This is a genomic window from Chryseobacterium sp. MYb7 (assembly GCF_002979455.1).
GTDB lineage: Bacteria > Bacteroidota > Bacteroidia > Flavobacteriales > Weeksellaceae > Chryseobacterium.
The window spans coordinates 1-57,671 of sequence record NZ_PCOU01000005.1 but is presented as its reverse complement, the minus strand read 5'-3'; the positions used below and the strand labels follow the sequence as shown (position 1 = coordinate 57,671).

General features: G+C 35.4%; 54 protein-coding genes and 1 pseudogene (1 of these 55 running past the window's edge). 30 read left to right on the top strand and 25 right to left on the bottom strand.

Annotation, left to right across the window (positions count from 1 at the left end):
* From CQ046_RS05930 to ampC, 10 genes are all read left to right on the top strand, one after another.
* Window positions 1-1,065: the 3' portion of an alpha/beta hydrolase-fold protein gene (locus CQ046_RS05930; protein WP_105701368.1), read on the top strand. The gene continues 57 nt to the left of window position 1, outside the view; only the last 1,065 of its 1,122 coding nucleotides appear in the window; its start codon lies beyond the left edge, outside the window; its stop codon occupies window positions 1,063-1,065.
* Between the two features lie 72 nt (window positions 1,066-1,137).
* Window positions 1,138-2,553 (top strand): leucyl aminopeptidase family protein, encoded by a 1,416-nt coding sequence (locus CQ046_RS05925; protein WP_105701367.1) that lies wholly within the window; start codon window positions 1,138-1,140, stop codon window positions 2,551-2,553.
* A gap of 141 nt (window positions 2,554-2,694) precedes the next feature.
* Window positions 2,695-3,909 (top strand): acetyl-CoA carboxylase biotin carboxylase subunit family protein, encoded by a 1,215-nt coding sequence (locus CQ046_RS05920; protein WP_105701366.1) that lies wholly within the window; start codon window positions 2,695-2,697, stop codon window positions 3,907-3,909.
* Between the two features lie 195 nt (window positions 3,910-4,104).
* Window positions 4,105-4,818 carry an alpha/beta hydrolase-fold protein gene (locus CQ046_RS05915; RefSeq protein ID WP_105701365.1) on the top strand — a complete coding sequence of 238 codons (714 nt, stop codon included), beginning with the start codon at window positions 4,105-4,107 and terminating at the stop codon, window positions 4,816-4,818.
* Between the two features lie 56 nt (window positions 4,819-4,874).
* On the top strand, window positions 4,875-5,828 hold the full coding sequence (locus CQ046_RS05910; RefSeq protein ID WP_105701364.1) for a RimK family alpha-L-glutamate ligase: 954 nt from the start codon (window positions 4,875-4,877) through the stop codon (window positions 5,826-5,828).
* Between the two features lie 32 nt (window positions 5,829-5,860).
* Complete coding sequence (locus CQ046_RS05905) at window positions 5,861-6,982, top strand: carboxylate-amine ligase (RefSeq protein ID WP_105701363.1); 1,122 nt, start codon at window positions 5,861-5,863, stop codon at window positions 6,980-6,982.
* Between the two features lie 33 nt (window positions 6,983-7,015).
* Complete coding sequence (locus tag CQ046_RS05900) at window positions 7,016-7,849, top strand: type 1 glutamine amidotransferase (protein WP_105701362.1); 834 nt, start codon at window positions 7,016-7,018, stop codon at window positions 7,847-7,849.
* A gap of 249 nt (window positions 7,850-8,098) precedes the next feature.
* Window positions 8,099-9,277 (top strand): hypothetical protein, encoded by a 1,179-nt coding sequence (locus tag CQ046_RS05895; RefSeq protein WP_105701361.1) that lies wholly within the window; start codon window positions 8,099-8,101, stop codon window positions 9,275-9,277.
* The gene (locus CQ046_RS05890; protein ID WP_228406886.1) at window positions 9,270-9,758 is read left to right on the top strand and encodes a hypothetical protein; all 489 of its coding nucleotides are present in this window, start codon (window positions 9,270-9,272) and stop codon (window positions 9,756-9,758) included. Before CQ046_RS05895 ends, CQ046_RS05890 begins: the two co-directional genes overlap by 8 nt.
* A 350-nt stretch (window positions 9,759-10,108) precedes the next feature.
* Window positions 10,109-11,278 carry a class C beta-lactamase gene (gene ampC, locus CQ046_RS05885; protein WP_105701360.1) on the top strand — a complete coding sequence of 390 codons (1,170 nt, stop codon included), beginning with the start codon at window positions 10,109-10,111 and terminating at the stop codon, window positions 11,276-11,278.
* A gap of 49 nt (window positions 11,279-11,327) precedes the next feature.
* Here ampC and CQ046_RS05880 read toward each other — a convergent pair whose 3' ends face one another.
* Both CQ046_RS05880 and cphA read right to left on the bottom strand, forming a co-directional pair.
* Window positions 11,328-12,746, bottom strand: coding sequence for a tetratricopeptide repeat protein (locus CQ046_RS05880; protein ID WP_105701359.1), 1,419 nt, complete (start codon window positions 12,744-12,746; stop codon window positions 11,328-11,330).
* 173 nt (window positions 12,747-12,919) lie between these two features.
* Entirely contained in the window at window positions 12,920-15,550 is a 2,631-nt protein-coding gene (cphA, locus tag CQ046_RS05875) for a cyanophycin synthetase (protein WP_105701358.1), read from the bottom strand.
* Window positions 15,551-15,748: 198 nt separating this feature from the next.
* On the opposite strand from cphA, the gene CQ046_RS05870 reads away from it, so the two are divergent.
* From CQ046_RS05870 to CQ046_RS05860, 3 genes are all read left to right on the top strand, one after another.
* Entirely contained in the window at window positions 15,749-16,639 is an 891-nt protein-coding gene (locus CQ046_RS05870) for a cyanophycinase (protein ID WP_105701357.1), read from the top strand.
* A 211-nt stretch (window positions 16,640-16,850) separates the two neighbouring features.
* The gene (locus tag CQ046_RS05865) at window positions 16,851-17,693 is read left to right on the top strand and encodes an isoaspartyl peptidase/L-asparaginase (RefSeq protein ID WP_105701356.1); all 843 of its coding nucleotides are present in this window, start codon (window positions 16,851-16,853) and stop codon (window positions 17,691-17,693) included.
* A 99-nt stretch (window positions 17,694-17,792) separates the two neighbouring features.
* A complete protein-coding gene (locus CQ046_RS05860; protein ID WP_105701355.1) occupies window positions 17,793-18,029 on the top strand; it encodes a YtxH domain-containing protein in 237 nt (78 codons plus the stop codon).
* 108 nt (window positions 18,030-18,137) lie between these two features.
* Here the strand turns inward: CQ046_RS05860 and CQ046_RS05855 are convergent, their stop codons facing one another.
* From CQ046_RS05855 to CQ046_RS05820, 8 genes and pseudogenes are all read right to left on the bottom strand, one after another.
* Window positions 18,138-18,929, bottom strand: a complete 792-nt coding sequence (locus CQ046_RS05855) for a class I SAM-dependent methyltransferase (RefSeq protein WP_105701354.1) — start codon at window positions 18,927-18,929, stop codon at window positions 18,138-18,140.
* 20 nt (window positions 18,930-18,949) lie between these two features.
* Window positions 18,950-19,687: a hypothetical protein gene (locus tag CQ046_RS05850; protein WP_105701353.1), complete on the bottom strand. Its 738-nt coding sequence runs from the start codon at window positions 19,685-19,687 to the stop codon at window positions 18,950-18,952.
* Entirely contained in the window at window positions 19,684-20,220 is a 537-nt protein-coding gene (locus CQ046_RS05845; RefSeq protein WP_105701352.1) for a PH domain-containing protein, read from the bottom strand. The genes CQ046_RS05850 and CQ046_RS05845 overlap by 4 nt, the downstream gene beginning before the upstream one ends.
* 65 nt (window positions 20,221-20,285) lie before the next feature.
* Window positions 20,286-20,933, bottom strand: coding sequence for a GNAT family N-acetyltransferase (locus CQ046_RS05840; RefSeq protein ID WP_105701351.1), 648 nt, complete (start codon window positions 20,931-20,933; stop codon window positions 20,286-20,288).
* 18 nt (window positions 20,934-20,951) lie between these two features.
* Window positions 20,952-21,800 (bottom strand): PH domain-containing protein, encoded by an 849-nt coding sequence (locus CQ046_RS05835; RefSeq protein WP_105701350.1) that lies wholly within the window; start codon window positions 21,798-21,800, stop codon window positions 20,952-20,954.
* Between the two features lie 10 nt (window positions 21,801-21,810).
* Window positions 21,811-22,674, bottom strand: a complete 864-nt coding sequence (locus CQ046_RS05830) for an SHOCT domain-containing protein (protein ID WP_105701349.1) — start codon at window positions 22,672-22,674, stop codon at window positions 21,811-21,813.
* A gap of 191 nt (window positions 22,675-22,865) precedes the next feature.
* Window positions 22,866-24,218, bottom strand: a complete 1,353-nt coding sequence (gene hisS / locus CQ046_RS05825; protein ID WP_105701348.1) for a histidine--tRNA ligase — start codon at window positions 24,216-24,218, stop codon at window positions 22,866-22,868.
* A gap of 131 nt (window positions 24,219-24,349) precedes the next feature.
* Window positions 24,350-24,508: pseudogene (locus CQ046_RS05820) on the bottom strand (HRDC domain-containing protein); the annotation flags it as partial.
* Window positions 24,509-25,050: 542 nt separating this feature from the next.
* On the opposite strand from CQ046_RS05820, the gene CQ046_RS05815 reads away from it, so the two are divergent.
* On the top strand, window positions 25,051-25,866 hold the full coding sequence (locus tag CQ046_RS05815) for a hypothetical protein (RefSeq protein WP_105701347.1): 816 nt from the start codon (window positions 25,051-25,053) through the stop codon (window positions 25,864-25,866).
* Between the two features lie 241 nt (window positions 25,867-26,107).
* On the opposite strand, the gene CQ046_RS05810 is transcribed toward CQ046_RS05815, so the two are convergent.
* Together CQ046_RS05810 and CQ046_RS05805 are read right to left on the bottom strand one after the other, a co-directional pair.
* On the bottom strand, window positions 26,108-26,560 hold the full coding sequence (locus CQ046_RS05810; RefSeq protein WP_105701500.1) for an HRDC domain-containing protein: 453 nt from the start codon (window positions 26,558-26,560) through the stop codon (window positions 26,108-26,110).
* Window positions 26,561-26,577: 17 nt separating this feature from the next.
* Complete coding sequence (locus CQ046_RS05805) at window positions 26,578-26,910, bottom strand: single-stranded DNA-binding protein (RefSeq protein WP_076351611.1); 333 nt, start codon at window positions 26,908-26,910, stop codon at window positions 26,578-26,580.
* Window positions 26,911-27,259: 349 nt separating this feature from the next.
* On the opposite strand from CQ046_RS05805, the gene CQ046_RS05800 reads away from it, so the two are divergent.
* Window positions 27,260-27,622 carry a helix-turn-helix domain-containing protein gene (locus CQ046_RS05800; RefSeq protein WP_165790475.1) on the top strand — a complete coding sequence of 121 codons (363 nt, stop codon included), beginning with the start codon at window positions 27,260-27,262 and terminating at the stop codon, window positions 27,620-27,622.
* Between the two features lie 148 nt (window positions 27,623-27,770).
* On the opposite strand, the gene CQ046_RS05795 is transcribed toward CQ046_RS05800, so the two are convergent.
* Window positions 27,771-28,796: a methyltransferase gene (locus tag CQ046_RS05795; protein WP_105701346.1), complete on the bottom strand. Its 1,026-nt coding sequence runs from the start codon at window positions 28,794-28,796 to the stop codon at window positions 27,771-27,773.
* A gap of 344 nt (window positions 28,797-29,140) precedes the next feature.
* Here CQ046_RS05795 and CQ046_RS05790 point away from each other — a divergent pair, with 344 nt between their 5' ends.
* The 12 genes from CQ046_RS05790 (at window position 29,141) to CQ046_RS05730 (ending at window position 37,147) form a co-directional block, all read left to right on the top strand.
* Window positions 29,141-30,046 (top strand): arginase family protein, encoded by a 906-nt coding sequence (locus CQ046_RS05790; RefSeq protein ID WP_105701345.1) that lies wholly within the window; start codon window positions 29,141-29,143, stop codon window positions 30,044-30,046.
* Window positions 30,047-30,640 carry an HPP family protein gene (locus CQ046_RS05785; protein ID WP_105701344.1) on the top strand — a complete coding sequence of 198 codons (594 nt, stop codon included), beginning with the start codon at window positions 30,047-30,049 and terminating at the stop codon, window positions 30,638-30,640.
* Window positions 30,641-30,645: 5 nt separating this feature from the next.
* Entirely contained in the window at window positions 30,646-30,990 is a 345-nt protein-coding gene (locus tag CQ046_RS05780; protein ID WP_105701343.1) for a hypothetical protein, read from the top strand.
* Between the two features lie 25 nt (window positions 30,991-31,015).
* On the top strand, window positions 31,016-31,921 hold the full coding sequence (locus tag CQ046_RS05775) for a TIGR01777 family oxidoreductase (RefSeq protein ID WP_105701342.1): 906 nt from the start codon (window positions 31,016-31,018) through the stop codon (window positions 31,919-31,921).
* Window positions 31,922-31,967: 46 nt separating this feature from the next.
* On the top strand, window positions 31,968-32,549 hold the full coding sequence (gene nudK / locus CQ046_RS05770) for a GDP-mannose pyrophosphatase NudK (RefSeq protein ID WP_105701341.1): 582 nt from the start codon (window positions 31,968-31,970) through the stop codon (window positions 32,547-32,549).
* Window positions 32,550-32,652: 103 nt separating this feature from the next.
* Window positions 32,653-33,027 carry a hypothetical protein gene (locus CQ046_RS05765; protein ID WP_228406885.1) on the top strand — a complete coding sequence of 125 codons (375 nt, stop codon included), beginning with the start codon at window positions 32,653-32,655 and terminating at the stop codon, window positions 33,025-33,027.
* A 15-nt stretch (window positions 33,028-33,042) separates the two neighbouring features.
* A complete protein-coding gene (locus CQ046_RS05760) occupies window positions 33,043-33,705 on the top strand; it encodes a DUF2306 domain-containing protein (RefSeq protein ID WP_105701340.1) in 663 nt (220 codons plus the stop codon).
* Between the two features lie 578 nt (window positions 33,706-34,283).
* Window positions 34,284-35,048 (top strand): hypothetical protein, encoded by a 765-nt coding sequence (locus CQ046_RS05750; protein WP_105701338.1) that lies wholly within the window; start codon window positions 34,284-34,286, stop codon window positions 35,046-35,048.
* A 186-nt stretch (window positions 35,049-35,234) separates the two neighbouring features.
* Window positions 35,235-35,705 (top strand): retropepsin-like aspartic protease, encoded by a 471-nt coding sequence (locus CQ046_RS05745; RefSeq protein ID WP_105701337.1) that lies wholly within the window; start codon window positions 35,235-35,237, stop codon window positions 35,703-35,705.
* 8 nt (window positions 35,706-35,713) lie between these two features.
* Window positions 35,714-36,130 carry a hypothetical protein gene (locus CQ046_RS05740; protein WP_123906579.1) on the top strand — a complete coding sequence of 139 codons (417 nt, stop codon included), beginning with the start codon at window positions 35,714-35,716 and terminating at the stop codon, window positions 36,128-36,130.
* Window positions 36,131-36,232: 102 nt separating this feature from the next.
* Window positions 36,233-36,559, top strand: coding sequence for a hypothetical protein (locus CQ046_RS05735; protein ID WP_105701335.1), 327 nt, complete (start codon window positions 36,233-36,235; stop codon window positions 36,557-36,559).
* 141 nt (window positions 36,560-36,700) lie between these two features.
* Window positions 36,701-37,147: a KTSC domain-containing protein gene (locus tag CQ046_RS05730; protein ID WP_105701334.1), complete on the top strand. Its 447-nt coding sequence runs from the start codon at window positions 36,701-36,703 to the stop codon at window positions 37,145-37,147.
* A gap of 297 nt (window positions 37,148-37,444) precedes the next feature.
* Here CQ046_RS05730 and CQ046_RS05725 read toward each other — a convergent pair whose 3' ends face one another.
* The 12 genes from CQ046_RS05725 to recQ form a co-directional block, all read right to left on the bottom strand.
* Window positions 37,445-40,633, bottom strand: coding sequence for an efflux RND transporter permease subunit (locus tag CQ046_RS05725; protein WP_105701333.1), 3,189 nt, complete (start codon window positions 40,631-40,633; stop codon window positions 37,445-37,447).
* A gap of 7 nt (window positions 40,634-40,640) precedes the next feature.
* Window positions 40,641-41,702, bottom strand: a complete 1,062-nt coding sequence (locus tag CQ046_RS05720; RefSeq protein WP_105701332.1) for an efflux RND transporter periplasmic adaptor subunit — start codon at window positions 41,700-41,702, stop codon at window positions 40,641-40,643.
* Window positions 41,703-41,711: 9 nt separating this feature from the next.
* Window positions 41,712-43,064: a TolC family protein gene (locus CQ046_RS05715; protein ID WP_105701331.1), complete on the bottom strand. Its 1,353-nt coding sequence runs from the start codon at window positions 43,062-43,064 to the stop codon at window positions 41,712-41,714.
* 89 nt (window positions 43,065-43,153) lie between these two features.
* On the bottom strand, window positions 43,154-43,747 hold the full coding sequence (locus CQ046_RS05710; protein WP_105701330.1) for a TetR/AcrR family transcriptional regulator: 594 nt from the start codon (window positions 43,745-43,747) through the stop codon (window positions 43,154-43,156).
* A 261-nt stretch (window positions 43,748-44,008) separates the two neighbouring features.
* Window positions 44,009-44,833: a S1 RNA-binding domain-containing protein gene (locus CQ046_RS05705; protein WP_105701329.1), complete on the bottom strand. Its 825-nt coding sequence runs from the start codon at window positions 44,831-44,833 to the stop codon at window positions 44,009-44,011.
* Between the two features lie 239 nt (window positions 44,834-45,072).
* On the bottom strand, window positions 45,073-45,945 hold the full coding sequence (locus CQ046_RS05700; RefSeq protein WP_105701328.1) for a DUF4476 domain-containing protein: 873 nt from the start codon (window positions 45,943-45,945) through the stop codon (window positions 45,073-45,075).
* Between the two features lie 104 nt (window positions 45,946-46,049).
* Complete coding sequence (gene lpdA / locus CQ046_RS05695) at window positions 46,050-47,453, bottom strand: dihydrolipoyl dehydrogenase (RefSeq protein WP_105701327.1); 1,404 nt, start codon at window positions 47,451-47,453, stop codon at window positions 46,050-46,052.
* 130 nt (window positions 47,454-47,583) lie between these two features.
* Window positions 47,584-47,970 carry a cupin domain-containing protein gene (locus CQ046_RS05690; RefSeq protein ID WP_105701326.1) on the bottom strand — a complete coding sequence of 129 codons (387 nt, stop codon included), beginning with the start codon at window positions 47,968-47,970 and terminating at the stop codon, window positions 47,584-47,586.
* Between the two features lie 32 nt (window positions 47,971-48,002).
* Entirely contained in the window at window positions 48,003-48,347 is a 345-nt protein-coding gene (locus tag CQ046_RS05685) for a hypothetical protein (protein WP_105701325.1), read from the bottom strand.
* Between the two features lie 78 nt (window positions 48,348-48,425).
* Window positions 48,426-49,508: a glycosyltransferase gene (locus CQ046_RS05680; protein WP_105701498.1), complete on the bottom strand. Its 1,083-nt coding sequence runs from the start codon at window positions 49,506-49,508 to the stop codon at window positions 48,426-48,428.
* 10 nt (window positions 49,509-49,518) lie between these two features.
* A complete protein-coding gene (locus CQ046_RS05675) occupies window positions 49,519-50,070 on the bottom strand; it encodes a hypothetical protein (protein ID WP_105701324.1) in 552 nt (183 codons plus the stop codon).
* Between the two features lies 1 nt (window position 50,071).
* Window positions 50,072-52,276, bottom strand: a complete 2,205-nt coding sequence (gene recQ / locus CQ046_RS05670) for a DNA helicase RecQ (RefSeq protein ID WP_105701323.1) — start codon at window positions 52,274-52,276, stop codon at window positions 50,072-50,074.
* Window positions 52,277-52,434: 158 nt separating this feature from the next.
* On the opposite strand from recQ, the gene CQ046_RS05665 reads away from it, so the two are divergent.
* The 3 genes from CQ046_RS05665 to CQ046_RS05655 all read left to right on the top strand — a co-directional run bounded on the left by CQ046_RS05665 (window position 52,435) and on the right by CQ046_RS05655 (window position 57,576).
* Window positions 52,435-53,394, top strand: coding sequence for an SIS domain-containing protein (locus CQ046_RS05665; RefSeq protein ID WP_105701322.1), 960 nt, complete (start codon window positions 52,435-52,437; stop codon window positions 53,392-53,394).
* Between the two features lie 128 nt (window positions 53,395-53,522).
* Window positions 53,523-54,350, top strand: a complete 828-nt coding sequence (gene tatC / locus CQ046_RS05660) for a twin-arginine translocase subunit TatC (RefSeq protein WP_105701321.1) — start codon at window positions 53,523-53,525, stop codon at window positions 54,348-54,350.
* A gap of 265 nt (window positions 54,351-54,615) precedes the next feature.
* Entirely contained in the window at window positions 54,616-57,576 is a 2,961-nt protein-coding gene (locus CQ046_RS05655) for a reprolysin-like metallopeptidase (protein WP_105701320.1), read from the top strand.
* The last annotated feature ends 95 nt before the right edge of the window (window positions 57,577-57,671 follow it).

The following is a 57,671-nucleotide window of genomic DNA, read 5'->3' as shown; positions in this document are numbered from 1 at the left end:
AATTTCAACAGCTGGAATCCCAAAGATTACAATTTCCAGCTCAAACAGACAGATCCTTCCAATTATTTTATAGAAATTGAAGACCAGCTGCTTGCTGATGAAATTGAATACAAATTCACAAAAGGAGGCTGGGAGAATGTGGAACTGGACCAGTATGGAAACATAACCCCCAACCGGAAAATAAAAAAATCAGCGGGCAAAACTTCCGACTCTGTGCAAAAATGGAGATTAAACTGGGGACCATTCAAAGAAGAATACTATCCTATTGCAGAAGTTATTTCCGAAAAATTTTATATTCCACAGCTTGACCGATACCGAAAGGTTTGGGCAGTCCTTCCTTATGATTATCATACCACCGACAAAAGCTACCCCGTATTATACCTGCAGGACGCACAAAATCTGTTCAATGAAGGAAGCGGATTCGGAAACTGGGAGATTGATAAGAAACTCTCTATCCTTGCAGAGTACGGTCGTGGTGATCTGATCATCATTGCCATAGAACATGGAAGCGAAGAAAGAATTAAAGAATATATTTTTGATAATGATCATGTGGCCAATGGCTCTGAAGGAAAAAAATACATCCGGTTTATTGCAGATACATTAAAACCTTTTGTAGACGAAAATTACAGAACAAAAAAAGACCGCGACAATACCGGAATCGGAGGTAGTTCATTAGGTGCACTGATCAGTATATACAGTGGATTTCTTTATCCGGAGGTCTATTCCAAGCTATTAATCTTCTCTCCTTCTCTTTGGGTAGAACCGAATAATAACTTCCCGATGATGAATTTCAGGGTTCCCTATAAAACAAAAATTTATCTTTATGGAGGAGCTCAGGAAGGGTCTAAAATGGTCAAAAGAATTCACATTTTTGAAGAATACCTGAAAAGATGGGAAGAGAAAAAGCTTTTTGATTTTGAATTTAAAACCAATATCAATCCTGAAGGTACCCATAATGAATTTTACTGGTCTCAGGAGTTCCCAAGAGCTATTGAATGGCTGTTCTATGACAATACCGAAAACCCTGTAGAAGTAAAACCACAACAACAAAGTACTAAAAACTAGAGGCATGAAATTGCTGAAGAAAATTTTCAAACAGCAATGATTTGTGACCTTAGAAAACTATAACATCTATTTATGAAACTAATCAATAAAAAAAACAAAAATTATACGCAGGTTTTCCATCTATTCACCGAGGAAGAATGGACAAAAACCAGTAAAAATTTCAATAAAAACATTTCCACTTTCTTTACAGGAAAGAAATATGAGGTCTTTGTAAATGCCCATGAAGAAGGAATTACCTATTTCATTGGACTAGGAAAATCTACGTTACAAAATTTCGAAATCCAGCAGGTGGCTGCTAAATTTTCACAGACACAGAAAGAAAAACTGCAGGCAGTGCCTACATTAGCCCTTGCAGACTTCCTGAATGAAAAACAATTCGAGGAATTTGTAACAGGACTTCTGGCAGGAACTTACAACTATCCTTTTGATAAAAAACATGCTTTCTGGAATGTAAAATTTGAATTGCATTTTGAAAATTTAAGCCAGAAAAAATTAGACCATATCAGCCAGAAAACAGAAGCTCTGATTAACGGACAAACTGCTTGCCAGGAATGGCTTAACAAACCTGCTAATCTTAAAAAACCGGATATTTTCAGTGCCTATCTAAAAAATCTGGCTAAAAAGCATGAATTAAAATATACTGTTTTTAATAGAAAGAAATGTGAGGAACTTGGATTGGGAGCTTATTTAGCCGTTAATCAAGGAAGTGCTTATGATGCCGCTTTCACTATTTTAGAATATAAAACTACGGTTAAAAATGCCAAAACTTTCGGACTGGTAGGAAAATGCGTCTTGTTTGATACGGGAGGAATATCTATTAAAAGTTCTGCCAACCTTCACTATATGAAATCTGATATGGGAGGTGCTACAACTGTTATAGGAGCTCTAATTTATGCCGCTGAAATGCAGCTTCCGGTGAATATTATTGCTGTACTTCCTATTACAGACAATGCTGTTTCAGAGAAAGCCCTGCTTCCGAGTGATGTGATTACAGCCTACAACGGAAAAACCATTGAAGTACTTGATACTGATGCAGAAGGCCGATTGATTCTTGCAGACGGACTGTCTTATCTTTCTAAAAACTACAAAACAGACTTCCTGATCGATCTGGCTACCTTAACGGGAAGTTCAGTAAGAATGTTTGGAGACACCTGCGCCGCTATGTTCTCCAATAATGAAGAATTGAAAAATAATCTGATCAAAACCGGAGATCTAACTAACCAGAGAGTTTGGAATCTTCCTTTATGGGATGTCTGGAAAGACGATATTCAATCTGATGTAGCGGATATTAAAAACATCTCTTTAAAACCAATTGGAGACTGTATTATTGCCGCAAAATTCTTAGAGCAATTCATTGAAAGCCACCCTAAATGGGCACATTTGGATATTGCCGGAGTAGCCTTCGGAAATGTAGGCTATGCCAGGGAAAAAGCAGCAACAGGTTATGGGGTTCAACTGCTCGTGAATTTAATTGAAAATTATCACTAAAAATTAGTTTTTTACAAAAAAACTCTGTATACTTGATTAGTGGATTTTCAAAAACGCACAATATTGTATTTTTTACTATTAATAAAATAATAAATAAATGCTTTTATTTTTGAAAATTCACTAAATCTTAAAAAACATTATATGGAGAAGAAAACGATTGTGTGTATTTCGTGCTATTACAAAGGCTACGATTTTATGGACGAAATGAAGAAACTCGGCAATAAAATCATCCTCGTAACTTCGGAAAACCTCAAAGAAAAGGATTGGCCCTGGCATGCCATTGAAGAAACCTTTTATATGCCTGAACTTAAGCCATCTGTATGGAATCTGGAGCATCTGATTCAGGGATTTTCCCACCTGATGAAAACCAGAAAAGTGGATGCTGTAGTGGCTTTGGATGATTATGACGTTGAAAAAGCAGCGTTAATCAGAGAAACATTCCGTATTCCGGGGATGGGACAGACTACACACCGATATTTCAGAGATAAACTGGCTATGCGCCAAAAAGCAAAAGATTCAGGAATCAGTGTTCCTGAATTTACAGCGGTATTCAATGATGATGAAGTGAATGAATTTACAGACCGAGTTCCTTCACCATGGGTGCTAAAGCCCCGCTCCGAAGCTTCCGCATCAGGAATCAAAAAAATCACATCCAAAGAACAGCTTTCTGAGGCATTAGAAACATTGGGTGAAGAACGTCATCTTTTTTTACTGGAAAGCTTTAAGCCCGGTGACGTTTACCATGTAGACAGCCTTACTTTTAATAAAAAGATTATATTCACTTCCGCTTCGAAATACCTTGCTCCTCCTATGCAGGTTTCCCATGAAGGCGGAGTATTCAGATCCAAAACTTTAGGGAGATATTCTGAAGAATTTAAGGCATTAGAAGAAATCAATGCCAGCGTACTTTCCAATTTTGGACTGATTAATGGCGCTACCCATACCGAATTTATCCGTGGAAAAGAAGACGGAAAATGGTATTTCCTGGAAACTTCTTCAAGGGTTGGCGGTGCTCATATTCCTGATTTGGTAGAAGCTTCAAGCGGTATTAATATCTGGCGAGAATGGGCTAAGATTGAAGATGCCCTTTTGAGAGGTAATGATTATAGTGTTTCACCTCCTACAGGATACTATTCCGGGTTGATTGTAGCACTTATTAAAGATAAAGAACCAAACTACAGCAGCTTTGAATGTGAAGAAGTTGTAAAATTCCTTCCAATAGATTATCACGTCGGGATTGTTTACAAATCCAGCGATGCTTCCATTGTACAGGATAGATTGGATTCTGCTGCAGAAATGATTCACGCAAACATGCTAAACATTCTGCCTCCTAAAAGCAGTAAGCTCAGCTCCTAAATCATGAAGCCTGATATTCAAAATGTTATTGAATTCATAATATACAATCTGCCAAGAAAATCTACTTTAAAACATAATTTAGAGAACAATAAGTTTTGGAAAATGGCAAAACATAGTATCAATTCATTGATCAGTCTGAAGGAATTGAATTTATCAAATTAATATCAATGCAATAGTAAAATTAAACACAAAAAAATGCCTCATATAGAACATACAGATTATTATTCAAACATATTGGGAACAAGTCTCAAGGTAGAAGTGACCGGACATTATGGTCATCCTATCATTATGTTTCCAACCTCTCAGGGACAATACACCCAAAACCATGATTTTCATCTCAACGGAAGCATCAATTGGTTTGTAGAACAGGGAAAAGTAAAACTTTACAATGTACAGACCATCGACAGCTGGAGTTTTTATGATGATAAAATTTCTCCTCAGCAAAGAATAAGAAACTACGAACGGTATGTACAGTTTCTGATCAAGGAATTCGTACCTTATATCCAGAAGCTTCACAAGACTCATCGTGTAGCGGTAGCCGGAGCAAGTTTTGGAGGGTATCATGCTGCCAATTTCGCCTTCAGATTTCCGGATGTGGTTTCCCATCTGTTTTGCCTTTCCGGAGCTTTCAGCATAAGAAACTTCATGGATGGCTATTCTGATGAAATGGTCTACTTCAACTGTCCAAGAGAATTTGTAAGAAATGATGAAGCTTGGAAGTACAAACATATGCACATTGTATTAAGTACTTCTGATCAGGACATCTGCAAAGAAAAAAATGTGGAAATGGCTGAAATATTAAGGATAAAAGGCATTGACTTCTGGTATGACGAAAGAAAATGGATCGGCCACGACTGGCCGTTGTGGAGAATGGTCTTCCCTACCTTTATAGGAACATTCTTCTCGTAAAAACAATAAAAAAGACAAATAGAAAAAAATATACATCCATCTTAAAAACAAAAATTATGACAAAAAAAGTAGGAATTCTTTTCGGTATGGAAGACACGTTTCCCTGGGCATTTATAGACAAAGTAAATGAGCTTGGAGGTGGAGAAATCGTAGCTGAACCCGTTAATATAGACAAGCTGGAACAGGGTGCAGATTATGGATATGCAGTGATCATCGACAGAATTTCACAAGACGTTCCCTTTTACAGAGCTTACCTGAAAAATGCAGCACTTAACGGAACTTATGTGATCAACAATCCGTTTTGGTGGAGTGCTGACGAGAAATTTTTCAACAATGCCCTGATGTCTAAACTGGGAATTCCGCTTCCCAAGACTGTTCTGCTTCCTTCACACGAAAGGCCGGACAATACTTCGGAAACATCATTCAGAAACCTGAAATTTCCCCACGACTGGGAATATATCTTCAATTATGTTGGATTTCCAGCTTATATGAAACCTCACGATGGTGGTGGCTGGAAAAGTGTTTACAGAGTAGAAAATCCGGATGATCTTTGGAACAAACTAGGCGAAACAGAACAACTCGTAATGATGGTACAGGAAGAAATTGTTTTTGATGACTATTACAGGGTTTACTGTCTAGGCAGAAAATACGTTCACATCATGCCTTATGAACCGAGAAATGCGCCTCATTTGAGATATGCAACTACTCATCAGACTCAAGGTGAAGAACTTGAAAAATTACTAAAAACCATTCATGATTATACGATTAAAATGAATGAAGCGTTGGGATATGATTTCAACACAGTAGAATTTGCGGTAAGAGATGGAATTCCTTATGCCATTGACTTCTGCAACCCGGCTCCGGATGCCGACAGAAATTCTGTAGGAGAAGAAAATTTCGCATGGATCATAGAACACGCAGCAAAACTGGCTATAGAAAAAGCTAAGGAATATGTTCCGGGGAAACCTAATATTGCCTGGGGAACCTTTGTGAAAGATTCCATAAAATAACATTGAAAAAAAATTAAAAAACACAAAAATAAATGCATCATCAGTTTACTATTGGAATTGAAGAAGAATATCAAATCATTGATGTTGAGAGCAGAGATCTTGTTTCTCACGTTTCGAAAATCATTGAAGGTGGCAAAGCTGTTTTAAGTGAAAATTTAAAGCACGAAATGCACGAATCCATGATTGAAATGGAAACGGGCATCTGCCAGAATATTCAGGAAGCCAGAGCAGAATTAACAAATTTAAGACGTCACCTCATTAATATTGCTCATGAGCAGGGACTTCGTGTTTCCGGAGGAGGTACTCACCCGTTTTCACACTGGTCAGACAACAGTATCACTCAGGGAGAAAGATACATCAAGATTGTGGATGATATGGGAGATGTTGCCCGTGAAAACCTTATTTTCGGATTACATGTTCACATTGGAATTCCTAATCGTGAAGAAGGTGTGAGAATTCAGAATGTAATGCGTTATTTTCTTCCTCACGTATATGCCCTTTCTACCAATTCACCATTCTGGATTGGAAGGTATACCGGTTTTAAATCGTACAGACAGGAAATTTTTGTTAAATTCCCAAGAACTGGTATTCCGAGTTATTTTAACTCACTGGCAGAATTTGACAGCTATGTAGATCTTCTGGTAAAAACAGGAACCATCGATAATGCAAAGAAAATCTGGTGGGATCTGCGTGTTCACCCATTCTACCCTACGATTGAATTCAGAATCTGTGATATGCCTTTGAGAATTGATGAAACGGTATGTCTTGCTGCCATTATGCAAAGTCTTGTTGCCAAAATCTATAAACTTCACCAGCAGAATTTAAGTTTCAGAAGCTACAGAAGACTGTTGTTGAACGAAAACAAATGGCGTGCCTCCAAAAGCGGTATCGAAGCCCATCTGATAGATTTCGGGAAAGAAGAATCTGTACCTTATCCTCATTTATTAAAAGAACTTTTAGAGTTTATTGATGATGTGGTAGACGATTTAGGATGCCGTCACGAAGTGGAATATGCCTGGAAGATTCTGGAAAACGGAACCGGCGCAGACAGACAGCTTCAGATTTTTAAGGAAACAGGTGATCTGACGAAAGTCGTTGATTATATGATCTCTGAAACGGAGTATGGCATAACACATGGTGAAACCGCTTCATAATATTTTTGGTAACTTTGCAAAAAATATGATGTAATGAAAGATATTCGAATTGCTCTGCTGGACATGAATAACAACCATGTGAATCAAGGTTTTAGAAACATTAAAGAGATTTCCGAAGCTTTTCAGCAGAACTCTGAAGAAAATGTGATAATCAAGACATTTGATGTGAGATTTAAGGATGAAATGCCGGAGATAGGAGATTTTGATATTTTCATTTCTTCAGGAGGTCCGGGGAACCCGCATCGTGAAGGTCTTGCCTGGGAAGACAGATTTGCCCATTTTTTAGATTCCGTTTTTGAGCATAATAAATACAGTGAAGATAAAAAATACCTTTTCCTGATTTGCCATTCATTCCAATTGGCAAGTATCCACTGGAACCTGGGAAATATCTGCAAAAGAAAGTCTTATTCTTTCGGAGTAATGCCTGTTCATAAAACTGATGAAGGCAGAGAAGAGTTTTTATTCAAAAATCTTCAGGATCCTTTTTATGCAGTAGATTCCAGAGCCTATCAGTTTATTGAGCCCGATCACGAACGTTTTGAAGAACTTGGAATGACGATTATGGCGATTGAAAAATTCCGTCCTCACATTAATCTGGAAAGAGCAATAATGGCGGTTCGTTTTTCGGAAGAGATATTCGGAACACAGTTTCATCCTGAAGCCAACCCTGAATCTCTGATTGAAAATCTGAAAGATGAAAAAAACAGAGAAGCCATGATTGAAAACTTCGGAATGGAAAAATATCTTGAAACGATGGACAGAATAGATGATGAAGACAAAATTATTCTAACCAGAAATCAAATTCTTCCGAGATTTCTTCAGTTTGCAAAAAAAAACATTTTGAAAGAAGCTGAATCTTTGGTTTAAAAGTTCAACTTATTATAAACCACAAAAGCCACAAAAGCGATTTCGAAAAAGAGCCCAATAAGAATCATAAAAGCTGCTGAAAAGAACACTTAAGCTTTTTTTGAAAATCTAAGAATTTTCATATCAAATAAACATAACTATAAAAAGTGCATTTTAAACTTTTATATTCTAAAACTTTTGTGCCTTTTGTGGTAAAATCAAATCGGGCAGAAATGCTCGATTTTTTTAACATCACAAAAGAAAAAAAATATGATTCCAAAATACAGAAAACAGTACAATCAGGAGTTTTCGTATGAAAAATACGATCAATTAAAAGATATATTGCTGCAAAAAGGAGGTATAGCTCCCACTTTCAGAGTTTCAGAAAGTCCTATTTTTCTTACTAAAGAATTTGAAAGTAAGCTCATAGATGCCAGCGAAAGTATTATCAGCCAGATTAAGGCCATGCCGGAAGAATTACTTCAAAAGGCGATCCCTGATAACTGTAGAGTTCCCAATGATACCGATCAGCCTCATTTTTTCACCATAGATTTTGGAGTCTGCAAAAGCGAAAACGGAGAAATAGAACCTCAGCTGATAGAGCTTCAGGCATTCCCTTCTTTGTATGCTTTTCAGAAAGTATATGAAGAAACATTCTGTGAAGTGTATCCTTTTCTTTCAGAAATCAAAAATCCTATGCCTCATGAAACCTTTAAAAACTATTTGAAGGAGCTAATTGTAGGTGATGAAAACCCTGAAAATGTGATTCTGCTTGAAATATTCCCGGAAAAACAAAAAACAGCTATTGATTTTGCTTTAACAGAGAAATTATTAGGAATAAAAACAGTTTGTCTTACCAAAGTGAAAAAGGAAGGCAAGAAACTCTATTATGAAAACAATGGGAAGCTGACAGAAATCAAAAGAATCTACAACCGTATTATATTTGATGAGCTGGACAATATTCCGGATCTTGTTACAGAATTTAATTTCCGTGAGGAAGTTGATGTCAAGTGGATTACCCATCCGAACTGGTTCTTTAAAATATCAAAGTTCCTTTTACCTTTATTAAATCATCAATTTGTTCCGAAAAGCTATTTCCTGCATGAGTTTCCGGAAAATGAAAACCTTGACGATTTTGTATTGAAACCCTTATTTTCGTTTGCAGGAAGTGGAGTTAATTTGAATCCAACAAAGGAAATTACAGATGCCATTCAGGATAAAGAAAACTATATTCTGCAGAGAAAGGTAACTTATGAACCTATCTTTGAAGATATCAACGGAGAATTCTCAAAAGCAGAAATTCGTTTATTGTATATTTGGCGGGAAAATGACGAACGTCCTATCCTATTGGAAAATCTGGGAAGAATGACCAAGGCCGCTATGGTAAATGTGGATTTTAATAAAAAAGATGCCATTTGGATCGGAAGCTCGAATGCTTTTTTTGGATAAACAATTTATAAAACTAATATACATGGAAGAAAGGTCAACACCTTTTGCAGAATTTGAAAACACTACTTTAACCCGAAGAAGAAATCTATTACCCACGTGGATTAAAATTTTCTTATGGTTCTTTTTAATTGGAGGAGCAATAGCTGCTATTTTGTTGATGGCAGGTTCTTTTTTAACTCATATTAGTTTATCCTTATATGGAATAAAAGCAAACCATCCCTACTCAATGATAGGTCTTTTGATATCTTTCCTTTTTTTATATAAAGGTATTGTTGCCTATGGACTTTGGTTTGAACAAAAATGGGCTGTACAGGCCGCAATAATTGATGCAATCATAGGTATTGGTATTTGTTTAATCATGATGGCCATTATTCCTTTTACTTTTTCCAATATTAGCTTTACAATAAGGCTTGAATTAATTCCTTTGTATTTTTATCTTGTGAAAATGCAGAAAATTAAGAAAACCTGGGAAAGCTTATAAGAGTAAAACCTGATACAATTACTGTAAATAATAGTATATCTTTTAATTTTTGAAAAAACAGGTTTCGGCTGAACCAAAGGTTCAGCCGAAACTTATTTAGCATATACCCCTTCACCATCACCTTTTTCTAAGGATAAAATTCTTTCAGCTAATTCTTTTCTAACAGTTCCCTGCTATTTCAAACGCTCTTCAAAAAAATTACAAAATACTAATATTCAATTAAATAGATAACTGTAGTGCAATTGTAGTAGAGATAATACTGCAAATTTATTTTACTTTCGCTTAAAATTCTTTAGGAAATTTCTCACTGTATACACAAGTAAAAAATTCAATTATAAAATCTTAAAATTATGCGAAGTTTAAAAAACATATCTGTTGCGGTATTATGTTTATCTTTTTTATCAAGCTGTAATAATCCCAAGAAAGAGGAGGCGTCAGATCTTAATAATTATTTGGATGCTCTGGTGAAACCTGTCATGGAGAAAAATGAAATTCCAGGGTTGAGTATTGCCATAACGATAGACGGAAAACATACTTTTTTCAATTATGGACTGGCTTCAAAAGCAGACCAGATAGAAGTTACCAATAAAACGTTATTTGAGCTGGGCTCTGTAAGCAAAACATTCACGGCTACTTTAGCCAGTTTATCACATGTGAACGGAACACTTAACCTATCTGACCCAGTGAGCAAATATATGCCCGAAATTAAAAACACCGCTTTTGACCAAATAAAGCTATATAATCTTGGAACACATACCGCAGGTGGATTTACGCTCCAGTTACCTGAGGAGGTGACCAATAATGAACAACTCATCAATTATTATAATACATGGAAGCCTGATTATCCGGCAGGTACTCAAAGGATGTACACGAATCCAAGCATCGGTCTGTTAGGGATTATCGCCGGAAAATCATTTAAACAGCCTTTTTCCAAAGCTATGACTGAAAATGTTTTTGCTAAAATGGGATTAAATAATACATTTTACACAGTACCAGCTGAAAATATGAGTCAATATGCGTTCGGTTACAATAAAAATAATGAACCTATACGTTTAAACCCTGAAGTTTTGGCTGATGAAGCTTATGGAGTGAAATCATGCACACAGGATATGATTACTTTTGTGGATGCTAATATGGGAATTGGAAGCATTGACAGTAAATTATCTGCCGCAATAATGAATACCCATACCGGCTATTTTAACACCTCAGAAATGACACAGGATCTTATTTGGGAACAATATAATTACCCTGTAACACTGGAAAAGCTTCAAAAAGGAAATTCAGCGGATATGGCCTTTAAACCTAATCCTGTAAAGGAAATCCTTCCTCATCAAAAACCGAAACTCGATGTACTGATCAATAAAACAGGAGCTACCAATGGTTTTGGAGCGTATGTAATGTATGTTCCTTCGAAAAAAATTGGTATCGTAATTCTTGCCAATAAAAATTATCCTAATGCTGAAAGGATTGACATTGCTTATAAACTCTTATCCTATATAGAAAAGTCTGAAAAATTATAATCAATCACAATAAAATGTCTCAGAAATACCTGAGGCATTTTTATTTTAATTATAATTCTGAAACCCAGGTTCCTAAGTCCATATCAGTTGGTAATTCTAGTTTCTTCTTAAGTCTGTATTTTTTGGTTTCAACAGCCCTTACTGTTACATTTCCACATTGTCCGATTTCCTTATTGGTAAGATTAAGCCTTACATAAGCGATAAATTTTATATCATGACTGGTAAGTTCGGGATATTGTGAAGTTAGCTTTTCATAAAATTCCGGATATACTTCTTTAAACTTACTTATGAAAAATGGGTTATTGGATGTGGCCATTTTAGCCAAATCATTAATAGAGGTATCTATTTTCTTTTTCAGTTGATCTGTTTCTACTATTTTTTCATTAATTATTTTCTTCTGTTCTTCAAGTAACTTATCTCTTCCTTTATTACGTCTCCGGATCATAACTACTGCAACAAGAGATACTACTGCAATACCAGCAATAGCAGCAATAATTAGATAGAGATTATTTCGCTCTTTTTCCTGTTCAACAGCAAGATTGTTCACAACAGAAGCAACCGCTTTTCTTTCTCCAGACTGAATGCTGTCGTTGAGTTCAGTATATTTTGCCAGATATTCATTCGCTTTTGGAAGATCATGTAAAGCCAGATAAGTTTGATAGATCTTTTTATAAGTATCTATAATATCTGCACCACGATTTATTTTCAGATAGATGGGTAAAGATTCCTGATAATATTCAAGCGCCTTTGGATAATCTTTTTTCAGAGTATAAAGGTTTCCACGTCTTGTTGCAATAGCTCCGTAGGCGTGAAGAGAACTGTTATTTTCTACAGCCAGTACAGATGCCTTATTCAGGTAATATTCTACGGAATCAAGATGTTGTTTTTTAGATAAAAACTGCTCTGCAATTCTTACATAAATTTTAGGCTCATTGGGAAAATCTTTTAGTCCTTTTTTCCGCATTGCGTTAATAGAATCCGGGAGTTTTAAATCCTCAAAATTGGACCACTTCCAGATATACACAAAAAATAAAGAATTTCTGTTCTCTTTTGTATCAGGGGCATGCTTAAGATATTCTATCGATTTATTGAGTTGAATATTAGCCTGATTATAAAGCCCTAAAAAAGCATAATTTCTTGCAATTTCATTACACAATCTGGCATTCAGTCCATTATTATTGATTAATTTAAGTTGCTTTTTAGCTTCATCCAGATAATGCAGGCTTTTCTGGTGCTCATCAAAGGTAGAAAGGGCATTAGCAATATTAATATTAGCCAAAGCCTCTCCCTCGGGGTTATCATGTTCTTTATAATACTGAAGTGCAGCTATATTGTATTGGAAAACCTTTTCATATTCTCCTTTATTCTTATAGACACTCGTTATACTATCCAGCTTTGCCGGAATATAGTTTTGAGAATAAGACTGTACAGAAAAATAAAGAAAGAAAATAAATAGTGCCTTTTTCATAAAAACCGATCGTACTGCAAGTTAATAATTTTTTATTTTTTTCACTTTTAAAAAAAAGTTAAAAGTATTTACAATGTATTTGCAAATCAACAGCAGTGCTATGGGTATAAAAAAATTGCAATACGTTTTTATTCATTTCGTATTGCAATTTTAATAAGTTGATAAAGATTTATTTATACGTTTTTATCGTCTTCCAATAATTCTCTTGCCTGATATTCCTGTACCAGATCAATAGCATTGGAGATAACATCACTCAAAGCTGTGATAAATGTTCCTTCTTCTGCCATTCCCATAGCGTGTTTCAAGGCTTCTATTTCTTTAGGAATAATCTCGTAGCTTACATCTTTTCCTGCAGACTGCATTCCTTCGATAATCAATCCATTGATCTCCTCCTCAGTTCTTCCTCGAAGATGTTTTTCGTTTCGGATAATGATATGATCAAACATTCTTCCTGCAATCTTTCCACATTCTCTGATATCACCATCTCTTCGGTCTCCAACACCAGAAATAATACCAATTTTCTTCGTGGACTCTACATTTTTAAGATAATCTTCAATCGCTTCATAGCCTGAAGGATTATGAGCAAAATCGATCAGAACTTTAAAGTTTTTGAATTTAAAAACATTCAGTCTTCCCGGCGTAAGCTGAGCACTTGGAATAAAGGTTCTCAAAGAATTGGAAATATCTTCAATCCCGAATCCGTAAAGGTAACTCGCCAAACTTGCCGCCAATACGTTTTCAATCATAAATCTGGCCTTTCCTTCCATTGTGATCGGGAAATCTTTGGCTTTTCCTATTCTGATTTTCCAATCTCCTTTTTTAATCGTCACAAAACCTTCTTCATAAACGCATGTGATTTTTCCTTCTTTCGCAAACTTTACGATATGAGGGTTATTTTCATCCATACTGAAGATCGCTACATTAGAATCGAGATCATTGACAATCCTCATAGAATATTCGCTGTCTGCATTCAACACACTCCAACCGCTTTTCTTTACACTATCCAGAACTACCCTTTTTACTTTGGTAAGATCTTTTAAGTTGTGAATATCATTCATTCCCAAATGATCCTCCTCAATATTGGTCAAAACTCCGATATCACATTGTGAAAAGCCAAGTCCGGAACGTAAAATTCCTCCTCTGGCTGTTTCCAGAACTGCAAATTCCACTGTAGGATCTTTCAGGATAAACTCTGCTGAAAGCGGTCCTGTAGTATCTCCTTTAGACAACATTGTATTTTGAATATAAATTCCGTCCGAAGTGGTGAATCCAACTCTATAGCCGTTACTTTTTACAATATGTGAGATAAGTCTCGTCGTGGTTGTTTTTCCATTGGTTCCCGTTACCGCAATAATCGGAATTGTAAAAGGCTTACCCTGCGGATAAAGCATGTCCACTACTGGAGCAGCAACGTTTCTTGGTAACCCTTCACTTGGAGCAAGGTGCATTCTGAATCCTGGTGCTGCATTGACTTCAATAATAGCTCCGCCGCTTTCTTTTAAAGGTTGAGTAAGATTCTCCGCCATCACGTCAATACCACAGACATCCAATCCAATGATTTTGGAAATCCTTTCGGCCATTGTGATATTTTCCGGATGTACCATATCTGTTACATCAATAGACGTTCCTCCGGTTGAAAGATTAGCCGTTGACTTCAGATAAACAATTTCTCCTTTTTGAGGAACTGTTTCCAGGGTATACTGAAGTTTATCAAGAAGTTCCAGAGTATCTTTATCTACCTCAATTTCGGTAAGGACATTTTCATGACCATAACCTCTTCTTGGATCTTTGTTTTCCTTTTCAATAAGCTGCTGAAGGTTCAGTTCGCCATCACCTACAACATGGGCAGGAACTCTTCTTGCTGCTGCCACCATTTTATTATTGATAACCAGTATACGGAAATCATACCCTGTAATATATTTCTCAACAATTACTTTTCTTGAATACTTTTGAGCGTGTTCCAGACCTATTTTAGCAGCCTCCCATTCATTTACATTAATGGAAGAGCCTTTTCCGTGATTTCCATCCAGAGGTTTTAGAACAATAGGATAGCCTATTTTTCTGATCACCGCATTTAATCCTTCTTCATCTATAACCAGATCTCCTATCGGTACAGGAATAGCTGCATCGTGAAGCATTCTTTTGGTCAATTCTTTATTACAGGCAATATCTACAGCAATAGAACTTGTTTTTCCTGTAATAGTAGCCTGAAACCTTTGTTGATTCACTCCATACCCCAGCTGTACCAGAGAATTTGTCCCCAATCTGATCCAAGGGATTCTTCTGGAAGCTGCTTCTTCTACAATACTTCCGGTTGACGGTCCCAAACGTACACGTTCTCTGATTTCCTTTAAGCGGTGAATACATGCATTCAGATCATAATCTTTCGCTTCTATCAGAGCTTCTGCAATTTTTACAGATTCTTCTGCTGCATAGATCCCTGCATTTTTTTCGATATAATTAAATACCACATTATACACTCCTGGAGTCTTTGTTTCGCGGGTTCTTCCGAACCCCACATCCATTCCTGCCAAGGTTTGTATTTCCAAGGCAATATGCTCAATGACGTGTCCCATCCAGGTTCCTGTTTCCACTCTATGGAAAAAGCCTCCTTCTACTCCTTCTGAGCATCGGTGGGTAATTAATGAAGGAATTAATTTTTCAATCCTCTCGCGGAAACCTTCTATTTTATTGGTAGGATAATCCTCCAATTCTTCTAAGTCTAACCTCATCTGTATCAGCTTCTTTCTTCTGATGCTCCAGATGTTAGGACCTCTAAGTGCCTGAATCTTTTCGATTTTCATAGTCTATTGGCATTTTAACATTTAATAATAACTCCTTTCATAGCCAAAGATAATGCAAAACCCTAAATGAAACCATACCACAATTAAAGATTTATTAAAAAAATATTAATTTTAATTAACATTCCTAAAACATTAAAAATCAACTAAAGATGGCACGAAATTCGCCAAAGAATGTTAATTATTTTTTAATTTTGTACCATGACGAAACCTGTTGGAAAATTAATAGTTATTGGAGGAGCTGTAAACAAAGGAAGTTTTGCTGAAACCGATTATGATCAAAATATCGAAAAGAATCTTAATTTTTTTGAGCGTGGGATCTTACGAAAGATCATTAATGAATCAAAACTTAAGGAAAATTCTGTCATTGAAATTGTAACAACCGCCTCTCAAATCCCCCAGATTGTAGGCTCTGAATATAAAAAAGCATTTGAATTTCTTGGTGCTAAAAATGTAAATGTTCTGGACATCCACAACCGTGAAGAAGCTAATTCTGATGCGATGGTAGCAAGAGCAAATGCTGCTGATGTCATGATGTTCACTGGAGGGGATCAACTGAGACTGACCTCTATTCTTGGGGGTACAAGATTCCACGATACGATTTTATTAAAATATCAGGAACAGGATTTTATTTATTCCGGTACCTCCGCAGGTGCTGCTGCCGCTTCTGAAAATATGATCTACCAGGGAAGCAGTTCTGAAGCTCTTTTAAAAGGAGAAATCAAAACCACTCAGGGATTAGGTTTAATTGATAATGTTATTATTGATACCCACTTCGTACAACGGGGAAGAATCGGGCGTCTTTTCCAGGCGGTAGTGAACAATCCGAGAACCCTGGGAATCGGACTGGGAGAAGATACAGGACTTTTCATTCATAATGATGTGATGACAGCTGTAGGTTCAGGTCTTGTTATATTAGTAGACGGAAGATTTATTAAAGATACCAATCTTACGAATATTAATCTTGGAGAGCCTATTTCTATTGATAATTTAACGGTACACGTAATGTCTATGAATGATCATTATGATCTTACAACGAAGGTATTAACTATTGAGAATTCTCAGTTTAATCCGATACCGCAGGATAAGTAGTGAAGGGTGCGGGATTTCGAGATTCGGGGGTCTTATAGATAACATCGAGATTTGTTTTCCAAAAAATATAGCAAACTCGAAATCCCGGAACACAAAACTCACATTAATACAGAATATTAATAAAATTCTTATCTTTTCTTCCTATTAATAACCCGGATTATTATTGACTATGATAAATACATAACTCGGGAACAAGAAACCCATATCTACTATGAAAATCATTATCCACGGCGGTTTTTTCTCAGAAAGCGACCAAAGCCATGAAGTAAAAACAGCTAAACAGGACTCTTTAAAAGAAATTGCCCAAAAAGCTTTTGATTATCTTAAAACACATTCCGCTTTTGATACCGTTGCATATGCCGTTTCATTACTGGAAAACGATCCATTATACAATGCAGGAATCGGGTCTCAGATTCAAAGTGACGGCATTATTCGCATGAGCGCTGCAATTATGAACGGAGACACTCAGAAGCTAAGCGGTGTGATCAATATTCAAGATGTAAAGAATCCTATTTTTGTTGCCAAAGATCTGATCAATGAGGATGATAGAGTTTTAGGAGGAAATGGTGCAAAAATCTATGCTGCAGAGCATGGTTTTGAAAATTTTTCTACGGAAATTCCTCAGAGAAGAAAAGAATATGAGACTAAACTTGCTAACGGAGGCAAGGGAACAGTAGGCTGTGTTGCTATAGATCATGAAGGAAAACTGGCTGTTGCAACTTCTACGGGAGGAAAAGGTTTTGAAATTCCCGGAAGAATTTCAGATTCTGCCACGGTGGCCGGAAATTATGCCAATGCATTCTGTGCAGTAAGCTGTACCGGTGTGGGAGAAGATATTGTGAGCAATGCTACTGCCACAAAAATTGTAACAAGAGTTACAGACGGAATGAGCCTTCAGCAGGCTTTCAGCAAAACATTTGATGAACTTAAAACCATTGATGGGTTCGCAGGTGCCATTGCTATTGACAAAGAAGGGAATGTTTATCATCAGGATTCCTATCCTACTATGGTTTTCGCCAGTTTTGACGGTAAAAATTTCCAAGTCTTTTCTTAAATTTAACATTTTTTTATAAGTCCATTTATTTTTTTGGCACGTATTTTACATTATTCATAACAACAAATTTTAATATTAATACATAAAAAAATAGAAATCATGGGAAACAAAGCAAAAGGACTATTAGCTTTATTAGGTTTAGGTGCATTAGCTTATTGGAAATATAAGAACTCAAGCCCTGAAGATCAACAAGCAGTAAAAGATAAAATCAATACAGCAAAAGACAATCTTAACAAATGGGGAAATGACCTTAAAAGTAAAGCCAATGATGTTGCTTCCCAGGTTCAGACTAAAGTGGACGAAGCAAAAACAAAGGCTGAAGATTCTCTAAGCTAATTAACAAGAGCAGTTTTTTTAACATTCATATATAGGAAAAAGTCATCGTAATAGCACTACGATGACTTTTTGTTTTAATTTAAATCATTCAGATATTGATCAATTCATTTACTTTTTCTGTGCTGCTAATGCATATACAAGAGGTACCTTATTTCCAAACTGTGGAATTCTCCATTTTCCTGTTTCAAATTCTTCTACATGTCTGAAGCAAGGATAGGGTGACCAGTCAAATTCCCGGAAAGTATTCAGTTGTAAATCTTTTTTAATCAAATTATCAAGAACTTCTGATACAGAGTGATTCCACATTACATATTCCTGTACAATAGGCGCAGACTGATCTGCATATGTTCCTTCGTACGTTTCTACAATTGGTTTTTCGTTGAAATAGTTGTAAGCCACTTTTGTAAAGTCATCATCAAACATCCAAACAACAGGGTGAAATTCTACCATAATGAATTGTCCTCCCGGTTTTAAGAAATGATCAATAACCCCAGCCCATTTTTCAAGATCAGGAAGCCATCCAATAGTACCATAACTTGTATAAACGATATCAAATTTCTGATCCAGAACATTCGGTAGATCATATACATCTGAACAGATGAATTCTGTATCCGTACCACATTTCTGTGCAAGTTCTCTGGCTGTATCAATAGCTTTGTCGGAAAGATCTATTCCGGTAACTTGAGCACCCATTCTTGACAGAGAAATAGAATCCTGCCCGAAATGACATTGCAGATGCAGAATGGTTTTCCCTTTTATGTCTCCAAGAAGTTCCAGCTCTATGGAGTTCAGAGATGTCCTTCCTTTTAAAAATTCATCTACAAAGTAGAAATCTGATTTCAGATGGGGTTCTACTTTGGCATTCCACGATTTTTGATTAATTTCTAAATAATTTTCCATGGTGTAAGTTTTAAATTATGCTAGTTACCCTGAATGATATAGTTTTTTGTTATTAATTTCCTTTCCGGCTGGCTGAAATCCGCTGGTTGAAACCAAACCTCAATTTTGCTCCCGTAATAATCTCCCCAATCCCCTTCTTTCACTGTAAAGTCTTTATCATCACTTGAAAACTCTCTCAGCTCGTCGCCAGGATTAAAGACTTCTCTCATCGATTGTTTTTTGATTTCTTTTTCAGAAAGAATTCTGTTGCTATTAAAATCATAGACTTTTAAGTAGACTTTACCTTTTTCTATCTTATTCAGGAAAACATCATATTTATAAGAACCTGGCTGCAAATAATCGTAAATAAGGATATCTGGTTGGGTAACCTCAACCAATTCTTTATTATCTGAGAACAGCTTTAAAGGCATTGAGAATGCTGCATTCTTTGGATTCTTGATATCATTATTATAAGGTTTATAAGGGCTTTTAGGCGGGCAAAAAGCAAAGAAACCTCCAATAATAAAAAACATGCAAAAACTTAAAATACACTGATAGATTCCATTTTTAAATTCATCTTTTTTGAACATTCTGGAAATTCCTAGAATAAAACTTACAACAATCACCAAAAAAGGGATAGCAGAGAAAAAATTCCATACAAAACTGCTAATTGGTAAAATAAGGATCAGTAACCAACAGATAATTCCAATAAACAATGCAATAAAAGAGGTAAAATACCATCTCCAGTTTATCGCTCTAAAAATCACTTCTTTTATCATAACTTCTCCATTAATTTTTTCTTTTGCCCAAGGAATTCTTCTTCACTTAAAACTCCAGCTTCTTTTAATCTTCCCAACTGCTCCAGCTGATCTAAAATACTTGGCTCAGATTTACTCTGAAAATGCTGTTCCGGAAGTGACATGAACTCTCTTACTTTTTCACAAAACAGTTCAGCATGATACTTTCCTACTCCATCAATCTCTACAACGTCATCTGTAACCTGAATATCTATGGAAGCCAATAAGAATTCTGTTTCATATTGTATGGAGCTTATTTTGCTGTAGGAGAAATCTTCTACTTTCAATCCGTACATGAACTCTTTATCTACAAAAATCAGTCTTCTTTCTGTGGCTACTAAAATAATATGGTGGTTGTTTAATTTGTTTCTGCCTTCTACCAGATAAACAATTCTTTCGTCTGGTGAAAGAATGTTCGGCAATTCGTGAATCTCTTTTCTGGCAAATATGGTAGGGCTTATATCCAGCTTTTTCAGTTCATCTCTTATTTCGTCAAGTCTTGATCTTTCACTCATAGTGTTATTTTATGGTTTAAAATTAGTTTTTATTTAAGATTAAAAATTTAATTCGATAAAAAACATCATTCTTCTGAAGGGATTACAATAGAAGTATGCAGGCAATACATTTTCCAACCTAAGGTTTCGTACAATAGTTTTCCCTCTTCTGTAGCCACTAAAAGATTATTTGTAACTCCTTTGGACAAGGCAATTTTTTCCAGTTCTTTCAATAAAAAAGTAGCGAGTCCTTTCCTTTGATGATTCTTTTCGGTGATAATCCTGTCATACACTGCTATATCATCTATAAGAGAAACACGGCCTATAGAAGCCTGCTCACCATTCTCTGCTACAATCCTCACTACAAAAGTAGTATTATACTCAGAAAATTCTAAATGATATCCTTTTGCAAGACTGATTTCCGGAAAATTCATAGGATAAAAACAGGTCATCATATATCCCTGTGGCTGCAGTTTCCATCGTTCAGGAATTTTATTGATGAATTCATCCGGAGAAGTGGATACTTTAAGGTAAATCCAGGGGTCATCAATTGAATGGGCAAGCTGGAACAAATCATCATTAAGTTCAGGAAATACAAAGCGTTCTTTTTGCTTTTCATCTCCTACCATCACATGAAATCCGGACTTATAAGGAACAGGAAAAGATACTTCTCTTGATAAGCACCATCCTTTAAGCCATTTTTCTACGATTTCTACTGATACTTTATCCTTCATGATTCGGTATTAAAAATTTTATTGCAATTGCTGCAGGAGTTTCTTTTTCTGTTCTGCAAATTCGGCATCCGTCAAGATTCCGTTTTCTCTTAGTTTCCCTAGCTTTTCCAGTTGATTAAAAATTTCTTCTGAGGAAACCGAAATATTTGTGTTTGCCGAACCTATTTTTTTTGGAGAATTCTTCTGAGAATTATTATATATTCCTTTTATCTTATCGTAAAACTTCTCTGCATCTTCTTTATCCATGAAACATTCAAACTCTACTACTCTTTCATCAAGGTGCAATTTAATAATTGGAGACTTTGAATGTGACACAAAGCTTACAGCCTTGATGGTTTCGTTCGGATAATCATTGATTTTTGCTTCTCCAAACATTGCTTTTGATACAGAAATTAATCTTGCAGGTGTTGCCACTAATATTCCTGCAGCCAAAGTATTGACAAACTGAGCATCTGTAATGGCGATGATTTGTTCTTCTTCCGATATCAGATAAGGAAGTTCTTTTATTTCTCCTTTGGTAAAGACGGAAAGATTGGCATTCAACATTTCCAACTCACTCTTTATTTTCTGATGTCTTCTCTTATAAACTTCTTTTGATATCTGGGGGGAGCCGGAATCTATTGTTACAGGAAGATTCTGTTCTGCATCCATCATTGCCTGAACGGCTTCATTTTTTTCTTCATTCAGCATTTTATTAATATCATTAATACTGAATTTATTAAGATTGTACAGCAATTCTTCGTTGATATCGCTTACTTTATTTAAACATTTATTGCATAAAACATTGCCGTCTGAGAGCTTATTCGCTCCCAAAAGTGTATCCATGGACGTTAGTTCTGTATTGCATAATGCACAATTATTGCTCATTTCTTTTCTTTTATAATTTATCTAGCAGCTTTTTCTTTTGTTCTGCAAACTCTTGATCTGTCAAAATTCCGCTTTCTCTCAACCTTCCTAATTTTTCCAACTGTTCAAAAATAGCAGCGGAATCAGCTTTATCAGTAGAATATACATTTTCCTCTACCAAATCAGGAATCGTTTGAGCAAATGCCTGGAATGGACTTGAATTTTGTGTGAATTCGTTTTCATTATAGGATCTGCTTCTATTTTGAACATTGGAAAATGCTTTTCCATCATTTTTATTATGTACCTTGAACTGTGCCGAACCTCTATAAGTATTGAGTTTCAATATAGAGTACAAAAGGTTTTCAATATGTTCAATGGAAGAGATGTCGTGAGTAAGGAATTCGTTTTTTACAACACCACCTAGAAATTTTTTATCAATAAATACAATTCTTCTCTGGGTTGAAAATATAATTCCTTCTCTGTTACTTTGGAGATCTATTCCTTCTGCGATGGCCAAAAGTCTTTCGTCTTTATCCAGTAAATTCGCCAACTCATTTACTTCTTCATTCGCCAAAACGCTCAGTCTTGCATTAAGTGCAACAATCTGATCTTTTATTTCATCCAGTCTGGTGGGTGCATCATATTCGTACTGACTTTTTCCTGAAAACTGAGTTCCTCCAGGATTCCGGCTGGCATCAATTTTACTTTTCAGCATCATTCCTGTAATTTCTGCAAAATAAAACTGATCAAGATTATTGATGAGGTCTCTATTAATATGAATGGCTTTAGTAAAACATCCTGCACATAAATAGCCACCGTCAGCCAATTTATTTTTACCTACGGACATATCTGTAGCCGTCAGCGGTGTACCGCACAATGCACATCTGGTATTCATCTGGTTTTTATGTTTAAAAGTTTTTATGAATACAAGGCAACATTTTACCCTGCTTTTATAACATCGACTCCAAATTACAAATTCTGAACCGATTGTAGAGATCAAAAATATTCAAATCTTAGCATCCATCAAACAAATCAACCACAAAAATTGCTTTTGTGGTTGATTTATTTTTTAATATGTGTATACTACTATCGCCCTAAAAACTCTTCTAAAGAAACAGTTTTCTTTTCTCCTGCTTCAATATCTTTAAAAGTAACCGTATTATTTTTAAGTTCTTCTTCACCCAGGAAAACTACATTTTTTATTCCTTTCTTTTCTGCGTAAGTAAACTGCTTATTAATTTTTGCATTTTCAGGATATAATTCTGCTGAAATTCCTTTTGCTCTCAGCTGCATAATCAGTTTCAAAGCTTCTGTTGTTTCTTCACCTCCAGAATTAGCAAACAGATATTCTATCTTAGAAGAAGCTTCTTCAGGGAAAAGATTCAATTCTTCCATAACAAGATAGATTCTGTCTAATCCGAATGAAATTCCTATTCCCGGAATATTTTTCACTCCAAAAACTTCCGTCAGGTTATCATATCTACCTCCTCCTCCAATGGATCCCATAGCAACCTCATCTGCCTTCACTTCGAAGATGGCTCCTGTATAATAATCCAGACCTCTTGCTAAAGTAATATTGAATACAAGATTTTGCATATCCACACCAAGGTTCAAAGATTGTGTAAGAACATATTCCAGTTCTTCTACTCCTTTCAGGCCAATTTCGTTTCCTGCAAATTTTTCTTTCAGCTGAAGAAGATTTTCCAGTGCATCGTCTGACTGAGTAAATAAGAAATCCAGCTTATCAATAGATTCCTGAGAAATTTCTCTTTCCAGCAATTCTTTTACAACTCCATCTTTTCCAATCTTATCCAGCTTATCCAATGCTACTGTGAAATCAATCAGTTTCTCTGTGATTCCTGCGTATTCTGCCAATCCGGAAAGAATCTTTCTGTTGTTCATATGAATCGTTACCGGAACTTTCAGATCTGCAAAAGACTTCAGATACAATTGAACCAGCTCCACTTCCTGTAGCAAACTCTCACTTCCTACCACATCTGCATCACACTGATAAAACTCTCTATATCTTCCCTTCTGGGGTCTGTCTGCTCTCCATACCGGTTGAATCTGGGAGCGTTTGAAAGGAAATGTTAATTTTCCATGATTCATGGCTACAAATCTTGCAAAAGGTACGGTAAGGTCATAGCGAAGAGCTTTCTCTGAAATTTGAGAAGTCAATTTCTGATGGTTTTTATGATCCCAGTCTTCCTGATTAACCTCTGAAGTATAATCACCTGAATTTAAAATCTTAAAGATCAGTCTGTCACCTTCTTCTCCGTATTTTCCTGTCAACGTAGAAAGATTTTCAAAACTTGGTGTTTCCAATGGCTGAAACCCGAATAATTCAAAATTATTCTGTAAAATATTGATAATATATTTTCTTCTGGAAACTTCCTGTGCCGTAAAATCTCTCGTCCCTTTTGCTAAACTTGGCTTCATTTGTTGTATATCATTTTGATAAATGCAAAAGTACGGAATTGAAAGGAATTTTACACAGTATAAAAAGATGAAGAAACAATCTTCTCCAGCTTTGTTGTTGGGTTATCAATTATTTCAAAAATCAAATACTTTCAAATCTCAAGGATCTCTTCACCATAATTTTCAATTTTATGCTTTCCAAATCCTTTGATCTCGAGCAATTCTTCTTTCTTAGCAGGTTTATATTTAGCTACAGAAATCAATTCTTTGTTACTTGTGATGAAATAAGAGAGAAGATTGTGTTCCAGAGCTTTTTCTGATCTACAAGAGTTTCAATGCACATTTTGATTCTTATTAAAATACAACTGTGGATCAATTTATTGTTTTCAAAATTTTATATTCTTTCTTATAACTTAAGATAAGAATATGCCTTTATTAAGATTTAAGTTAATAGATAAATATTTGTGGAAAAACTAAAAATCAGTAATAAAATATCGGATTTGGATAAACACATTTTAATCAACTGAAATACAAACAATTAATAAATCGTGTAATACCTATGTAATATCTAAGTAATACCAAAATACAATCAAATAACACCTAAGTAGTATCTTTTTTTCACCTAAGTATCATTATTATAGCTACTATTGCAGTTCAAAATTAAGATCGAAAAAACACATTAAAATGAAAAAAATCTTTTTTTTACCAATTCTATTGGTATCTGCATTAGTATTTTCCTAAGTAGGAATTAATACAATTTATTGCTGATCCTTTTATAACAATTTATTTTTCTTAAAGTTTGTTTTACAAACAATTACGACAACTCCATATAAAACTTAAAAAACACATTAAAATGAAAAAAATCTTTTTTTTACCAATTCTATTGGTATCTGCTTTAGCATTTTCCCAAGTGGGAATTAATACATCTGCTCCTGATTCTTCTTCCGCATTAGACATTAAGTCCACTAACAAAGGTCTTCTTATCCCCAGAGTAGCGCTCACCGGAAAAACAGATCTTACAACAATTCCAAATCCTGCTAATGCCTTATTAGTTTATAACACCTCCAATGCAGGAATTTCTCCCAATAATGTAACTGCTGATAATATTTATAAATTTAGTACAGCATCTGGGCAATGGCAAAAATTATTAGATGAAAACACTCCTATTCCTGGAGTTTCAACGGTGGCAAATATCATAGGGTTTAAAAGTTCCGGAAATGATACCACTTACTTAGGTGCTGATTTAGGTTCTAGTATAAGAACCATTAAATATGATGATATAAGACAAACTTCGAGTTATGCGAGCTATAATGCTTCTACTGGTGAATTAACAATATTAAAAAGTGGATTTTACACATTTAATATCAATTTTGTAGCAAAAGGTGCTATGACAGGTACTCCAAGAGTAGGTGTATCAAAGCCTTATACCGGTGCCTTTGTTTATGCGGGGAATTCCTCTTTTGCATTTCTATCACAACCTTACGTGACAGCAGATGCTTCTACTCCTTTTACCTTATTTTCATCAGGAACTCTTAATTTAACAGCGGGGCAAAAAATTATATTTTTAACAAGATTTATCGATCCTACTGTTAATACTCTGAATGTTGAAAGTATTAACTATGACAGAACAATGGTTAATTCTGTAGTTATTAACTACACTCAGCCATAATAATTATTACCAAAAAAATATTTTTAACTTTCTGCTGTTCCCAATAATCTTTAAACGATTAAAATATTTAAAAAACAAATTTTCATTTTTTTATAGAACAATAGACAGTTTATATTTTTGTCACTTGTAAATAAATACAGAATATTAAGAACATATATATTTATTTAATTTTTTTAATTCTAATTATACAGGGCACTCTTTGCCCTGTATAATTAGAGTATTTTTCAATATTCCCAAAAGATTATATACTTTCAAGAATCTCAAGGATCTCTTCACCATAATTTTCAATTTTATGCTTTCCGAATCCTTTGATCTCAAGAAGCTCTTCTTTCTTAGCAGGTTTATATTTAACTACAGAAATCAATTCCTTATTACTGGCTATGAAATAAGTGGGAAGATTGTGTTCCCGAGCTTTTTCTGATCTCCATAGCTTCAATGCATCCAGAATCTTTTCTTCATCTGTGTTCAAAAGATCATTTTCTGCCGAATATTTAGCTGCCTTTGGTTCTTTTACTGTATTTTTTGACAGTTTTAAATCTTCAAAATACAATATTACTGACCAATATTTTTCTTCACTCACAAAAGCTGTTTCTGCTTTTATAATCTCATTGTCTTCCAGAAAATCATCCAGCATTTTCTGGTCTTTGTAGAGAAATTCCTCAGGAAGCCTAATTTTAAAAATTTTTACTTTCATCATTTGTGTTTTTACCATTATTTTCCTCCTAACAACAGGATTTCATCAACTCGAATTTCCGTGATGTACCGCTTTACCCCATCCTTATCATCATAAGATCTGTACGTAAGCTTTCCTTCGATAGCAATTTCTTTTCCTTTGGGAACATATTTTTCAAAAATTTCTGCTGTTTTCCCGAAAGCAATAAGATTGTGCCATTGCGTTTCTTCTACTTTTTCTCCTTTGGCATTCGTATAATGATCGCTTGTAGCCAAAGATACGCTTGCTTTTACATTTCCATTATCGAAATTTACCATTTCAACTTCTTTACCTGTGTAACCAATTAATGTTACTTTGTTTCTTAGTGACATAACTTTTAGATTTTAAAGATTAATAATTCAGATAAGAGACGTTCACTGTTTTTCTCAAATCTCTGTTGCAAAGGTTGCGATGTTACCCAATCACAGTCGGTTATAAACTATTTAAAATCGTTTGTAATCGTTTGTTGTCGGATAATGAAATAAAGAGAATACAACAAAAAACACTATTTGTAAGAATTAAAAGCTGATAATTCTTATCTTAAAATTAAAGAACTAAACAAAAAAAAGCCTAATATCAAAATATTTTTCACTCTTAAAAACATTGAAAAATAGATCTATCACAAGGGATTTTTTTCTATTTAATTTAATTTTTTTTTGCAAATTTGTAAAAATGTCTGATATGCAAAAAGAAAAACTACGTACAGTAAGAAAAACGAAAGGATATACCCAGCAAGAATTGGCTGATGTAATCCCCACTGACGTCTCCAATTATAGCAGAAAAGAAAGTGGCGGGGTATCTATAACACAGACAGAATGGCAAAAGCTTGCTAAATTTCTAGAGGTTCCTGTGGAGGAAATTTATGAAGAGGAAGAAGCAAAATTCATCATCGAGAATCCGGTTTTTACTGACAATACAGGAGTCAATGTAGGTAATAATATTGCTACAACAAATATCAGTAACGAATTAAGCATAGAAATTATAAAAACAATGCAGGAATATATTGGTTTGTTAAAAGAAGAAATCAACAGGCTGAAAAAATAAGCTGAGATACTTCCACACCGAAGTATGTTACAATAAAATATAAAAGCGTTCCGCAATGGAGCGCTTTTTTAGGTTATAAACCATTAAAAAGGCACTCAATACAATTATTGAATACCTTTCACTTAATCATGTAATTTAAAATTGGAATTTATACTTTTTCACATTCTACAATACTTTGAACCTCTGTCCCGATATGAACAACTCTGTTAAACCTCAGTCCGGCTCTATCCAGAAGTTCTTTAAATTCATTTAATGTTCTTTCTCTTCCCGTAATGCAGGCCATCATTACAATATCAAACAACTTGGAAATATGAGGTTTATTTCTGCTTTCATCAGGAATTACAGCATCCATGATCAATAGCTTTGCTCCTTTTGACATTGCGTTATAGCAGTTTTTCAAAATGTGTACACACTCATCATCATTCCAGTCATGGATAATCCATTTCATGGTATACAGATCTGCTCCTTCAGGCACTTTTTCGAAGAAACTTCCTGTGGCTACTTTACAACGATCTTTTAAATTTTCCGGAATGAGCTGAAGTGTTTTTTCTGTAACATGGGCTTCATCAAAGATAATTCCGGAACTTTCCGGGGATGAATTCAGCATGGTGTACATCATAGCACCATTACCTCCGCCTACATCCACTATGGTTTTATAAGGAGTAAAATCATAGTTTGCAGCAATTCCTTGCAAAGACATTCCGGATAATCCCGTCATTCCCCTCCCGAAGTTGGCTCCTAATTCCGGATGTTTTTTGTAATATTCCCAAAGATTCATCCCATGTACGTGGTCAAATGGAACTTTGCCTTTCTGCACAGAATAAATAAGATCTGCAAAACCTGGAAAATGTTCTCCTACATTGGCTATGACAAAATCTTTTACGGTTCCGGGAACACTGGTTTGTAAGGCAGCTCCGAAATCATTTAAAGCAAATGTTCTATTCTCAAGTTCTTCAAAAATACCTTCACTACTCAAAGCTCTCATTATTCTGTATAATTCTTTTTCGTTGGAGTGTGTCTCTGCTGCCAATGCTGAAATTGTTTTGGGTCCGTATGCCAATTGATCAGCAATATTAAGTTCCGCAGCCGTTTTTACACAGCCTACAAGCCACATCCGGCTTAATACTTCAAACATTTTGAAAGTAAATTCCGGTTTCACGGGTTGTTTTTTCATAGTAATAGCTTTTGATGATGTTTAATAATAACAGAAGAATTATTATTATCAAATTTATAAAAAAACACAATTATGTGAAATAAAAATTAATTTTATTTACATGAAAGCAAGTGGGTTATGATCAAAAATTAAGATTTATAAGTGAAATATATTTTCGGAATATTGATAAATACTGCTTGTTTCAAAAGAAATAACAGTAAATAAAATACAGTCTGAAATACTCAAAAATTTTATATTATTGAACAAACTCTATCCTTTTTTATAAAATATCACAGGAATAAAATCCAGGTGTAAAGCTATCCATTTACAAACGGATAATTCCGTATCTTTGTGAAAATTCATCTATGAAAAGGAGCATCAATATATTTGAGTTTCCTCTCAATTTGGGGCTTACAAAGAAAGTACATGAGACAGAACCCGGGGTTCGAAAACTTCCGGATTGGCTCAGAAAATTTGATTTTCATAGCAGAATTGATCCTAAAAACGTTTTCAGGCTAGACGCTCCGGTATATTCTATGGATTTTGACAAGGAATCAAACGTCAGAAATGCCAACCAGATTATTGAATATGCTAAAAAACAGGCTGATTATATCCTTCACAATTACGAAAAAGGGGCATTCAATATTATTCTCGGAGGTGACTGCAGCATTCTCATAGGAAATGCAATTGCTCTGAAAAAATTGGGCAATTTCGGACTTTTTTATCTGGATGGCCATACAGATTTTATTCCACCAGAACTTTCTGAAACCGGTGGTACAGCAGGAATGGATCTCTCCATCATTACTGGAACAGGACATGAAAAATTAACTGATATTAATGGTTTAAAGCCTTACCTGTCTGAAGAAAATATTTTTTGCTGTGGAAATGCGGAAACAGGTGACAAAGAATATATTGCTCAAATCATCAATTCCGATATTCATTATTTTGACCTTTACCGCCTCAGAGAAAATGGTTTCAGAAAAACAGCTGATGACTTTCTGAGAATGGTGGATGATAAAAGTTTGGACGGATTTTTCATTCATTTTGATGTAGATATTCTGAAAGATGAGATTATGCCTGCCGTAGACAGCAGAATGGAAGACGGAATTGACTATGACGATCTCAGGGAAATGCTGGAACCTTTATTTGAGAATCCATTGTGTTTTGGAATAGAGATTACTATTTTAGATCCTGATTATGATGAAAACGGAACTTATACCCGTCCATTTGTAGACCAATTAATTCTAATTATAAAAAAAAAAGAAGAGTAAATGAAGAAGACAATCAAAAGAACATTCAGGGTTTCAAAATATGTAATTTATAAAGAAACACTTGTAGATTATAAGGAGCATTTCTGGTCATTTTTGGGAGCTTTTTTTGGAATCGGGATTATTGCATTTATCCAATCTCACTCACTCACAGAAACTGAGAATATTTTCCTGATTGGTTCTTTTGGGGCATCGAGTGTTCTTATTTATGGAGCAATACAGAGCCCTCTGGCACAACCCAGAAATCTTATCGGTGGACATGTTCTCTCGGCTTTGGTAGGGGTTACTGTTTATCAGTTTGTCCCCGATATTATCTGGCTTTCGGCTCCTTTGGCAGTGGCATTTTCAATTGTACTGATGCAGTATACAAAAACTTTGCATCCACCAGGCGGAGCTACAGCCCTGATTGCAGTAAGCTCTACAGGAAAAATTCCGGAATTGGGGTATTGGTACGTTCTCTCTCCTGTTCTTTCAGGATGCATTATTCTTCTGATTGTAGCTCTATTTTTTAATAATATTACTCCCAACAGGAGTTATCCTACTCACAGTATGTTTAAAAAACTGTTGAAGAAAAGACACACTCATCACTTAAAATAAAAATCATGAATTGCCTGGAATGTGGCGAAAAAATCATCGGAAGGACAGATAAAAAATTCTGCAACGATGCCTGCCGGAACGCCTTTAACAATAAGCAGAATAAGGATTCAAACAATCTGATGCGGAATGTAAACAATAAACTCCGCAAAAACTATCGCATCTTAATGGAAATAAATACTGATGGTAAAACAAAAGTCCCAAAATCCAGACTGGATGGCTTAGGTTTTGATTTCGATTATTTTACCAATCTGAAAGTTTATAAAAATGGTTCTGAATATAAATTTATTTATGATTACGGCTATAAACTTCTGGAAGATGATTATATACTGATTGTAAAAAATCAGGCATAACCCCACACACCACAAATCTATTATTATGAAAGAAGTTGTTCTGATTACCGGTGCCAGCGGTATGATTGCCAAAGAGCTGGCAAAAAAGATAGGCAATGAATACGAACTCAGGTTTCTGACCCGAAAAAAAGTACATAATCACGAATATGAATGGGATATTAAAAAAGGAAGTATTGATGAAACTGCCTTTGACAATATTTCCCACATCATTCATCTTGCAGGTGCCAATATTTCAGAAAAACGTTGGACACCCGAAAGAAAAAGAGAGCTTATTTCCAGCCGTGTAGATTCTGCCGAGTTATTACGAACAACTTTAAGAAAAAACAAAATTAAGCTGAAGTCTTTTATTTCAGCTTCAGGAATTAATTTTTATGGCACAGAAACTACAGAAAAGATTTATACTGAAACAGATCCGCCTGGTAATGATTTCTTGAGTGAAGTCGTAGTTTTATGGGAAAGAGCTGCTGACGATTTCAAAGAGCAGGACCTGGCAGAAAGAGTTGTCAAAATACGAACTGCCGTGGTTCTTTCTGAAAAAGACGGAGCTTTAAAGAAAATGATTCCTCCTATTCAATACTATATCGGGTCTTCTCTGGGAACTGGCAAACAGTATATGCCATGGGTTCACCTTGATGATATCTGTTCTATTTATGAATTTTCATTAAAAACCCCAACAATGGAAGGGGCTTATAATGCTGTATCACCACAACATGCCACCAATAAAGAACTGACAAAAAAGATTGCACAGGTCCTTCAAAAACCTTTATTCATGCCTAATGTTCCTGGATTTGTTCTGAAACTGATATTCGGAGAACTGGCGACTGCTATTCTGGAAGGCTCCAGAGCTTCTTCAAAAAAACTTCAGGATGCAGGTTTCCATTTTAAATTTCCGGATCTGGAAAAAGCATTAAATGATTTATTAAAGCATTAAATTCAAAAATATAATTGACATATATAATAATACAGAAAATATTCTAATGAAAAACCCTGACATAACCTTATTAAACACAGAAATCCTTTCAGACAACTGGTATACTTTAAACAAAGTCACTTATTCTGTTTTAAAAAAGAACGGAACTACAGAAACCCAAAGCAGGGAAGCCTACGACCGTGGCAACGGAGCTGTCATTCTTCTTTACAACAAAACGTCTAACACTGTTATTCTCACCAGACAATTCCGCTTACCTACTTATATCAATGGAAATCCTACAGGTATGCTTATTGAAGCCTGCGCCGGACTTTTGGATAATGACAATCCAGAAGACTGTATTAAAAGGGAAACAGAAGAAGAAACCGGATATAAAATTTCCAGCGTTCAAAAAGTATTTGAAGCTTATATGTCTCCTGGATCTGTAACGGAAATTCTTTATTTCTTCATTGCAGAATATTCCAGTGAGATGAAAATTAATGATGGAGGCGGATTAGAAGAAGAAGGAGAAAATATAGAAGTTCTGGAACTCCCTTTTGAAGAAAGTCTGAAAATGATTGATACAGGGGAAATCAAAGATGCAAAAACAATCATGCTGCTACAGCATTTGAGGATTAAAGGAATTATGTAAAAATAGAGCATAAATGATGATTGATAAATGATAAATCATCTATAAAAACTACATATTTAAATAAAACTACTAACTTAAAAACTTTAATTTAAACTATTAACAGATGATTGAACATGTGAAGCTTGCCATTAATCCCAAATTTCAGGATTGGGTTCTTTTTGAAAACGGCACTTATATTATTTTTGATGATATCAGTACTATCGAAGATGTAAAAGAGGAAGCAATAAAACTAATGAAAGAATTTGAGCCGGTTTCTGCGGGAGGTCCTGCCGGCGATTTCAGTGTAATTCATTTAAACCTTACTGACGGATGGCTGGTTTCCGGACATGGATATGGTATGTATACGTATGTACATCCTTCGGAATTGGACAATGAATCTCCAAATGATCTTGAAATAGGACTTTATGGTAGGTCTAAGAGAGATTCGGATGGTCAAAATCCTGAAATTATTCATATTAACAGCAGCGAAGCTTTATAAGAGTTGCAATAATTCATGAAGTATTTGGGAATAAAAATCATTAAAGCCACCGCTTTATTTTTAGTTCTTCTTTTCAGTATTCTGATGCTGAAAACGATTTCCCAGTATACTTCTTTTAATAAGCATATCGGGTTTCTGGCTTTTAAGCAGCAGGTTGTAAACAATCCGTATTGGATGGCTTTTTTTTACATTCATATCTTTTCCATAACGTTATGTCTTCTGGCCGGTCTTACCCAGTTTTCAAATCGTTTTTTAACGGAAAACAGGGGTCTTCATCAAATTATTGGCAAAATATATGTTTACAACATTCTTATTATTAATGTTCCGGCATGCTTTGTACTTGGGATTTTTTCAAATGGAGGACTTATCGGAATTATGGGATTTCTGGTACAGGATGTCTTCTGGGCTTATTTTACTTTTGCTGCTGTGCTTTCTATCAAAAAAGGAAATATTGCCAGGCATAGGATGTATATGATTCTAAGCTACGCGGTGACTACCACAGCAATTACTTTCAGAATCGTAAAGAATATGTTCTATAACGAAGAACGTCATGATTACGAACTTTTTTATGGCTTGAATGTCTGGGCTGCTCTTTTTATCAATCTTTTCATTGCTTATTTAATTCTCAAAAAAGATTCTTTTTTAACGGGAAAAATCAACAGTGGAAAAGAAGATTAAAAGACTGAGAAATGAAACCAGAAAAAATGATCCGATAAATATTAAAGTATTAAAAACAACTTCATATTTATTATTCCGTGTCCATTTACCGAAAAAACGCATTATCAGATAAGCAATTCCGCCAAAAAGGACAATGATAAAAAGAAAGAAAAGGTAATATATCATGGCTTCGTGTTAATTTATGTAAATCTATTATTTTAAATTTTAAAAAACAATCATCAACATTAAGAAAAGGGGATATCAATAGTCCTGTTTCCTAAACAAATTCTTGAATTTTATTCTAATATCATTGTTATTGAAATAAAATACACATAGAAGTTTGTCTAAAGCTATGTAAATTATCAACAACATCCTCTTTCAAAATTTTCATTCATATTCTTTGTATCCCCTACTACAAAAGGATTTTCAAGAAAATTAAACATAAAATTTAAAATCAAATAAAACCCGACAGTACAAAATTCATATAAAATCTGCAAAATCAATTGAGAAAATCTATTTAATCCTTTATATTTTGAATTTAAAGCCTTAATTTTGCACTGAAATTCAGAAAATTCGGATTCCTTCAACAATTTATGTACATGAAAAAAATGATGATCGGGCTTGCTTTGGCCCTATCCATTAGTATTTGGGGGCAAAAAACTCCTGCAAAAGCAAACAATCTGACCCCTTATAGTTATCAGACTTTTAATTGTGACAATAAAGGGTATTTTGATCCGGCTAAATATAAGAAAGAAGAAATAGACGGGGTAAACAAACTTTTGTATCAGTTCAATGGGGTTGTATTTGATACCCGACCTGTTTTTAAACTTTCCCAGCTTGAAGAAATCCGCCAAAACAGAGAAGCCTATTTACAGGAACTTGAAAAGCAGTATGAAGAAAAGAAAAAGGAATTGTACAGCCTTAAAATAATTGATCTTCCAAGATGGAAAAAGCTACAGGAAGAGACTATTGATTCTTTTGAAAATGAATACCAGCTGAATAAAGAAGAAATTATCGCTTATTCTGACCCTACCACGCTTAAAAACAGTAAATATTACAATACCTGCAGAGAACAGATTGATGCAGTATCGTCTCCCGACAGAGAAAAGATGTTTGCTGCATGGAAAAATTATACAGAGCTTAAAAGCAAGAACAATGCTGATCCGAAAGGTGTAATGGCAAGATTTGATGCTAAAATGAATGATCCGCAGAAAGAAGACTATGCTCTGATAGATTTGATTGGTCTTGGTTTTCACAACTGTGCCAACAGCAGTTTTAGACAGAAACGTGATGACGAAGGAACTTCTTACAAGGACTTTGATAAAATTTTCACTAAGTTGAAGAGAACTTGTGATGAACCTTAGTTCATTTAAAAATTAAAAGATTAAAGCAGTTGAAAATATATTAGCAGTACTCAGATTGGGTGCTGTTTTTTTATTGGCAAAGTTTTACAGAGAACGGTTAAGGAACGGTTAAAGGAGGGTTAATGACCAGTTATTTCTTTGCGAAACTGCTCTTTACCTCTATTTTCGTACTTCTAAAACTATTCCATGAAACACGTTGTTACTTTCCTGGTATTGTTATTTTACATAGCAGTATCAGCTCAGAAAGCCCCCACTATCCTACCATTTTCTCTGGAAAATAATTCGATTTATGTGCATTGTAAAGTCAATGAAACGGACAGTATTAAATTTCTGTTTGATACTGGTGCGGATGGCTCTGTCATTAATATTAATTCAAAGAAAAAAGTACCGCTGCAAATTGGTGGCAAGTCTCAAAACAGAGGCTCAAACGGGACGAATACTGTTGATTACAGTAACCACAATACTATACAGTTTGGAGATATTCAGAAAAAAGAGATACAGTTTACTCTTATTCCTTATGAATCTGCCCATTTTGACGGGGTTTTCGGAACGGATCTTATGAAGGGAAAAACTATTGAAATTAATTATCATAAAAAAGAAATACGGTTTATGAAGAAAGCGACCAGTCTATTGATTTGGCAGGATATGAGAAAATAAAACTTCACATGATTGACAACTATCCGGCAGTAGAAAGCTGTATGATAGTGGATGGTAAGGAATATTCGGGATTCTTTGGACTCGACAGCGGAGCGGATGATGTACTCACTATAGCTTCTCCTTTTGCAAAAAAGAATACGTTGGTAAAAGGTATGAAAACAATTGGCAAAGCTACAGCGCAAGGCTCTGATGGTTCTGTATATGAAATGCCTGTTGTTCTCTGTCCGGCTGTCAAATTCGCTCAGAAATATCTTTATAACCTCCCGATTACTCTTTCCGGCTCCACAGAAGGAATTGATTCTACAGAAAAAATGGCGGGATTTTTTGGTAATCAGTTCTTAAAAAGATTTAATACTGTGATTGATTTTAAAAATGGGTTTATTTATTTTAAACTGAATAAAAATTTGTACTCGGAGTTTAATTAGCTGTTAGATCTAATTGGGACATTTTTCAGTACTATTGGGGTTAGAATTGATATAAAGATTAAATTTTATACTTTTATTCTAACTTTAACAAACTTACATAAAATGTCTCCAGAAGAATTTGTAAAAAGCTTTTATTTAGAAAAACAAAATATTCTTCATTCCAGTTTCAATAATGAAATGGAATATAGAAGTATGACTTCAATAAAAATTGAAGAATTAAATTTGGACGAAATTCAAACTGAAAAATTAAAAGAGATAGTTTCAAGTCTTCTTACTGATACTTTTTACACAATCCTGTTAGGTTTAGATGGCTCTGCAAGTATTGGCAACATACAAGAATCTTTTAAAATTTATGATGAAAAGAATAATTTAATATCAACAGATGGAGATTTAGAAGGTTATGCCTATGAATATTTTCACGGAGAATAAAGCATGATATTTGAAATTTTCAATCCCCTATTCCTTTTACTTTCAGAGCTATTGAAAATTAAAACAAATTAATAATGAATAAGTTAAGGTTTATTAGATTAAAATCCTTAATTTTGCACCCCGAAAATAAGGATTAGAGATATGAAAAAAATTGGTGAGCACAGAACACTTCTTGGAGTAGATAAAAATGTTACTTTAAAAGAATTAAAGACTATTTACAGAAATGTGATGAAAGATACCCACCCTGATAAATTCATTAATGATGAAGCAGGAAAGCAGGAAGCAGAAGAAAAAAGCAAGTCTGTGATTGAAGCCTACCACTTTTTGGTAAGTATTAATTCTGAAACTCAGGAAAAATATAAAGAAGAATATACGGAAACCACTACAAAATCTAATATTCAGGACTTTTATCTTGAGAAATCAATTTTAACGGTTCAGCATTTAAACGGAAATATGTATGAGTATATGGGAGTTCCAAGAAATACTTATATCAAAATGGTTAATTCAGATTCACCAAGCCGTTTTGCAAGAAGACACATCTATGGAAACTTTATCTACAGAAAGTCCGGAGAGGCTATGGCAGATTAATTTTTTCCTATTATAATATAAGAAGAGCTTTCAGTTTTTACTGTGAGCTTTTTTTGTTGCTAAAACTGAATAGTATGTTTTGGCTAAAGCCGATGATGGGCGTTATAGATTTAAGCGGACTCCCTTCGACTAGGCTCAGGATGATAGCCCGCTCCTATTGATTTTCTTATTGCGCAATTAATTATCAATAGAAATAGGCTTTAGCCCAAACTTATATAATCCAAATCTTAAATATCATCTGCCAACAAAAAGCGCCTCAGAAAATCTGAGGCGCTTTCGGTTAATTAAAGGTTTAATCTATTTATCTAAATGCTTAGGAGTAAATCCATCCTCATTTAGTTCTCTGTGTACATATTCTGCTTTCATTTCAGCTTCGTAGTCTACTTTAGTATCTTTACCCATTCTTCGTAGAACAGAGTCAAATAGAGAGTATACTACCGGAACAATGATCAATGTAAGGAATAGTGATGATGTCAAACCACCGATTACTACCCATGCAAGACCTTTGTTCATCTCAGCTCCGGCACCTGTTGCCAATGCGATCGGTAACATACCGAAGATCATCGCAATGGTTGTCATCAGGATCGGACGAAGACGGGCATGGTTAGCCTGTACTAATGCATCGTGAGTGTTTGCTCCTGCTGCTTTTCTTGCATTCGTAAAGTCCACGATAAGGATCGCATTCTTGGCTACCAAACCAATCAACATGATCATCCCTAGCATGGTGAAGATGTTCAGTGAGTTGGCAGTTAAGGCAAGGATTACCATTACCCCAATCATCGCTAACGGAATTGAGAACAATACCACAAACGGATATACAAAACTGTCATATAGTGAAACCATTACCAGGTATACCAATACGATAGCCGCTAATAATGCGATTCCTAACGTACCGAAACCTTCCTGCTGGTTTTCCATATCTCCACTCCAGATATACTCTACTCCTACAGGTTTTTTGGTGCTCTTCATGAACTGATCTGCCCATTCATTAGCAACATCCCCTACCGGTCTACCTACTGCTTTAGCTCTTACTTTTACCGAAGGAGATTTATCTCTACGTTCAAGCAAACTTGGCCCTGAACCCATTTTTACATCAGCAAACTGGCTTAGACGAACCTGCTGCCCCTGAGGGTTTGTAAACATAAGGTTTTTCACATCATCAATAGATTGTCTATTGACATCTCCGAAACGGATATTGATATCATATTCATATTCTCCGGCTCTGAATTTCCCATCTGTATTCCCGTTGAATGCAGTCTGCATTGTCTGTCCTACACTTGAAAGATTTAAGCCTAGAGAAGACATTTTATCTCTGTCAATGCTTACCTGAACTTCCGGGCTACCTGTATCTGTTGATAATTCGGCATCTACCGCTCCAGGAACTTTTTTCAATAGTTCTAAGATTCTGGTTGCTTCTTTTACTGCTGTTTCGTTATCAGGTCCTGTTACAACCATTTCAATTGGAGCATTTTCAGCACCCATGATACCGATTGGAGCCGTTTTAAACTCAACTCCTGTGAATTTCTCTTCCAGCTGTCTTTTTATTTTTGCAGCTTTAATATTGGTACTTTCAGAACGTTCAGATTTGTCCGTTAAGTTCACCTGAACCTCAGACTGGTAAGTAGTTGCCTGTGCACCTCCAAAACCTGTAGATTGCTGTCCAACTGTTGTAATAAGGTCTACAACATCTTTATCATTTCTTAAAAACTTTTCAACATCTAATGTTAATTGGTTTGTCTTTTCAACGGTTGCATCTTTTGACAATTCCATTTGTACTAAGAACTGACCACGGTCAATTGGCGGGAAGAATTCACCTCCAATGAATCCGAATGCTACCAGCATGAATGAACTGATTAAAACAATAAATGTGATCACTACTGTTGAAATTCTTCTTAAGGTTGTTTTCAGACACCATTCAAGGATACCTGTGATCCAGTGTGTAAACTTGTCAATTAATCCTTCAAACCAAAGAATGAATTTCTCAAACCAGTTTTTACCTGTTAAATGTTCCAGTTTACCGAATCTTGATGATAACCAAGGGATGATGGTAAATGAAGCCAATAGTGATAATAAGGTGGCAATAACTACCGTGACGCAGAACTGAGCCAAAATGTTTGCTACAAGACCAGAACTCATCGCAATCGGTAAGAATACCACTACAATTACCAATGTAATCGCAGCAACGGTAAATCCGATCTCTGAAGCTCCGTCATACGCTGCTCTGATTTTGCTTTTACCCATCTCCATGTGACGGTAAATGTTTTCAAGTACAACAATCGCGTCATCTACCAGGATACCTACCACAAGCGATAGCCCCAGTAAGCTCATCAGGTTCAAAGTATATCCCATTAAATTCATTCCGATGAACGCTGCCACCAATGAAGCCGGGATAGAAACCATTACGATGAAAGCGTTTCTGATACTGTGAAGGAATAACAACATCACAATCGCCACGAGGATAATCGCTAAGAATAAGTCGAAAATAACGTGGTTGGCTGATTCAAGGGTAAATTCTGTAGTATCGTTTACGATTTTTACTTTTACTCCCTGAACTTTATAGGCTTCTTCTACAGTTTTAATTGTTTTCTGAACACTTTCCGATACTGATACCGCATTTGCATCAGATTGTTTTTTAACCTGCATCAAAATGGTAGGAAACTGGTTGAATCTCGCTACCTTTTCCACATCTTTCTGAGAGTCGAAAACAGTTGCAATATCAGATAAACGTACCTGAGCTCCATTTTTATTGGAAACGACAAGGTTGTTCATTTCCTCAGTAGATTTATATTTTCCTGAAAGTCTGATTGTAGATTTTGTAGTTCTCGTTTTCAAACTTCCTGTAGGGAAATCAAGGTTTGATGAAAGGATTGCTTGCTGTACGTCTCCAATAGAAAGTCCATACCCCTGCAATTTTTTCTCATCAAGATTCACCTGAATTTCTCTCTCCTGTCCACCTACAAGGTCTACCTGAGCAACACCGTTTACACGAGAGAAAATAGGTTCAATCTTTTTATCCAATAAGTCATAAAGGTCCTTACTGTTTAGTTTATCAGATGAAATACTCATCGTGATAATCGGTAGATCATCTAAAGAGAACTTGTTCAGAGAGGGAGCTTTCACGTCGTCCGGAAGGTCAGCAAGAATAGCATTTACCTTTCTCTGAGCATCGTTCAAAGCGTAGTCTACGTCGGCACCATCGTTCAGCTGAACCATGATTACAGATAGACTCTCATATGAAGAAGATTCTACTTTTTTTACGTTTTCCAGGGAACCTACTGCATCTTCAATCTTTCGGGTCACGGATGTTTCCACCTCTGCTGGTGAAGCTCCCGGATATACCGTAGAAATAGTTACCATGTTGGTTTCAAACTTCGGAATCAATTCGTATCCCATGAGCGTATAACTCAGGATACCTCCCAACGTCAGAATTGTAAATAATACAATTACCAGCGAGGGTCTTTTAATGGATATTTCTGCTAACTTCATGGGTCTGCTACTTTATAATATTCACTTTAGATCCATTATCCAGGTTGATCTGTCCGCTGGTTACTACCTGTTCTCCTCCATTCAATCCACTTAGAACCTGAACTTTATCTCCGTAAACTTTTCCGATGGTTACTTTGATCAATTTAGCAACACCATTCTGAACAACGAATAATTGTCCTGAGCTTACTCCGTTTACAAATGCTTCTGCAGGAACTGTCAGCATATTCTGAGTTTCTGCACCGTTATTTGTACTGAATTTAGCAGTTGCATACATACCCGCTTTTAGGTTTCCTCTGTTCTGAACTTCAATTTCCACAGGGAAATTCAAAGAAGCATCACTTTTAGGAGCAATGAAAGTAATTCTACCTACAAAAGAGTCTTCCGGCAAAACGTTTACTTTAATCGGAACTTCCTGACCTAACTGGATTTTCCCGATCTGGCTTTCATCTACTAAAACAGATAATTTTAAGCTGTTGATATTAACAATCTCAAACATAGAAGTTCCTACCGAAACAACGGTTCCTGGTTCTACCAACTTTTTATTGATTGTTCCGCTGATTCCTGCACGGATGCTGGTATCATTCACTCTTACTCCCTGAGCTTTCACAGCTGCCTGTGCATTTTTCAGTTGAAGTCTTGAATTATCAACCTGCTGTTTCGTAACTCCTCCTGTTTTGAAGGCATTTTCGTAACGCTGATTATCAATAATAGCATTCTGCAAATTATTCTGAGCCTGTGTAACATCTACTTCGATAGCATCTCTCTTGATGGTTGCTAAAACCTGACCTGCACTTACTCTTGAACCTTCTTTTACCAAAACGCTTACAATACGTCCGGCAATTTCAGAAGACTGGTTCATTTCCTGCTTAGGAATGAAAGTTCCGTTGGCTGAGTAGTCTGTATCAATATTTTCTCTTGTAACAGTTACAATATTTACGTTGATTTTATCTACTTGTTTGGCAACTTCTTTTACTTCCTGCGTCTGCTTTTCTTTGTTCCCTGCAATCTTGTAAGCGGCTAAACCTACCAGTACTGCTGCTACGATGATATATATTAAAGTTTTTTTCATTTTAGTTTATTATAAGTTTTGTAGTGTGTTTAGTTCACCCTTAGCTTTTATCAGCTTGATCTCTGCCTGTTTGTAATCCAGCAATGCATTAGAATAGTTCTGTTTTGCCTGTGTCAAAGCATTTTCAGAATCCAGAACTTCTGTAAGTGTTGCTAACCCATACTGATAGTTGGACTGAGTATTTTTCTGAACTCTTTCTGCCAATCCAACATTATCTTTCATGCTTTCGATATTGATTAATGCATTTTCCATATTGGTGACTGCATTTTTATAATCAAGATCTAAGCTCAGCTGAGTCTTCTGAATATCCTGATCTATATCCTGAATATCAATTTCTGCCTGATTAATCTTCGCTTTTGTAGCACCTCCTGTGAAAATAGGAATATTTACATTCAAACCAATTGCTGAATAATCACTCCAAAGAACGCCGTTACTAAGACCATTTGTCAACGGGAATTTTGCTCCGTTTGCTCCCCATCCGTAGTTCGCAGTAAGATTTACTGATGGATAAAGATAAGCTTCGGTTGCTTTTTTATTGAACATCAAAAGTTCCCTGTTTTTATTTAAAACTTTAATCTCTGTACGATTATTAAGATTTACGTTGCTCGCAATCAGTTCAGGTTTTGGTTCAATCGCTTTTTCTTCAAGTTCGATGTCTGTAGAAATCGGGATTCCCATATAAAACTTCAAAGCATTTTTTGAAAGTTCAACAGAGTTGATTAAAGTCTGTTTATTGGAACCAATATTTGTAAGCTGAACATTTGTTCTGTCTAAATCGATTGATTTTGCCAAACCGTTATCAACCAAACTTTTAATAACATTTCTTACTTTTTCAGTGTTGGCATAGCTGGCAGTAACCGTTTTAAGATTTTCCTCCTGTACAAACACCTGATAATAAGCTGTTGCTACATTTTCAATAATCTGTTCATTGGTTAATTCAGCATTCAGGACATAAAACTCTCTTGTTGATTTTGCAGCTTTAAGTCCTGTAAATACTCTTTGATCAAAAATCGCCTGCTGAAGTTGTACAGAAGCTGTTGAACCCCAAGGTTGTCCAAACTGAGCTCTGATTTTCTCTCCTCCAAATTCCAGCAAAGATTCCTGAATAATTGGATTGTATGTAAGTCCGGCTGTAGCAGTGATCTGCGGAAGGGCACCGGCTCTGGCTTCATCAATCTTATATTCGGCTTTTTTGATCTGTAAAGCAGCTTTTTTAGCTTCTGCTTTATTTTGAAGTGCCTGTTTTATTGCTTCCTGCAGGGAAACCTGCTGCTGGGCAGACATCAATGTAGAGCCGAAAATCATAAATGCTGAAGCTATCCCAATTTTTAGCTTTGTAGCAGTTATACGTTTTCTATTCATAATTTTATACTTCGTTTATTTTTTATTTAATTTTCAGTCATTATTTATTTCTAAATGACGAATCATTGGTAGAAATACTTTAGTTTTTTTTAGTTTTTGAACAACATGTTGATAATAATCTCTTTTCGTTCGGAAATAATCTGATCATATTCTTCATCATTAATTAATAAATTCTCCATAAATAAAGGTCTTATGGCACTTGGGAACACCAATAGCGAAACCATATTCAGAATGAACTGAACAGGTGCCATTTTCTCAATATTTCCCAATTCCATTTCTTTTTCGATATCCTTGTACATTTCGTTCAGGATATTTTCTTCAATTTCTCTTTGATGGCAGGTTCCCTTATTGATCTGTGATACGATATACGTTTCCAGATACGGATACTGAAGGCTTGTAGAAAGGCTGCTTTCTATGAATTTGCTGATCTTTTCTTTAAAAGGCAGATCAGAATTCTGAATGATGTTCGATTTTTCCTGTTCTACTCTTTGCGCTTCATCAAAGATGATCTGGATAAGCTTATCTCTTGAACGGAAATAATAATTAATAAGGGTTCTATTCACTCCAGCTTCATCTGCAATCTCCTGCGTAGTAGCATCAAATTTTCCTTTCACAAAGAACAAATTTTTCGCTGTCTCCTTGATCAATTCCTGTGTTTGGTCTTTTTTTGCTTGATTTGACATTTTTGTTAAACAAATTTGTGCAAATTTATAGTAAAATTTATTTTTGACAAAATTGTTAAACAAAAAAATTAAACATAATTGTCATGACATCCATCATGTTTTGAATTGAAATTTAGACTAGGAAATATTTAAAACAGGGAATTATCTTCTCTAAAAGAGTTATTAGAGAGTTTTTGTGGCATAAGATTTAAGTGGGATACTTCGAAGAAGAACAGAGAGTAACAAAAAAAAACGAGCAGAAATTTCTGCTCGTTTTTTATTTTATAATAATTTTATTTTATCTTCTAAAATATCAATAATCTTATCTTTATAAAGTCCTCCGACTGCTTTTTTAAAGTTCTTCTTGCTCATTCCCAGCTCATCCTTGATCTCTTCAGGAGAAGATTTATCTGATACATACAGAAGACCATAGTTTTCTTCCAATTTGTCCAGAATCTTCTTCTTGAACTCATCAATATTTTCAAAACCTTCCGGCTGTAAAGAAATATCTATTTTTCCATCCTCACGGATTGCTTTGATGTATCCTTTTTCTTCTGATAACGGATATAGTTTTTTGAAAACATCAGAAACATAGATTAATCCTATATATTGCTTGTTGATGATCACATTCCAGCCCAGTTCACTTTCGTTCATCATGAGCAAATCTACTTTGTCACCTTTTTGAAACGGAAGATCAGTATACTGAGGATTTCTCTTAAACTTTGTAGTTCCTGTAATCAATCCCATATCTTCATCCACATAAATATAGACCAGATATCTTTTTCCTTCAATAATTTTAGTTTTCTGCTGTTTGTAAGGGATAAATAAATCTTTAATGATTCCCCAATCCATAAAAGCTCCACTTGGAAGGCTTTGTACACAGCTCATTACTGCAAACTCTCCTACTTCAGCCAAGGGAATTTCAGTAGTTGCTTTTAATTTATCATCATCCTGATAGACAAAAACATCAACTTCCTCTCCTATTTCTTTTTCGTCCTGCATAAATATTTTAGGCAGAAAAGCTTTCTCACCGGATTCATCTACGAGGATCCATCCTGAATTAATTTTTTCTGAAATTGTTAAAGTTTGAGTTTTTCCGAGTTGCATTGATGATAAAATTAGCTGACAAAGGTACGGAAATTTGAAGATGCCAACCTAGTCAATACGATTATAATTCTTTTGAAGACTTTATAAAAGTTGCAAAGCCATAAAAAATATTTAGTTTTAAAAAGATCAGTTTTGGCTGAAGCCAGTGGATTTATAATAAAAAAATAAACGGGCTAAAGCCCGTTCCTATTGAATATATAACTCCTCAAAATTTAAAATAATTGCAAAACTATTATAATTTATAATTTCGAAATATACTCCATGAGTTCACGTTTGCTGCTTTCGAAATCAAAGGCATCAGTCACCAGAAAGTAATGTTCTTTGTCTGCGCAGTTACGATATATAGATTTAGCTAATGCCAACTTATTATTATCAAAGCTAATTGATTTCACCAAATCTCTTATTTGTGCAGCAGTAAACATTGAAACACGCATCTGTTGATTAATCATGGTGATTTTCCCATCATCAAACCTTTCATTTTGCATCATCGTATCAAAAAAGTGGCGGAAAGATTGAGTATCCATTGCATTTCCATTATTATATCCGCCTCCGGATTGATTTCCGTAAGGGTTGTTCCAGATATCATTCCAGTCATTAAATCCATACTGATTTTGAAGAGGATAAGAATCCAGAAGATACAAACCTTCATTGGTGAAGAAATCAAGTACCATTCTACTGTTATTGTGAAGCCTCAAAGTTGTTCTGTAGATCAGAAAACCATTCTCGTAGATTGAAATGGGCATTCTTCCTGAGGAAAGATCAAAGAACCTGTATTTTCCGGAACCGTTTGCCATCATCTGATCACCCACTTCAACGGTAAAAAAGCCCTGTTCAGGAATTCTCAGAAAAACTTCTGCATAACCGTAGTTTCTGTCCCATTGATAGTTTGGATTTTTTATTCTATTCCCAAATCCATTTTCATTTCTTTGAGGAATGGTAGTATTTCCTAATCTCGACTGATCAAAACTTTTATTTCCTTCATCCGGGCTTTTAGAAGCTTTCATTTCTGTGGCTGAAGCTTCATTTTTCAATAATTCTCCTGCCTTCCCTGCCTCCTGCGCAAATGCGCTGATTCCTGCCAAAAGCATCCAACTTATAAAAATCTTTTTCATATATGAAATTTTCAGAAACCATCTCCATTTTTATGCCAAAAAAAGGAGAAACCAAATTGATTTCTCCTTTTTATATTTAAATGATTAATTTTTTTAATCAAATATTACATATGAATAGGTCTTTTTGCTGTAGCATCTAATGCAGCTTCTTTGATAGCTTCTGCATATGTTGGGTGAGCATGAGAACTTCTTGCAATATCTTCAGCACTTGCGCGGAATTCCATAGCAATTACTCCTTCAGCAATAAGGTCAGCAGCTCTTGCTCCAATGATATGCATTCCTAAAACTTCATCTGTTTTTTCGTCTGCAATAATCTTAACAAGACCATCGATATCACCACTTGCACGGCTTCTACCTAAAGCTCTCATTGGGAAAGATCCTACTTTGTAAGCTACCCCTTCTTCTTTTAACTGCTCTTCAGTTTTACCAACTCCAGCAACTTCCGGCCATGTATAAACAACTCCCGGGATAAGGTTATAGTTGATGTGAGGTTTTTGTCCAGCTAATGTTTCAGCAACAAATACTCCTTCTTCTTCAGCTTTGTGAGCCAACATCGCACCTTTGATAACGTCACCGATCGCATAGATATTAGCAACATTAGTCTGAAGGTGATCGTTTACTTTCACTCTTCCTCTTTCGTCAAGCTCTACACCAGCTTTTTCAAGACCAAGACCATCTGTATAAGGTTTTCTACCTACAGAAACTAAACAGTAATCTCCTTCTACTACTACTTCTTCTCCTTTTTTATCTTTAGCTGTGATCTTTACAGTATCTCCGTTTCTTTCAACAGCAGAAACCGCAGTAGAAAGCATAAACTTCATTCCTTGTTTTTTAAGAACTTTAGTCAATTCTTTGCTTAAAGCTCCATCCATTCCAGGAATGATTTTATCCATAAATTCAACAACAGTTACCTGAGCGCCTAATCTTAGGTATACAGAACCTAATTCAAGACCGATAACTCCACCTCCGATTACTACTAAATGCTTAGGGATTTCTTTAAGGTTTAAAGCTTCCGTAGAGGTAATCACTCTTTCTTTGTCTAAAGAGATGAAAGGTAATGCAGATGGTTTAGAACCAGTTGCAATGATTGTATATTTAGATTCGATGGTTTCAGAAGAACCGTCGTTTTTAGTAACTTTAATCTGAGTAGCAGATTCGAAGCTTCCTACCCCTTCAAAAACAGTAATCTGGTTTTTGTTCATCAGGTAGCTGATTCCGTCTGTATTTTGTTTGATCACTTCGTTTTTACGCTCGATCATTCTTGCGATATCTGCTTGTGGCTCATTGATGATGATTCCGTGACCTGCAAAATTGTGTTTTGCATTTTCGAAATGTTCAGAGCTGTCAAGAAGCGCTTTTGACGGAATACATCCAACGTTAAGACAAGTTCCGCCTAAAGTTGAATATTTTTCAATAATTGCTGTTTTGAAACCTAATTGTGCTGCACGGATAGCAGCAACATAACCACCGGGACCAGAACCTATTACGGTAACATCGAATTGACTCATGTTATTGTATGAATTTGTTTATTATTATCTATCTTAATTCTCACAAATTTACATATAAATTACCAAGCACCAAAGTGAGTTTTATCAATTTTAAAAATGATAATTATATGCTTTAGTTTTATGAAAAATGTTATTTTATGAACTTTATATTTTCCTCATTCCCCTTCTTCAGGTAAATTGCAGTAAAGACAAGAGGTTTTTCGGCTGATGCATTATCAAAATGAAGGATTTTTACATTTTTAGGTTCGTAAAAAGCATCACCTTCATGAAGAACCACTTTCTCTTGTCCTTCTATTTGAAAAACAGCTTCACCGGAATTGATTATTCCCAAAACGGGGCATGGATGCAGATGTTCTGGTGCACTTTGTCCTGCAGCCATTGTTATTTCCTGAATTTCTGTGGATTTAACTTTTTGATCAAGAGCAGTTTTTAACAATTCTTTTCTGGAGATTGCCTTCTGCTGAGCCATCATTCCAACAGCATTCAGCATCAGAACAGCAATGATAAATGATTTCATAAATTTGATATTTATTTAAATCAACATACATATTATACATTCAGTTTTCCTTGTCCGAATTCGCCTGTACTTTCAAAAAAAGAACCTCCATATACATACCATTCAAGACTTTCCAAATATTCCACTGCATTTTCCGGGGTTATATTGGGGCGGTCTTTTTTAGAAACAATTCCTTTGTACCATCTTCCTGATTTGGAAAAGCTTTCATATTCCACAAAATAATGAATCCATATTCTCTGGCATAACTTGCACTGTTGAATCGTTACTTCTCCGTATCTCCCGTCGGTATGATCAGTTCCTAATGCCGAACTTCTGTATTCTGTATAATTTGAATTGGGCTTCTCACAGGCACATCCTAATTTTTGGATCTTATTCATGAATGAAAAATTGGTTTTCAGATAAAATTTATAACTCCAAAAGTAAGAAATTAACAACCCATAAAGCAAATGGAGTCATCAAGGTTGTATCAAATCCAGTAAAACCTTTTCATATTTATCCAAAATAATATTCTTCGAAAACCTTGATTTAATAGAGTTTTTTATGGCATCTCTGTTATAATTGCTCTGCAGTACTTTCACAATCTGCTGGGCGAAACCATCATAGTTTTCAATATTGGCGATTTCACCGTTTACATTATGCTGGATGATTTCATTGATTCCTCCGGGACAGTTGTTCGCCAGAGAATACGTTCCGCAGGCACCTGCTTCTAAAAGTACATTGGGAAATCCTTCGTATCTTGAAGAAAGCACGAATAAATCAGCATATTTCAGGTATTGATAAGGATTCTCCTGTCTACCATGAAAGATAACTTTTTTTAATCCTAAAAGCTCTTTTGTCTGAAGTAAGAGGTCTTTATCTTTCCCGTCTCCCAGAATATGAAGAATGATATTTTCGTTCTTCAGTCGTGAAAAAACTTTCAAAAGGTTATCAAATCCTTTTCTGGAAGACAAATTACCAATAGCCACTACATTTTTATAATTGTATTTAAAGCATTCAGGTTTTAAAGATACAGCCATTTTATCTTCAATAAAATCAAAGTCTACAGGGTTGTTGATCTTGACAATTTTTTTCTTTTTAATATTAAAATTATCGACAAGATCTTTCATCATATCATCACTTTGGGCAATGATTCTCTGATAGTTATTGTAAAAATTATAGAAAAATTTAATTTCTTTTCGGGTTACATGTTCGGTAACCACATTAGTTTCCCTTGCGATGAATTTTGTTCTTGGAAAAAGTTTTATGAATAGGGATAAATAAGCATTTACCTCTCCGAAACCTGAGAAAACAATATCCGGTTTTCTTCTGTAGATTTCTCCTAAAATAGGTCGTAATGAATGTCTTATTCTTTCGGTATTGATATCGATGATTTCGACATCTTTTTTCAGAAAATCCAGGTATCCGCCTTGTTTACGTAACAGCAAAATCTTGGGCTCAAACCGATCTCTGGAAAGATGGTTCGCTATAGTAGTAACAATCCTTTCTGCTCCTCCGGTCTCTAGGTCCGGCAGAATAAATATGACAGATATTTTTTTCATCAGTGTAAAGTTAGTAAAAAGTTTTATTAACATTCAAGCCCAAATCGTTAAATAAAGGGATGATTTCGTTAATATTTTCCACGCTTATAAATGCATATTTATCTTCAGCAAAATTGACTCCTCTTCTTCTAAAAAAAGAGAAATTCTCATCATCTTTACCAAACATACTTTCTGGCTCTCCAAAGATGATGTTGCCAAAATGTTTTGAATTCATTTCAGCATTCACCTGATCTATTTCATTTAATTCTTTGTATTTTAAAATCTTTCCATTTGCCTTTTCAACAATAGCTATTCTTTGATTTGTAATTACATAATAATTTTTTTTCAGTCTCCGATATTTTAAAATCCATCTGAAAAAAGTAATATACAAAGCATTACAAAAAATACCGATTCCTATTATTGAAAAAAGCCCAAAACTGGAGCTTAAGCTCAAAATAAAAAATACTCCAATTGCTAAATAAAATATAGAAAAAGCTGTTCTCAGCTTTTCTGTCATATTAAAAAAGAAACTCTTCCCTGGAAGAATTTCTTTTAAAATTATTTCGTTATTGTTTAAAATCATATTAATTTGCTACGTCACTGATAAATTTAATCCTCAGCATTCTTACTTCTTCATCAGACAGTTCATCCCCGAATTCATCCAGCAATACTTTCATACTGTCGCTTTCAGACTCGTTCATGAATTCCATAAATCCGTCTACGATGTCTTCGTCAAAATTATCTTCAATATAGTAGTCGATATTCAGCTTTGTTCCCTGATATACAATCCTTTCCATTTCTTTCAGAAGTTCATCCATAGAAAGATTTTTAGCTCTTGCGATATCTTCAAGATCAATCTTTTTATCAGTGCTCTGGATGATAAAAACTTTATGGCTCGATTTATTGGCCACCTGTTTCAATACCATATCCTGAGTACGTTCGATATTATTATCTTCTACGTATGTTTTGATGTAGTCTGCAAATTCTTTACCGTATTTTTTGGCTTTTCCTTCGCCTACTCCATAGATTTTGGTAATTTCATCTACTGTGATCGGATATTGAACTGTCATATCCTCCAAACTTGGATCCATAAACACTGTATAAGGTGGGATTCCATGTTTTTTGGCTACTTTCTTTCTCAATTCTTTTAGCAAGGTAAAAAGCTTCTGATCCAGACCTCCGCCAGCCTGCTGCTGTACCTGATCACTCTCTGCTTTTGCCTGAGTAAGATCAAATTCTCTGTCTTCAGCAATTAAAAATACTTCTTTGGATTTACCATTCAGGACATTTCTTCCTTTTTCCGTAATCTTTAAAACACCGTAAGTTTCAATATCTTTTTGTAAAAAGTTCTGAACGGTTGCCTGTCTCAGAATTGTTTTCCAGTAATTATCTTTTTCTTCTTTTCCAAAGCCAAAATAAGAGCTTTGTTCAAGTTTGTAAGATTTTGTCACTGCATTTTCTTTTCCTACAATGACAGAGATCAGATCTTTGGACTTGAATTTTTCTCCTGTATCACTGATCAGTTCCAGCGACTTTTCCATGTCTGCCGTAGCATCCTTTAATTTTGGCGGATTAGAAGAATTGTCACACATTTTCGCCCCGTCACCGTTTATCGGATCGAAACTTTCACCAAAATAATAAAGAATATATTGTCTTCTGCTCATTGAAGTTTCAGCATAGCCTACCACTTCATTTAAAAGCTGCAGTCCGATTTCTCTTTCTGAAACGGGTTTCTGTGCCAGGAATTTTTCCAGTTTTTCAATATCTTTCGGATCGTAGAATGCAAGACAATGGCCTTCGCCCCCATCTCTTCCTGCTCTTCCCGTTTCCTGATAATAACTTTCCAGTGATTTTGGAAAGTCGTAATGGATGACAAAACGTACATCGGGTTTATCAATTCCCATCCCGAAGGCAATGGTTGCCACAATCACATCTACTTCTTCCATCAGGAATTTATCCTGGTTGGCCACTCTCACTTTCTGATCAAGACCGGCATGATAAGGAAGTGCATTGATTCCGTTGACCTGCAGAAGCTGGGCAAATTCTTCAACTTTTCTTCGGCTCAGGCAATATACAATTCCTGATTTTCCTTTATGCTGATTGATGAATTTAACGATTTCCTTATCTACATTGATTTTAGGACATACTTCATAGTATAGATTAGGACGGTTAAAACTTTCTTTGAATACCAATGCATTCGTCATTCCTAAAGTTTTCTGGATATCATCCTGAACCTTAGGAGTAGCAGTAGCCGTCAAAGCAATCACCGGTACACTGGCGATTTTGTCTATAATCTGTTTCAGATTCCTGTATTCCGGTCTGAAATCATGTCCCCATTCTGAAATACAGTGCGCCTCATCAATAGCAAAGAAAGAAATTTTCACATCTTTCAAAAACTCCAGATAATCATCTTTAATTAATGATTCAGGAGCTACATACAGAAGTTTGGTTTTCCCGCTTTTGATATCATCAAAAACCTGTTTGGTCTGCGTTTTGTTTAATGATGAATTCAATACGTGTGCTACTCCATCCTCAGATGAAAGACCGTTCACCGCATCTACCTGATTTTTCATCAACGCTATTAGGGGTGAAACGACTATTGCCGTACCTTCCGAAATAAGTGCCGGAAGCTGATAACATAATGATTTTCCACCACCTGTAGGCATTAAAACAAATATATCTTTCCCATTCAATAGGTTGTCTATAATTTGTTCCTGCTGGCCCTTAAAAGTAGAAAACCCAAAATACTTTTTTAATTCGCCTGATAAATTGGCTTTTTTTGCACTCATCTAATTTTCTATTGCTAAATTTGCAACTCACCCAAAGTTATAAAAATTCTGCTTAAAATAAAAGCGAACGAATTTATAAAAAATAAAATTTATATTAAAAATTCTTTTTAAAATATAACGTTTTTTAAGAACTTTTTTGTATACCTTATTATCATAAAATGGATAGAACCAACATTATATCAATTGCAAAAAGCACTTTAGAAATAGAAATTTCTGAACTCGAAAAATTAAAAAACAGACTTGATGACCAATTTGCACAGGCAGTAGAGATCATTAATTCGGCAAAAGGAAAGCTCATCGTGGTAGGAATTGGAAAATCTGCTCACGTAGGAAATAAAATTGTGGCGACCTTAAACTCAACGGGTACCCCTTCGCAATTCCTTCATGCTTCAGAAGCTATTCATGGAGATCTTGGGGTGATTCAGAAACAGGATGTTGTTTTATGCATTTCCAATTCCGGAAATTCACCTGAAATTGCCAATCTTGTTCCTTATTTGAAAGATTATTCATCCGCTTTGATAGGAATGACAGGAAATAAGACCAGTAAACTGGCTGAGTTTTCTGAAGTTATTTTAGATACCCATGTAGACGTTGAAGCGTGCCCGAATAAATTGGCTCCCACCAGCTCTACTACTATCCAGATGGCATTGGGAGATGCCTTAGCAGTGGCTTTGATGGAACTGAATGATTTTAAGGCGAATGATTTCGCCAAATTTCACCCTGGAGGAAGCTTAGGAAAAAATCTGACTTCTAAAGTGGAGCAGTTTCTTTCTTCACAAAAACCACAGGTTAAAGAAGATGCATCCATAAGAGATGTGATTATCTCGATCAGTGGTTCAAGCCACGGAATTACAGTGGTAACGAATGCAGATCAGATTATTGGTGTTATCACAGATGGTGATTTGAGAAGAATGCTTATGAAAGGAGAAGATATCAGTAAAGTATCGGCTAAAGATATTATGTCTGCCCGTCCAAGAACAATTGAGAAGGATTCATTAGCCAAAGAAGCTATGAAAATTCTGAAAGAAAATAATATCGGACAGCTTGTAGTAACAGAAAACGGAAAGTATTTCGGAATCATAGATCTACATAAACTACTGGACGAAGGAATTAATTAGAGATAGAGATCCAGAGGTTGGAGATTAAGAAGACAATTTGCAGATTAAAAGTAAAATTTAACTAATCCCCTGCAAACTCTTACTTCTGTCATTTTTTTTATAAATTTGCGCTGTAAAAATATTATTCTGTGAGTGATGGTAAAGACATGTCCTTTCTTGGGCATATAGGAGAATTAAGAGGGCACCTGATCCGTTCGATTATTGCTATCATAATTGCGGCTTTTGTAGTGGGCTTTAATATCAACTGGATTATGGACCATATCTTTTTTGGGCCCACCAGAAATGATTTCCCTACCTTCAGAATTGTTAATCATTTTTCAAGAATGATTTTAGGGGAAGATAGTATCCATCTTCCAAAAGAGTTCCCTGTTCGGGTACAGAGATTGTATCAGCAGTTCAATGTGATGATGGCTGTTTCTATTTTTGGAGGAATGGTAGCTGCATTTCCTTATATTGTATGGGAATTATGGCGTTTCATTGGTCCTGCTTTACACCCAAAGGAAAGAAAGAATTCTATTTATATTATCAATGCGGTATGGATGCTTTTCATGACCGGGGTATTGTGTGGTTATTTTTTAATCCTTCCGTTTGCGGTTAATTTTGGGGTTATCTTTAAAATTTCAGACATTATCGTTCCGCTTTATGACTTAAGTGATTATACCACCTTATTTTTACAGGTTGTTTTGGGTATGGGAGTTATTTTCCTTTTCCCTATCCTTATCTATTTCCTCACCAGCATAGGAATTCTTACTCCTACATTTATGAAGACCTACCGTCGTCATGCTATTGTTTTGATTATGGTAGTAGCTGCAATTATTACTCCCGCCGACGTTTTGAGTATGATAATGGCTGCATTACCATTGCTTGTTCTTTATGAATTCAGTATTATGATGTGTAGTTATACCTATAAAAAAGCACAGAAAAGTAACGGAAATCTTCCGGCAGTACAGAAATAATTTAATTAATCAACGATATAAAAAGAGCTGGTTTTCCATTGTGAAAATCAGCTCTTTTTTATTGCATCACACCTATTACACCAATTTATTTTTTCTTAAAATAGAATAATTGGTTAAAAATTTTTCACAATTAAGACTAATTAAAGTTATTAATTTTAAAACTAAATCAAAATCAATAAATAAATACTTTTAATTAATTATTCACATATAATTGATTAGATTTACACAAAATTCACAAAACCAATCAAATCAATATATTAATTTTATGAAAAAGAAAATTATTTTCGTCTTTGCTTTAGCAATTGGACTAACGAGTTTACATGCACAGCGTTGGGAACCCATCTCCCAAAAGATTACTCCAACCAGGAAAGAAGTAAATGTTATTTACGCTTACAGGTTTGATCTTAATTCACTCAGAGAGCTTTTAAAGAACGCTCCGGAAGCCGGAAAAGGCAGTCCGATAGTAGTCTCATTACCTACTACTGACGGAAGAGTTGAAAGATTCTCTGTGTACAGCTCGCCTGTTGTTGAAAAATCAATGGCTGAGAGATACCAATTAGGTGCTTATTCTGGGGTAGGTTTGGATAATCCAAGCAAACAGGTTAGATTCAGTACAGCACCCAATGATTTCCAATCGATGCTTTTTGATACCAAAACAGGTCTATATGAATTTATAGAGCCCATCAACAAAGAAAAAGATGTATTTGGAGTCTTTTTTAAATCCAACAAAGTATCAGACGGCAGTCCGTTTGAATGTAAAGTAACGGAATCCGAGCAATCAAAAAAACAAATGAAAAAGCTGCTCAACTCAAAGAGCGCTTTGGAAAAAGCAGGAAGTCAAAAAAAAAGTACTGATCAAAAATACAGAACTTATAGATTAGCAGTTTCTGTAAATGGTGAATACACCCAATTAGCAGGAGGTGTTCCGGGAGCAGCAGCCCGTATTAATGCCACTATAAACAGAGTAAACGGTGTATATGAAAAGGATTTGGGTATTCATTTGATTGTACAGGATTTACCACAACTGATTTTTACGGATCCTGCAACGGATCCCTATTCGGATGTTATTCAAAATGCTAACGGTTCTTATGAGGCACCTGATGCATGGAATCTGCAAGTTCAGCAAACTTTAACCAACACTGCCGGTGTAGGGAATGGCACTTATGATGTGGGCCATTTTTTCGGACATAGAGGCGGTGGCGGATCAGCCGGTGACATCGGAAACGTATGTAGAAACCCTGCCAATAATAATGATGATACTTCAAAAGGAGCGGGAATCACTTCTCCAAGTGTAAATGATCAACCTTTTGGTGATACTTTTGATATTGATTATGTAGCTCATGAGCTTGGACATCAGTTTGGAGGACGCCATACAATGTCTGTGATTCATCCACAAACTGACCGACCAATAGAACCCGGATCAGGATCTACTATTATGGGGTATGCCGGAATTACAGCAGCCAATGTTCAAATGAATTCCGATGCTTATTTCCACGTACTCAATATTGAACAAATACAACAGTACGTAAACTCTCAAAACTGTGCGATTACCACTCCGGTTGCCAATACTCCACCAGTGATACAGCCCATTCCTACGAAAACAATTCCCAAAGGAACAGCTTTTGTGCTGACCGCCAGCGCTGCAGATGCTCAAAATGATCCTATGACCTATACCTGGGAACAATATGATATTGCAACTACTAAATTTAATAATGTAGATGCCAATCGTACTAATGGAGCAAACTTCAGGTCATTAATGCCTACAGCTTCTCCAACACGTTATTTCCCAAAATTATCCAGTGTTCTTAATGGAAATCTTACCAATGCTCAGGATTGGGAAACAGTATCTAATGTAAGCAGGGAAATGAACTTTAAAGTCACGGTAAGAGATAACAATCCTGATGTTGCCCAACAGCAGACTCAGAGCAGTTTAGTTAAAATAAATGTAGGAAATGACGGACCATTTAAACTTACTTCTTCCACAGTATATAATAACACCTCCGGAGCCATTACCTGGGACGTAGCCAATACAAATAATACAATTTATAATGTAGCAAATGTTAAAATAGATTATACAACAGATAATGGAAATACATGGACCATTATTTCAGCATCAACGCCTAATGATGGTGTAGAACCTTATTCATTTTCGACGCTTGCTGCAGGTGCCAATGTAAAGATCAGAGTAAGTGCGATTGATAATGTATTTTATGCTATTGGAAATGCAACTGTTTCAGCTGCTTCTGCCTGCTCTTCAGCAGCACCAACAGGAGTTGCTGTTTCAGGGATAACAAAATCTTCCGCAACAGTAAGCTGGCCTGGTTTACAAGGAGCTACCTATTCTTTACAATACAGAAAAACAGGAAGTGCTGCATGGACCACTATTCCGGTTACTACAAATTCTTATTCTTTTACAGGATTAGAAGAAGCTACACAGTATGAAGTACAGATAGCCAATGTATGTGAATCTACAACAGGAACCTATTCCGCATCTACTAATTTCACAACACTTTCATTTAGTGTATGCGCCGTTTCTTCAGATCCTTCGGATGAATTTATATCCAATGTTACGGTGACTCCCACTGGAATGGCTGCCGTTTCGAATAACAGTGTCGGATCAGCTTATACTAATTACACCACCGATGCTACTAAACTGATTACTCTTAAAAAAGGTTCTTCAGGCAACACCATCAGTATAGCGAAACAATGGTCAGGCACCAAATACAATGAAGGAGTAACTGCATGGATCGATTTCAATAAAGACGGAGTATTCTCAAGCTCTGAAAAGATCTATACGAGTGTACCTAATAAATTAACTCCAGTTTCGGGAACATTCTCTGTTCCTAATGACGCATATACCGGAGGAAATATCATTATGAGAGTGATGCTGGCTTACAACACTCAGCCTGTGGATGCCTGTACCAGCCCTGAATATGGGGAAACTGAAGACTACCCTGTCCTTGTACAAGATGCTCTAAGCACAAAAGATGTAACAAAAGACAATAATACAGTCCAGATTTTCCCTAACCCGGCAACTGATGTACTGAACGTTCTTAAAGTTTCATCCAAGGCTCAGTATACGATTACTAATGCTGCAGGACAAATTGTAATGAATGGTCAGATTACAGACAATAAAATTGCTGTATCAAAACTGATTACAGGAGCTTATATTATTTCAATTGACGATAAGGGTACCACTACCAACCTGAAATTCATCAAAAAATAAAAACCAACCCATATTTACGAGTCCGTCTCACAACCAGTGAGGCGGATTTTTTTTGTATTTATTCGTTTTTCTTTTGCAGTTTTTTCCAGTTTGAA

Bases quoted from the DNA above. Each gene is read 5' to 3' on its own strand.
- CQ046_RS05880 (WP_105701359.1), bottom strand. From the start codon at position 12,746: ATGAAAAAGGCACTATTTATTTTCTTTCTTTATTTTTCTGTACAGTCT.
- CQ046_RS05800 (WP_165790475.1), top strand. From the start codon at position 27,260: ATGCAAAAAGAAAAACTACGTACAGTAAGAAAAACGAAAGGATATACC.
- CQ046_RS05750 (WP_105701338.1), top strand. From the start codon at position 34,284: ATGAAAAAAATGATGATCGGGCTTGCTTTGGCCCTATCCATTAGTATT.
- CQ046_RS05810 (WP_105701500.1), bottom strand. From the start codon at position 26,560: ATGAAAGTAAAAATTTTTAAAATTAGGCTTCCTGAGGAATTTCTCTAC.
- CQ046_RS05700 (WP_105701328.1), bottom strand. From the start codon at position 45,945: ATGAAAAAGATTTTTATAAGTTGGATGCTTTTGGCAGGAATCAGCGCA.
- cphA (WP_105701358.1), bottom strand. From the start codon at position 15,550: ATGAAAATCGAAAAGATTCAGGCACTTAGAGGTCCTAACATCTGGAGC.
- CQ046_RS05860 (WP_105701355.1), top strand. From the start codon at position 17,793: ATGGGAAACAAAGCAAAAGGACTATTAGCTTTATTAGGTTTAGGTGCA.
- CQ046_RS05680 (WP_105701498.1), bottom strand. From the start codon at position 49,508: ATGAAAAAAATATCTGTCATATTTATTCTGCCGGACCTAGAGACCGGA.
- CQ046_RS05745 (WP_105701337.1), top strand. From the start codon at position 35,235: ATGAAACACGTTGTTACTTTCCTGGTATTGTTATTTTACATAGCAGTA.
- recQ (WP_105701323.1), bottom strand. From the start codon at position 52,276: ATGAGTGCAAAAAAAGCCAATTTATCAGGCGAATTAAAAAAGTATTTT.
- CQ046_RS05830 (WP_105701349.1), bottom strand. From the start codon at position 22,674: ATGAATACCAGATGTGCATTGTGCGGTACACCGCTGACGGCTACAGAT.
- CQ046_RS05910 (WP_105701364.1), top strand. From the start codon at position 4,875: ATGACAAAAAAAGTAGGAATTCTTTTCGGTATGGAAGACACGTTTCCC.
- CQ046_RS05740 (WP_123906579.1), top strand. From the start codon at position 35,714: ATGATTGACAACTATCCGGCAGTAGAAAGCTGTATGATAGTGGATGGT.
- CQ046_RS05850 (WP_105701353.1), bottom strand. From the start codon at position 19,687: ATGATAAAAGAAGTGATTTTTAGAGCGATAAACTGGAGATGGTATTTT.
- CQ046_RS05675 (WP_105701324.1), bottom strand. From the start codon at position 50,070: ATGATTTTAAACAATAACGAAATAATTTTAAAAGAAATTCTTCCAGGG.
- CQ046_RS05785 (WP_105701344.1), top strand. From the start codon at position 30,047: ATGAAGAAGACAATCAAAAGAACATTCAGGGTTTCAAAATATGTAATT.
- ampC (WP_105701360.1), top strand. From the start codon at position 10,109: ATGCGAAGTTTAAAAAACATATCTGTTGCGGTATTATGTTTATCTTTT.
- CQ046_RS05790 (WP_105701345.1), top strand. From the start codon at position 29,141: ATGAAAAGGAGCATCAATATATTTGAGTTTCCTCTCAATTTGGGGCTT.
- CQ046_RS05765 (WP_228406885.1), top strand. From the start codon at position 32,653: ATGATTGAACATGTGAAGCTTGCCATTAATCCCAAATTTCAGGATTGG.
- CQ046_RS05705 (WP_105701329.1), bottom strand. From the start codon at position 44,833: ATGCAACTCGGAAAAACTCAAACTTTAACAATTTCAGAAAAAATTAAT.
- CQ046_RS05920 (WP_105701366.1), top strand. From the start codon at position 2,695: ATGGAGAAGAAAACGATTGTGTGTATTTCGTGCTATTACAAAGGCTAC.
- CQ046_RS05690 (WP_105701326.1), bottom strand. From the start codon at position 47,970: ATGAAATCATTTATCATTGCTGTTCTGATGCTGAATGCTGTTGGAATG.
- CQ046_RS05655 (WP_105701320.1), top strand. From the start codon at position 54,616: ATGAAAAAGAAAATTATTTTCGTCTTTGCTTTAGCAATTGGACTAACG.
- CQ046_RS05795 (WP_105701346.1), bottom strand. From the start codon at position 28,796: ATGAAAAAACAACCCGTGAAACCGGAATTTACTTTCAAAATGTTTGAA.
- lpdA (WP_105701327.1), bottom strand. From the start codon at position 47,453: ATGAGTCAATTCGATGTTACCGTAATAGGTTCTGGTCCCGGTGGTTAT.
- CQ046_RS05730 (WP_105701334.1), top strand. From the start codon at position 36,701: ATGAAAAAAATTGGTGAGCACAGAACACTTCTTGGAGTAGATAAAAAT.
- CQ046_RS05725 (WP_105701333.1), bottom strand. From the start codon at position 40,633: ATGAAGTTAGCAGAAATATCCATTAAAAGACCCTCGCTGGTAATTGTA.
- CQ046_RS05735 (WP_105701335.1), top strand. From the start codon at position 36,233: ATGTCTCCAGAAGAATTTGTAAAAAGCTTTTATTTAGAAAAACAAAAT.
- CQ046_RS05720 (WP_105701332.1), bottom strand. From the start codon at position 41,702: ATGAAAAAAACTTTAATATATATCATCGTAGCAGCAGTACTGGTAGGT.
- CQ046_RS05805 (WP_076351611.1), bottom strand. From the start codon at position 26,910: ATGTCACTAAGAAACAAAGTAACATTAATTGGTTACACAGGTAAAGAA.
- CQ046_RS05865 (WP_105701356.1), top strand. From the start codon at position 16,851: ATGAAAATCATTATCCACGGCGGTTTTTTCTCAGAAAGCGACCAAAGC.
- CQ046_RS05710 (WP_105701330.1), bottom strand. From the start codon at position 43,747: ATGTCAAATCAAGCAAAAAAAGACCAAACACAGGAATTGATCAAGGAG.
- CQ046_RS05815 (WP_105701347.1), top strand. From the start codon at position 25,051: ATGAAAAAAATCTTTTTTTTACCAATTCTATTGGTATCTGCTTTAGCA.
- hisS (WP_105701348.1), bottom strand. From the start codon at position 24,218: ATGAAGCCAAGTTTAGCAAAAGGGACGAGAGATTTTACGGCACAGGAA.
- CQ046_RS05775 (WP_105701342.1), top strand. From the start codon at position 31,016: ATGAAAGAAGTTGTTCTGATTACCGGTGCCAGCGGTATGATTGCCAAA.
- CQ046_RS05715 (WP_105701331.1), bottom strand. From the start codon at position 43,064: ATGAATAGAAAACGTATAACTGCTACAAAGCTAAAAATTGGGATAGCT.
- CQ046_RS05925 (WP_105701367.1), top strand. From the start codon at position 1,138: ATGAAACTAATCAATAAAAAAAACAAAAATTATACGCAGGTTTTCCAT.
- nudK (WP_105701341.1), top strand. From the start codon at position 31,968: ATGAAAAACCCTGACATAACCTTATTAAACACAGAAATCCTTTCAGAC.
- CQ046_RS05870 (WP_105701357.1), top strand. From the start codon at position 15,749: ATGACGAAACCTGTTGGAAAATTAATAGTTATTGGAGGAGCTGTAAAC.
- CQ046_RS05835 (WP_105701350.1), bottom strand. From the start codon at position 21,800: ATGAGCAATAATTGTGCATTATGCAATACAGAACTAACGTCCATGGAT.
- CQ046_RS05905 (WP_105701363.1), top strand. From the start codon at position 5,861: ATGCATCATCAGTTTACTATTGGAATTGAAGAAGAATATCAAATCATT.
- CQ046_RS05855 (WP_105701354.1), bottom strand. From the start codon at position 18,929: ATGGAAAATTATTTAGAAATTAATCAAAAATCGTGGAATGCCAAAGTA.
- CQ046_RS05780 (WP_105701343.1), top strand. From the start codon at position 30,646: ATGAATTGCCTGGAATGTGGCGAAAAAATCATCGGAAGGACAGATAAA.
- CQ046_RS05895 (WP_105701361.1), top strand. From the start codon at position 8,099: ATGATTCCAAAATACAGAAAACAGTACAATCAGGAGTTTTCGTATGAA.
- CQ046_RS05840 (WP_105701351.1), bottom strand. From the start codon at position 20,933: ATGAAGGATAAAGTATCAGTAGAAATCGTAGAAAAATGGCTTAAAGGA.
- CQ046_RS05900 (WP_105701362.1), top strand. From the start codon at position 7,016: ATGAAAGATATTCGAATTGCTCTGCTGGACATGAATAACAACCATGTG.
- CQ046_RS05845 (WP_105701352.1), bottom strand. From the start codon at position 20,220: ATGAGTGAAAGATCAAGACTTGACGAAATAAGAGATGAACTGAAAAAG.
- CQ046_RS05665 (WP_105701322.1), top strand. From the start codon at position 52,435: ATGGATAGAACCAACATTATATCAATTGCAAAAAGCACTTTAGAAATA.
- CQ046_RS05915 (WP_105701365.1), top strand. From the start codon at position 4,105: ATGCCTCATATAGAACATACAGATTATTATTCAAACATATTGGGAACA.
- CQ046_RS05685 (WP_105701325.1), bottom strand. From the start codon at position 48,347: ATGAATAAGATCCAAAAATTAGGATGTGCCTGTGAGAAGCCCAATTCA.
- CQ046_RS05760 (WP_105701340.1), top strand. From the start codon at position 33,043: ATGAAGTATTTGGGAATAAAAATCATTAAAGCCACCGCTTTATTTTTA.